The sequence below is a fragment of the Trinickia sp. EG282A genome (genome assembly GCF_040965455.1).
GTDB lineage: Bacteria > Pseudomonadota > Gammaproteobacteria > Burkholderiales > Burkholderiaceae > Trinickia > Trinickia symbiotica.
The window spans coordinates 112,136-167,502 of record NZ_JBFRCC010000001.1; the positions used below are offsets into that span (position 1 = coordinate 112,136).

Below are 55,367 nucleotides of genomic sequence, written 5' to 3' on the forward strand. Positions count from 1 at the left end.
CCCTCCGGACCGATCAGCAGCGTCACCGCGGCGCTCGGTGCCGCAGAGGGCAGCGCAGCGAATGGGAGTTGCGCGCGCGGTGAGAGCATGAGCCGTAGCTCGCCTTCGGCAGTGGCGGCGGGTAACCCCTCCAGCCAGCGCATGAAGTCGTTCGGCGCTTCGACCGCCGGCACACGGTTGCGGCCGCACTGCTCGCACGCGGACTGAACGAGCGCTTGCCAGTGCGCCTGTCGGCGCGCGGCGCGCTCGCCGGTGAGCCGGACTACGCTTCTTGCCGTCGCGAGCGGCACGAAGCGCGCCGCGCCGAGCTCGACCGCCTTCTCGGTGAGCCAGTCCATCTTGTCCCCGCCCGCTACGCCTTGCGCGAGCGTGATTTCGTAAGGCGGCTCGACATCGACCGCCGAAAATTCGCCGACTTCGACGACGGCGCTGCGCCGGCCGACTTCGGCGAGCCGCGCGGCATATTGGCCTCCTTGGCCGTTGAAGAGCGTCAGCGTGTCGCCCGGATTGAGGCGCAGCACTTGAACATGGCGCGCCACGTCGTCGGGCAGCGTGAGAACGTCACCCGAATGGATGGCGGCATCGAGAAAGAAACGGGGCATGGCAACGGAGTCGAAAAGCTGCCGCTCGCGGTAGCGGCAGCAAGTGCAGGGCGTGACAACCCGCGATTATAGGAGCGGACCCTCCCTCGAGGGCGGCGGCCAGCGGACGTTCGGCGGCCGGAATCCCGGTGGCTATCTGTTAGAATTACACGCTTTGCAGCCCCGTCCGTTCGCTCCCCCGGCTTCTGCGTCCAGCAAGCCCGCGCGGCCGATGCCGTCCCGCCTTGGCCCTCGCGGCCCACGCCGGCGACGTCCGAAAAGCGCGCAGCCCGAGCGACGGTCCGCCTTCGGCCCCGCTTTCTCGACTCGTTCTTCCGCACCGACATGACGACCTCGTCCCCCGCTCCGACCGCCCTGATGGCGAATGCGATTCGCGCACTCGCGATGGATGCCGTGCAACAAGCGAACATAGGCCATCCCGGCATGCCGATGGGCATGGCGGAGATCGCCGTCGCGCTTTGGTCGCGGCACCTCAAGCACAATCCGGCGAATCCGCACTGGGCCGACCGCGACCGCTTCGTGCTCTCGAACGGGCACGGCTCGATGCTGCTGTATTCGCTGCTGCATCTGACCGGCTATGAGCTGCCGATGGCAGAGCTGAAGAACTTCCGCCAGCTCCATTCGAAGACGCCCGGCCACCCCGAATACGGCATCACGCCCGGCGTCGAGACGACGACCGGACCGCTCGGCCAGGGTCTTGCGAACGCGGTCGGGATGGCGCTTGCCGAAGCGCTCCTCGCGGCCGAATTCAACAAGGCCGATGCGAAGATCGTCGATCACCACACTTACGTGTTCCTCGGCGACGGCTGCCTGATGGAAGGCATCTCGCACGAGGCGTGCTCGCTCGCCGGCACATTGAAGCTGAACAAGCTCATCGCGCTTTACGACGACAACGGCATTTCGATCGACGGCCACGTCGAGCACTGGTTCCACGACGACACGCCAAAACGTTTCGAAGCCTACGGCTGGAACGTGATTCGCGCCGTGGACGGTCATGACGTCGAGGCCGTCGATGCCGCGATCCAAGCGGCCAAGCGCGCGGACCGGCCGACGCTGATCTGCTGCAAGACGGTAATCGGCAAGGGCGCACCGACGAAGGCGGGCACGCACGACGTGCACGGCGCACCGCTCGGCGCCGCCGAGGTCGCGGCCACGCGCGAGGCAATCGGCTGGAAATGGGAGCCGTTCGTCGTTCCGCAGGAAGTCTATGCGGCGTGGGATGCGAAGGAGCAGGGTGCGCGCAACGAGGCGCAGTGGAACGACGCCTTCGCGCAATACCGGGTCAAGCATCCGCAAGAGGCGGCCGAATTCGCGCGCCGCGCCGCGGGCCAACTGCCCGCCGACTGGGCCGCGAAGGCGCAGGCGATCATTGCGGGCGCGAACGAGCGCGCCGAGACGGTCGCGACGCGCAAGGCCTCGCAGCAAGCCATCGAAGGACTCGCCGCGGCGCTGCCCGAACTGCTCGGCGGCTCGGCCGACCTGACGGGCTCGAACCTCACCAACTGGAAGGCGAGCAAGCCCGTGCGCGCGGCCGAAGGCGCGGCCGCGGGCATCCAATGGGGCAACCATATCAACTATGGCGTTCGCGAATTCGGCATGAGCGCCATCATCAACGGCGTCGCGCTGCATGGCGGCTACAAGCCCTTCGGCGGCACGTTCCTGACGTTCTCCGACTACAGCCGCAACGCGCTGCGCGTTGCCGCGCTGATGAAGGCGCCTTCGATCTTTGTCTTCACGCACGATTCGATCGGACTCGGCGAGGATGGCCCGACGCACCAGCCGATCGAGCATCTCGCGAGTCTGCGCTTGATCCCGAATCTGGCGCTCTGGCGTCCGGCCGATACAGTCGAGACGGCGGTTGCGTGGACGCAGGCCGTCGAGCACCGCGGCCCGTCGTGCCTCGTCTTCAGCCGCCAGAACGTGGCGTTCACGACGCGCACGGACGCTCAGATCGCGAACGTCGCCAAAGGCGGCTATGTGCTGCGCGACTGGAACGACGAAATCGTTGCGCGCAAAATCATCCTGATCGCGACCGGCTCGGAAGTCGAGCTCGCCTTGAAGGCGATCGAGCCGCTCGCGCGAGAGGGCATCGGTGCGCGCGTCGTGTCGATGCCATCGACGACGGTCTTCGACCGTCAGGACTCCGAATATCGCGAGCGCGTGCTTCCGAAGGGCGTGCGCCGCGTAGCGATCGAGGCAGGCGTGACCGACTACTGGCGAAAGTACGTCGGGCTCGAGGGTGGCGTGGTCGGTATCGACACGTATGGTGAATCGGCCCCGGCCGGCGTGCTCTTCAAGCACTTCGGTTTCACGGTCGAGCATGTCGTCGCGCAGGCGAAGGCGGCGCTCGATTCATAAGAGGACGAGAACGGCGGAACGCCCGCAAGGCAGTCTTGAGGTGCCCGGCGGGCTTTCGAACATCGAAGGTATTTTTCAGCCCAAGATCAGGAGAAACAGCATGACGATTCGCGTTGCAATCAACGGTTATGGCCGGATCGGCCGCAACACGCTGCGCGCGTTCTACGAGAGCGGCAAAAAGCACGATCTCGAGATCGTCGCGATCAACGACCTCGGCGATGCGAACACCAACGCGCATCTGACCAAGTACGACACGGCGCACGGCCCGTTTCCGGGGCAAGTGTCGGTGGAGGGCGAGTTCCTCGTCGTGAACGGCGACAAGATCCGCGTACTCGCACATCGCAATCCGGCCGAGCTGCCGTGGCGTGAGCTCAACGTCGACGTGGTGATGGAGTGCACGGGTCTCTTCACGTCGAAGGAAAAGGCAGGCGCTCACCTCGCGGCCGGCGCGAAGAAGGTGCTGATTTCGGCGCCGGGCGGCAAGGATGTCGACGCGACGATCGTCTACGGCGTGAACCACACGACGCTGAAAGCCGACCATACGGTCATCTCGAACGCGTCGTGCACGACGAACTGCCTCGCGCCGCTCGTCAAGCCGCTCAACGACAAAATCGGCCTCGAGTCGGGCCTGATGACGACGATCCACTCGTACACGAACGACCAGGTGCTGACCGACGTCTACCATTCGGATTTGCGCCGCGCGCGCTCGGCCACGCATAGCCAGATTCCGACGAAGACCGGCGCGGCCTCGGCGATCGGCCTCGTGCTGCCGGACCTCGCAGGCAAGCTCGACGGCTACGCGATCCGCGTCCCGACGATCAACGTGTCGATCGTCGACCTCTCGTTCATCGCCAAGCGCGATACGACCGTCGACGAGATCAACTCGATCATGAAGGACGCGTCGGAGGGTGGAGCGTTGAAGGGCATTCTGGCCTACAACGACGCGCCGCTCGTTTCGATCGACTTCAACCACAATCCCGCTTCGTCGACGTTCGATGCAACGCTCACGAAGGTGTCGGGCCGTCTCGTCAAGGTGTCGAGCTGGTACGACAACGAGTGGGGTTTCTCGAACCGCATGCTCGATACGGCCATCGCGCTCGGGACCGCGAAGTAAGCGGGAGAGTCGCCGCGCCGGCCAGAAAGTCCATCGACGCTGGCCGGCGTCGGGTATCGGAGCGGAACGCTGCCCGTTCAGTGCTTGCGGTGCGGGCAGTTTTCTTTCGTGCAGGCGCCGTAGAGCGCGAGCGCGTGTTCCTGGAGCTTGAAGCCGCGCGCTTCGGCGATCGAGTGCTGGCGCGATTCGATCTCTGGGTCGAAGAACTCCTCGACGCGTCCGCAGTCGATGCAGACGAGGTGATCGTGATGCTTCCCTTCGTTGAGCTCGAAGACGGCCTTGCCTGACTCGAAGTTGCTGCGCGAGAGCAGTCCCGCCTGCTCGAATTGCGTGAGCACGCGATAGACGGTGGCGAGCCCGATGTCGAGTTGCTCTTGCAGCAGGTTTCGGTAAACGTCTTCCGCGGTCAGATGACGCACGGCGCTGCGCTGGAAGATCTCGAGGATCTTAAGGCGCGGTAGAGTCGCCTTGAGCCCTATATTTTTCAGATCCGTGGGATTGGTCATGGGTCGGCGTCCCTAGAGTACAATGCAGGGCTCCAATGGTAATGGTTTTTTGCTTTTCCGGTCACACTTCAGTATGCGCCGGGCCGCCCCAGGCATACTGAGCACCCCCTCGGGGAAAGACGCTCAAGATGCAAACGGAGGCCCGCACGGTGGGTGAAATGAGTCGAAATTTTGTTTTGAAGATATATCGGGGGAGCAGAACGAACAGCATGGCGCGCGGCGCTTTCGCCGTGATGGCGGCAATTGCCGTTCTCGCCGGGTGTTCGACCTACGATAGCCTCACGCAGCGCGTCGCGCAAAGCATCACGCCTTATCGGATCACGGTCGTTCAGGGCAACTTCGTTTCGAAAGAAGCCGCCGCGAAGCTTCGTGTCGGCATGACGCGCGCGGAGGTGAAGACCGCGCTCGGCACGCCGCTCTTGACCGATATGTTCCACGCCGATCGCTGGGACTATCTGTTCTATTTCAAGCGCGGCTCGACCTCGGTCGTGCAGCAGCGCGATTTCATCGTCCACTTCGCGGATGACCGCGTCGCAAGCTGGGAGGGCGGCGACGATTTGCCGTCCGAACTCGAGCTGCTCGCCGACATCGACGGCGACAAGCGCGGCAAGAAGGCGAAAACGGTCGCGGCGATCGCGAGCCCGGCCAGTGCGGCAGCACCGGCCGCGTCGGCGGCGAGCGCGTCCGCGGCGGCCGAAGCCTCGGCACCCACGGCGGCTTCGGGCGCCGGCGCCGATCCGAACGCTCAAGCCGCGCAGGCGGCCAACCGTGCCGTCAACCAGGTGCAGTCGCCCACCGGCGGAACGCCTTCCGTGCGCTCGGGCAATCCCTCGCCGGGCGGGCCCGGCGGCGCGACGCCGCAGTTCCAGTTTCATCGCCAGCCGCAGCCGGCTTCGCCCGATCAAAGTCAGCCGGTCGGGCCGGCCGGCACGGAAAGCAGCAACGGGTCGGGCAGCGGCGCGCGCTCGGGTTCGTCGTCCGCCAGTTCTTCGTGAGGACAGCGTGCCGATGAAAATCGCCATAGCGGGCGCATCGGGCCGAATGGGCCGGATGCTGATCGAAGCGGTGCTGAACGATCCGGACGCGACGCTTACCGGCGCGCTCGATCGCCCCGATGCTCAGACGATAGGCGAGGACGCGGGCGCGTTTCTCGGCAAGAAAACCGGCGTCGCGCTCACGGGCGACATCGACGGCGTGCTCGCCGCCTCCAATTGCCTGATCGACTTCACGCGTCCCGAGGGCACGATGGCGCACGTCGAGGCGGCGCTGCGGCACGGCGTCAAACTCGTGATCGGCACGACGGGCTTCGATGCGAGCCAAAAGCAGGCGCTCGCGCGCGCCGGCGAGAAAATCGGCATCGTCTTCGCGGCCAATATGAGCATCGGCGTCAACGTCACATTGAAGCTGCTCGAATTCGCCGCACCTTACTTCGCCCAAGGGTACGACATCGAGATCATCGAGGCGCATCACCGCCATAAAGTCGATGCGCCTTCGGGCACCGCGCTGATGATGGGCGAGGCCGTCGCAGGCGCACTCGGGCGTAAGCTCGACGATTGCGCCGTCTATGGTCGCCACGGCATCACGGGCGAGCGCGATCCGTCGACGATCGGCTTCTCGGCGATCCGGGGCGGCGACATCGTCGGCGATCACACGGTCCTCTTCGCCGGTGCCGGCGAGCGCATCGAGATCACGCACAAATCGGCGAGCCGCGTCTCCTATGCACAAGGAGCGCTGCGCGCGGCCCACTTTCTCGCCGGGCGCGATGCGGGCTTCTACGACATGCAGGACGTGCTCGGGCTGCGCTGACGCGCCGACAGCCCCTGAGGCGGGCGATTTTCCCGATTTCGTCGATTTCCCGGCTTTGTCACGCGGCGGGCGCGGCTCGTGCGCTACACTCGGGCGAACGAGGACGCACGGCGGCGTCACGGCGCGCAGCCGAAAAGCCGACGACGTCCTGTCCCGAGACAACGCATTTTCAGTTCGGATCGAATCGTGAACACCGGCATGCTTCACTACCTGGAATCCGGTGACGCCGTGACGCACGGCGTGGCTTACCTGCTGCTGGCGATGTCGGTGGCCAGCTGGTGCTTCCTGATCGCGAAATGCTGGATGCTCGTCCGAGCGAAGCACCAGGGGCCGCGCGCCATGACGCTGTTCTGGCAGGCGCCGACGCTTCCGGAGGCCGTGCTCGCGATTCGCGGCGCCGATAAAGAGCGCGTGTTCGCACCGCTGGCGGAAGCGGCGCTCGAAGCAGGACAGGCGTACTCGCCCAATGCGATGCTCGCGCGCGTCGAGCTTTCGGAGCGCGTCACGCGGGCGCTGCGCCAGGCGCTGACCGCATCACGGCGGCGGCTCGAGTTCGGCCATGTCCTGCTTGCTTCGATCGGCAGCACCGCGCCGTTCGTCGGCCTGCTCGGCACAGTCTGGGGCATCTACCACGCACTGACGAGCATTGCCGCGAGCGGGCAGGCCGTCATCGAGAACGTGGCGGGGCCCGTCGGCGAGGCGCTCATCATGACGGCGTTCGGCCTCGTCGTCGCCATTCCCGCCGTGCTCGGCTACAACATCCTCGGCCGCTTGCAGCGGCAACTGTCCGAAGATTTGGACGGCTTCGCCCGCGATCTGCACGCTTATGTCTGCGCGCCCGGCAAAGAGGCGACCCATCGGCCGCGCGACGCGCAACTGCAGGCGTAGCAAAGAGGAAGGAGACGAGGATGGCATTCGGCGGATTCGACGGGCATCATGAAGCCGCGCCGATGGCGGACATCAACATGACGCCGCTCATCGACGTCATGCTCGTGCTGCTCGTCATCTTCATCATCACCGCGCCGTTGCTCACGCACGCGATCCGCCTCGATCTGCCGAAGGTTTCGTCGGCGCCGGCGCGGCAGACGCCGCAGACGATCACGCTTTCGATCGACGATGCGGGCAAGCTCTACTGGAACGGCAAACCGTCTTCGCTCGAGGCCGTGCGCGCGGCGCTGGCCGCGGCGGGCAAAGCGCCGCAGCCTCCCGAGATCCATTTGCGCGCGGCGCGCGCCACGCGTTACGACATCATCGCCCAGGTCATGGGCGCGGCTCAGCAGGCCGGCCTCGAACGGATCGGCTTCGTGACCGAGCCGCCTCCACCGCAAAGCCCGGCAGCGCGTTGACGTCTGCTCCGACGGTATAATCGACCCTTTCCCTTCGCGAGAGGGGACGCGCTTTCCAACGCCGTGATCTTCACGCGGGCCTCCTGTCCCGCGCGCGAGCAAGCCGAAGCGGCCGACGAGACGAAGCGCCACGAGATACCAGCCCAAACCACGCCCATGCAAGAAAGATACTTACCCGCCGATATCGAAGCCGCTGCCCAGGCAGATTGGCGCGCATCCAACGCTTACCGGAGCGAGGAGATTCCGGCCAAGCCGAAGTTCTACTGCGTGTCGATGCTGCCGTATCCGTCGGGCAAGCTGCACATGGGGCACGTGCGCAACTACACGATCAACGACGTGATGTACCGCTATCTGCGGATGAACGGCTACAACGTGCTGATGCCGATGGGCTGGGACGCGTTCGGCATGCCGGCCGAGAACGCGGCGATGGCGAACGGCGTGCCGCCGGCGAAGTGGACCTACGACAACATCGCCTACATGAAGGGGCAGATGCAGTCGATGGGGCTGGCGATCGACTGGTCGCGCGAGGTCGCGACCTGCAAGCCCGACTACTACAAGTGGAATCAGTGGCTCTTTCTGAAGATGCTCGAGAAGGGCATCGTCTACAAAAAGACCGGTACGGTGAACTGGGACCCTGTCGACCAGACCGTGCTCGCGAACGAGCAGGTGATCGACGGGCGGGGCTGGCGTTCCGGCGCGGCCGTCGAGAAGCGCGAGATTCCGATGTACTACATGCGGATCACCGACTATGCCGACGAGCTGCTGAACGACCTCGACGGCCTCGGCTGGCCCGAGCGCGTGAAGGTGATGCAGCAGAACTGGATCGGCAAGAGCTATGGCGTGAACTTCGGCTTTCCGTACGAGCTCGACGGCGAGAAGAAGCTGCTTCGCGTCTTCACGACGCGCGCCGACACGGTCATGGGCGTGACGTTCTGCGCCATCGCGGCCGAGCATCCGCTCGCGGCGCGCCTCGTTCAGGACAAGCCCGAGCTGCAGGCGTTCATCGACGAATGCCGGCACGGCGGAGTGGCCGAGGCCGATATCGCCACCATGGAAAAGAAAGGCGTGCCGACCGGCTTTTTCGTCACGCATCCGCTCACTCGCGAGCGCGTGGAGGTCTGGATCGGCAACTACGTCCTGATGAGCTACGGCGAAGGCGCGGTCATGGGCGTGCCCGCGCACGATGAGCGCGATTTCGCGTTCGCGAAGAAGTACGGTCTGCCGATCAAGCAGGTCATCGCGAAAGCCGGCTTCAACTATTCGACCGATGCCTGGCAGGAGTGGTACGCCGATAAGGAGGGCGTCGTCTGCATCGACAGCGGCAAGTACGACGGCCTGTCGCATCAGGACGCCGTCGACGCGATCGCGTCGGACTTGAACGCGCTCGGTCTCGGCGACAAGCGCGTGACGTGGCGCCTGCGCGACTGGGGTATCTCGCGCCAGCGCTACTGGGGCACGCCGATCCCCATCATCCACTGCCCCTCGTGCGGCGACGTGCCCGTGCCCGAGGAGGACCTGCCCGTCGTCCTGCCCGAAGATCTCGTGCCGGACGGCACCGGCAATCCGCTCGCCAAGTCCGAAGCGTTCCTCAATTGCGCGTGCCCGACATGCGGTGCGCAGGCGAAACGCGAAACGGACACGATGGATACGTTTGTCGATTCGGCCTGGTACTTCTCGCGCTACGCATGTCCCGATGCGCCGACGATGGTCGATGCGCGCACCGATTACTGGATGCCGATGGATCAATACATCGGCGGCATCGAGCACGCGATCCTGCACCTGCTGTACTCGCGGTTCTGGGCTAAGGTGATGCGCGACATGGGCCTCGTTTCGTTCGGCGAGCCGGCGAAAAACCTGCTCACGCAGGGCATGGTGCTCAACGAAACGTTCTATCGCGAAGACGCGTCGAGCAAGAAGACCTGGTACAACCCAGCCGACGTCACGGTCTCGCACGACGAGAAAGGGCGCCCGATCGGCGCGACCCTGAATTCGGACGGTCAGCCGGTGCAGCTCGGCGGCATCGAGAAGATGTCGAAGTCGAAGAACAACGGCGTCGATCCGCAGCTGCTCATCGATCAATACGGCGCCGATACGGCGCGTCTTTTCACGATGTTCGCGTCGCCGCCCGAGCAACAGCTCGAATGGTCGGGCGCGGGTGTCGAAGGCGCGAGCCGTTTCTTGCGGCGCCTGTGGTCCTTCGCCTATGCCAATCGTCCGACCTTGACCGCACGCGGCGCGCTCGATGCCGGCTCGCTCGCCGAGGCCGACAAGACGTTGCGACGCGAGATCCACGGCGTGCTCAAGCAAGCCGATTTCGACTATCAGCGCCTGCAGTACAACACGGTCGTTTCGGCGGCGATGAAAATGCTCAACGCGCTCGAAGCCGCGAAGAACGGCCACGCGCCGGTGCTGCGCGAATGCTATGGCATCTTGCTGCGTGTGCTCTACCCGGTCGTGCCGCACGTCACGCATGCGCTATGGGGCTCGCTCGGCTACGCCGACGAGTTCGGCCCGCTGCTCGATGCGCCGTGGCCGAAGGTCGACGAAAAAGCGCTCGAGCAGGCCGAGATCGAGCTCGTGCTGCAGGTGAACGGCAAAGTTCGCGGCGCACTGACGATTGCGAAGGACGCGCCGCGCGAGGCCATCGAAAGCGCGGCGCTTGCGCACGAGATGTTCGCGCGTTTCGGCGAAGGCAAGCCGGCGAAAAAGATCGTCGTGGTGCCGGGCCGGCTCGTGAACATCGTCGTCTGACGGGGGGCTCGGGATGAGGCCTCGCAGCGATAGAACAGGGGAACCTACAACGTGATTCGCCGATCGTTTCTTGCCCTCGCTTGCGGCGCGACGATGCTGAGCGCGTGCGGCTTTCAACTGCGCGGACAGCAGGACTACGCGTTCAAGCGCCTCGCGATCGTCGGCGCGCCGGCACCGGTCGCCGCGCGTCTCGCACGCATGGTGCAAGGCGGCAGCGATACGGTGATCGTCAAGTCGACGGCCGATGCTGACGCGATCCTGAGCGTTGGCGAGGGTCGCGGCCAGTCGATATTGACGCTGAGCTCGCTCGGCATCGCGGAAGAGTATCAACTCAACTACTCGCTCAGCTATACGCTGACCGGCGTCGACGGCACCGTCCTGATCCCGCCGAGCGTCATTGCGCTCAACCGCGCGATGACCTACAGCACCCAGTACACGCTCGCCAAGTCGCAGGAATCGGAGCTGCTCTACGCGGACATGCAAAACGACGCCGTCGATCAGCTCACTCGGCGTCTCGCGGCCGTCCACTCGCTGCATCCGGGACCGGGCCAGCAAGTGCCGGGTGTGGCGCCGCGCGCGCCGCTGCCGCCGCCGCCGCTCTGACGGCCGCTGCCGCATCCGCCTTCATCCGCCGGCACTCGTATCGGATTCGCATGCAACTGCGACTCGACGCGCTCGAAGCGCATCTCACCAAGGGGCTCGGAAGCCTCTACGTCGTCTATGGCGACGAGCATCTGCTCGTTCAGGAAGCCTGCGACCGTATCCGCGCTGCGGCGCGCGCGGCCGGCTTCACGGAACGTTCCGTGTTCACGGTCGAGCGCAGCTTCGACTGGAGCGCGCTGATCGGCGCGAGCCAATCGATGTCGCTCTTCGGCGAGCGGCAGCTGATCGAGCTGCGGATCCCGTCGGGCAAGCCGGGCAAGGAGGGCGCCGATGCGCTGAAGGCGCTGGCGTCGGCCGGCAACCCCGATCTGCTGACGCTCGTCACGCTGCCGCGCCTCGATGCGGCGACGCAGAAAGCCGCATGGTTCACCGCGCTTACCGATGCCGGCGTGGCGTTGCGCATCGATCCCGTCGAGCGCGCGCAACTGCCGAACTGGGTGGCGCAGCGGCTCGCCCAACAAGGGCAGCGCGTCGCGGCGGGCGAGGAAGGGCGGCGCGCGCTGCAATTCATCGCGGAGCGCGTCGAGGGCAATTTGCTCGCGGCGCACCAGGAAATCCAGAAGCTCGGGCTGCTCTATCCGGCCGGCACGCTGACGTTCGACGCGGTGCACGACGCCGTACTCAACGTCGCGCGCTACGACGTGTTCAAGCTCAACGAGGCGATGCTCGCGGGCGACGTCGCCCGGCTCGCGCGAATGATCGACGGATTGAAGGGCGAAGGCGAGGCGGCCGTCCTCGTGCTCTGGGCGTTGTCCGAAGAGGTGCGCACGCTGCTCAGGATCAAGCGCGGGGTCGCGGCAGGCAAGCCGCTCGCCGTGCTATTGCGTGAAAACCGCGTCTGGGGCCCGCGCGAGCGGCTCGTCGGGCCGGCGCTGGCGCGCTTGACCGAAGCTCGGCTCGAAGAGGGACTGGCGCTCGCCGCCGCCCTCGACAGGCAGGTCAAGGGGCTCACAGGCAGCGTGCCGGGCGCACGCCGCCGCGAGCCGTTGCCCCCCGATCCATGGGATGGCCTCTTCGAGCTCGCGGCGCTCGTGGCGGCGCCGGAAAAGCGCCGAGGCGCCGATTCGCGGGCTGCGACCTGAGCACGCCGCCCCACGCGCGATTGGGCGGGTTCCGCTTACAATCGGTGAATCCCCGTTTGCAGGCATGGCGCTTCGACGTCGGCGCGCCATTCGCTATGAGAATGATTATGAACATCGACGACTACATGAGCGGCGTCGGCCGCAGGGCCCGCCAGGCTTCCCGCGCGATGGCACGTGCCACGACCGCGGCGAAGAACGACGCCCTCGAATCGATCGCGCGCGCGATCGAACGCGAGGCCGCCGCGCTGAAAGAAGCCAATGCGCGGGACCTGGCCAGTGCGCGCGAAAAAGGACTCGACGCGGCGTTCGTCGACCGCCTCACGCTTTCTGACAAGGCGCTATCGACGATGGTGGAGGGGCTGCGCCAAGTGGCGGCGTTGCCCGATCCGATCGGTGAGATCGACGGTCTCAAGTACCGCCCGAGCGGCATTCAGGTGGGACGCATGCGTGTGCCGCTCGGCGTGGTCGGGATCATCTACGAGTCGCGCCCGAACGTCACGATCGACGCGGCCGCGCTTTGCCTGAAGTCGGGCAACGCGACGATCCTGCGCGGCGGCTCCGAGGCGCTCGCGTCGAATACGGCGCTCGCGGCGCTGATAGGTGAGGGGCTCGCGGCGGCCGGCTTGCCGCGCGATGCCGTGCAGGTCGTCGAGACGGCCGATCGGGCTGCCGTCGGCAAGCTGATCACGATGACCGAGTATGTCGACGTGATCGTGCCGCGCGGCGGCAAGAGCCTCATCGCACGGCTGATCGAGGAAGCGCGCGTGCCGATGATCAAGCATCTCGATGGCATTTGCCACGTCTATGTCGACGACCGCGCCGACGTGGCGAAGGCGCTCGCCGTCTGCGACAACGCGAAGACGCAGCGCTACGGCACCTGCAACACGATGGAGACGCTGCTCGTGGGGCGCGGCATCGCGCGTGCCGTTCTGCCGCCGCTAGCGCGCCTCTATCGCGACAAAGGCGTCGAGCTGCGCGTCGATGCGGCGTCGCGTGCAGTGCTCGAGACGGCGTGCGGCGCAGACACGCCCGCGCTCGCGCTCGTCGATGCGACGGAAGAGGACTGGCGCACCGAATATCTGGCGCCCATCCTGTCCATTAAGGTCGTCGACGGCATCGATGCCGCGATCGAGCACATCAACACATACGGCTCGGCCCATACCGATGCAATCGTCACTGAGGATCATGATCGCGCGATGCGGTTTTTGCGCGAGGTCGATTCGGCGAGCGTGATGGTGAATGCGTCGACGCGCTTCGCGGACGGTTTCGAATACGGGCTCGGCGCCGAGATCGGCATTTCGAACGACAAGCTGCACGCGCGCGGCCCGGTCGGGCTCGAGGGCCTCACGTCGCTGAAGTACGTCGTGCTGGGGCACGGCGAGGGGCGCCAGTAACAAGTTTCGAACAAATCGCCGATGCTCTGGATCAAGACGTTTCATATCGTCCTCGTGGCCGCCTGGTTCGCCGGGCTTTTCTATCTTCCGCGCATCTTCGTCAATCTCGCGATGGAAACCGAGCCGGCGGCCGTGAAGCGTCTGCTCGTGATGGCGCGCAAGCTGTTTCGTTTCATGACCTTCATCGCCGTGCCGGCGCTCGCGTGCGGGCTCTGGCTCTGGCTCGTGATCGGCATCGGCGCGGGGCAGGGCTGGATCCACGCGAAGGTGGGCGTCGTCGTGCTGCTCGTCCTCTATCACTTCTACTGCGGGCGTCTGCTCACCACGTTCGAACGCGGCGAAAACCGCCGCTCGCACCGCTGGTATCGGTTATTCAACGAACTGCCCGTGCTCGGCCTGCTCGCCGCGGTGGCGCTCGTCGTCTTGAAGCCGTTCTGAGCGCGACGTTCCGCGCGCGTCCTATCCGTTCCCGTCGATGCGGCGACGCGTGATTGTCGCCTTCGCGCGCCCGAGCTTGTCGGCAAGCTCGGGTCCGCGCCGCAGCGCGACGCCGACGGCGAGAATGTCCCCGATCGCAAGATGCGACATGCGCGAGGTCATCGGCGAAAACACATCGGTTTCCTCGGTCACATTCGCGATGAGGCTCACCGTCGCGATCTGCGCGAGCGGAGAGTTGCCGTGCGTGATCGCGACGACCTTCGCGCCGCAATCGAGCGCCGATTGCGCTGCATCGACGATATCGCGCGTGCGCCCCGTGTTCGAGATCGCCACGACGACATCGCCCGCGGAAAGCAGCGCGGCCGACATCGAGTACGTGTGCGGATCCGCGTAGGCGACGCTGGGAATGCCGAGGCGGAAGAACTTGTGCTGAATGTCCTGCGCGGCGATGCCCGAGCCGCCGGCGCCATAGAACTCGATGCGCGAGGCCTCGGCAAGCAGATCGATCGCCTTCGCGATGCTCGCCGCCGACAAGCTGTTGCGCACCTCGATCAGGGCCCCGATGGTCCGATCGAATACTTTGGCCACGACGCCCGGTGCCGGCTCGTCCGGTCGCACGTCGCGATAGACGGACGGCACGCCCTGCGCGATGCTTTGGGCGAGCCGGATCTTGAATTCGCGGAATCCCCCGCAGCCGAGCGCGTGGCAGAAGCGCGCGATCGTCGGTTGGCTGACGCCGACGCGCTCGGCCAGCTCCGTCATGGCGAGATCCAGTACCTCGCGCGGGGTATCGAGGATGTAGTCGGCGAGTTTGCGTTCGGACGGGCGCAGCTGCGCGCGCATCGTTTCGATTCGGGCAAGCATGGTGAGGGGCACGCGTCGTGCGCAATGATCGATCGTCGAAACAGTATCGCTGCTCGCGTGTAGAAAATCTACACAATTTTGCTACGCCCTGTTTTAGCTAGGCGCTTAAACCGTACAGAGCAGGAAGGCGGGTTCATGGGCATTGGGTGTGCTGCCCATTGCTGTGATGTAGTTTTTCTACTAAACTTCGTGCGCTCAGTAGGCCTTGCTGTTCTGTCCGGTGGCTACCGCCACCGCGTCGTTGCGATCGAAAGCGAGCCAAGATAGAGGTGCTCGCCGTTTTTCAAAGCAAAGGAGCGTTCCCCCATGGCTTCGCTGCATCCCACGCTGATCGAAGTGACCGAGCGCATCATCGCGCGCAGCAAGCCGACGCGCTCGGCGTATCTCGCGCGCATCGACGCGGCCCAGGGACAGTTCCCGGCGCGCGGCACGCTTTCGTGCGCGAACCTTGCGCACGGCTTCGCCGGGCTCGAAGGCAACGACAAGCTCGCCATCAAGGCCATGCGCGTGCCGAACGTCGGAATCGTCTCGTCCTACAACGAGATGCTCTCCGCGCACGCGCCCTATAAGGACTTCCCGGACATCATCAAGCTCGCCGCGCGCGAGGCCGGCGGCGTCGCGCAGTTCGCGGGCGGCGTGCCGGCCATGTGCGACGGCATCACGCAGGGCAATCCGGGCATGGAGCTGTCGCTCTTCTCGCGCGAAGTCATCGCGATGGCGACGGCGGTCGCCCTGACCCACAACATGTTCGACGCCGCGCTCTGCCTCGGCATCTGCGACAAGATCGTGCCAGGTCTTCTGATCGGCGCGCTGCAGTTCGGTCATCTGCCGACGATCTTCGTGCCGGCCGGACCGATGACGAGCGGTCTGTCGAACGACGACAAGGCGAAGATCCGCCAGCAGTTCGCGACGGGGCAAGTCGGCCGCGATGCTTTGCTCGAAGCGGAATCGGCCGCCTACCATGGGCATGGGACGTGCACGTTCTACGGCACCGCGAACAGCAACCAGATGCTGATGGAAGTGATGGGGCTGCATTTGCCCGGGGCCGCGTTCGTGCATCCTCACACGCCGCTGCGCGATGCGTTGACGGCCGAAGCCGCGCGGCGCGTGCTCGATCTCACCGTCGAGCGCGGCAATTACACGCCGATCGGCCACGTCATCGACGAAAAGGCGATTGCGAACGGCATTGTCGCGCTGCTCGCCACGGGCGGCTCGACGAACCATACGCTGCATCTTGTCGCGATTGCACGCGCGGCGGGCATCGTCATCGACTGGGACGACTTCGACAAGCTTTCGGCGGTCGTTCCGCTGCTCGCGAAGATCTACCCGAACGGCAAGGCGGACGTGAATCATTACCATGCGGCGGGCGGCATGGCGTTCCTCGTCCGCAACCTGCTGGAGGGCGGCCTGCTTCACGAAGACGTGAAGACGGTGGCCGGCAACGGCTTGTCGCGCTATACGCAGGAGCCGCGTCTCGTGGACGGCGCGCTGACATGGGTGCAAGGCGTCGACGTGAGCGGCGATACCAAAGTCCTGCGGCCGATCGGCGACCCGTTTCAGCCCGACGGCGGCTTGCGACTCATGCAAGGCAAGCTCGGTCGAGGCGTCATCAAGATTTCGGCCGTCGCGCGCGAGCATCGCGCGGTGCGTGCCCCGGCCATCGTCTTCGATTCGCAAGAAGCGGTGCAGGAAGCGTTCGACAACGGAGAGCTCAAGCGCGATTTCGTCGCCGTGGTCCGCTTCCAAGGCGCCCGAGCCAACGGCATGCCGGAGCTGCATCGTCTCACGCCGCTGCTCGGCGTGCTGCAGGATCAAGGGTTCAGGGTCGCGCTCGTCACCGACGGGCGCATGTCCGGCGCGTCAGGCAAGGTGCCGGCCGTCATTCACGTGTCGCCGGAGGTGATACAGGGCGGCCCCCTCGGCAAGCTGCGCACGGGCGACACGGTCGTCATCGATGCCGAGCGCGGCGTGCTCGACGTCGAAATCGACGCAGCAACATGGGCCGCGCGCGAAGTCGAAGCACCGAAGCATCAGGCCGAGAACGAGGTCGGCTTCGGGCGCGAGTTGTTCGGCGTCTTCCGCGCCGCTGCGATGCCGGCGGAGATGGGCGCCTCGGTGTTCGGGCCGCTCGTTGGCGAGACGGTCGAACCAAGCGTTCACGCGACGCGCTAAACAAGGAGGAGTCCTCTATGAACAAGATCGAAGACATCGTCCGCCTCGGCCCGGTCATTCCGGTGCTCGCATTCGATTCAGTCGAGCAGGGAGAGCACGTATCGCGCGCGCTCCACGCGGGCGGCGTCAAGGTGCTGGAAATCACGCTGCGCACGCCGGCCGGTTTGCAGGCGATCGAGCGGGCGAGCCAGCTCGCGCCCGATATCGTCGTCGGCGTCGGCACGATCACCAAGCCCGAGCACTGTGCGCTCGCGAAAAAAGCAGGCGCGCGGTTCGGTGTGTCGCCCGGGCTCACGAAGGACATGCACAAGGCGGCCGAGGACGCAGGGCTGCCGCTGCTACCCGGCGTCATGACGCCGACGGATATTCTCGTCGCGCTCGAGCTCGGCTATGAAATCGTCAAGTTCTTCCCGGCGCAACAGGCTGGCGGCGTCGCGATGCTGCAGGCATTCCACGGGCCGTTCCCGATGCTGAAGTTCTGCCCGACCGGCGGCATCACGGCCGAAACCGCGCCGACGTTCCTGGCGTTGCCGAACGTCGTTTGCGTCGGGGGTTCGTGGCTGACCCCGAAGGCCGCCCTGGCGGCGCAGAACTGGGACGAGGTCACCCGTCTCGCACGCGGCGCTTCGGAGCTCGCCGCGCATCAGCACTGATTCGCGCACCACTTCATCAGTAAGTCCCCCGCAGACAAGGTCAAGCACGAGGCGCATCGCATTCGCGGTGCGTCCGGCGGCGCTCGCGCACGTGCGCGCGCTCGATAGCGCTGGTCGAACTCACCGTTGGCTGTGGCATCACCCCCGGCAAATCGTGGTGATGTTGAGGGTTTTCCTTGATGGAACCGGTTCTATCCATGAATGCCGAGCCCGCCTACAATGCAGCGTCGGCGCGGTCCCCGATTTCGGCAATGCTTTGCGCCGGTCGTACAACAAGTCGAACGGATATCCACACCAAGGAGGTGTTTCATGGAATCGGTCCAAGGCGGCCTATTGCTTCTCTACGCGGTGATCGCCATCGCACTTTTGATTCTGCTGATCACCCGCTACAAGCTGTACCCGTTCCTGGTCTTGATTCTCGTCTCGCTCGGGCTCGGCATGGCGGCCGGCATGCCGATGGACAAGATCGTGAAGTCGTTCGAGAACGGCAACGGCGGCACGCTTGGCCACATTGCAATCGTCGTCGGGCTCGGGACGATGCTCGGCAAAATGATGGCTGAATCGGGCGGCGCGGAGCGCATTGCCACCACGCTGATCGACTGGTTCGGCGAAAAGAACATTCACTGGGCGATGATGTTCGTCGCCGTCATCGTCGGTTTGCCCGTCTTCTTCGAAGTCGGCTTCGTGCTGCTGATTCCGATCGCTTTCAACGTCGCCAAGCGCACGGGCAAGTCGCTGCTCTTGATCGGTCTGCCGATGGTGGCCGGCCTCTCCGTCGTGCACGGCCTGATTCCGCCGCACCCGGCCGCGCTGCTGGCCGTGCAGGCGTACGGTGCCGACATCGGCAAGACCGTGGCGTACGGGATCATCGTCGGCGTGCCGACGGCGCTCGTCGCGGGGCCGATCTTCGCACTGCTCGTGTACCGGCAAATCAAGCTGCCCGCCGTCAATCCGCTCGCCGCGCAGTTCGTCCAGGGCAACGGCAACGATCGCGGCAACCCGGGCGGTGCGGTGGGCGCGCAGCTCGCGTCCGGCGCGAATCCCGGCGCCGGCCGCCGCGAACTGCCGAGCTTCGGCATCACGCTTTTCACGATTCTGCTGCCGGTGCTGCTGATGCTGGTGGGCAGCTGGGCCGATCTGTTTTTTGCGCCAAAAACCGTTCCGAACAATCTGCTTCGTTTCATCGGCAACGCCGACGTCGCATTGCTGATCGCCGTGCTCGTGAGCTTCTGGACGTTCGGCGCGCAACGCGGCTTTACGCGTGAGCAGATCCAGAAGTTCTGCGGGGACTGCCTCGCGCCGATCGCCGGCATCACGCTGATCGTGGGCGCGGGCGGCGGCTTCGGCGGCGTATTGCGCGACAGCGGGATTTCCCAGCAAATCGTCGCCGTCGCCACGCATGCGCAGCTTTCGCCGTTGCTGTTCGGCTGGTTCGTCGCGGCCCTGATTCGCCTCGCGACGGGGTCGGCAACGGTCGCGATGACGACGGCCTGCGGCATCGTCGCGCCGATCGCGTCGGCGGGCACGATTCATGTTCGGCCCGAATTGCTGGTGCTCGCAACCGGCTCCGGCTCGTTGATCTTCTCGCACGTGAACGACGGCGGCTTCTGGCTGATCAAAGAATATTTCGGAATGACGGTCGGTCAAACGTTCAAGACCTGGTCGCTTTGCGAGACGATCATCTCGCTGCTCGGCCTCGGATTGACGTTTGCGCTGGCGGCGGTCCTTTGAGGAAGCAAACGGAGGAAAGATGATTTTTATCGTGATGGGCGTATCCGGTGCGGGCAAGACGAGGGTCGGCGAGCTGCTGGCCGAACGCCTGTCATGCAGCTTCACCGATGGCGATGCCTACCATAGCGCCGCGAATAAGGAAAAAATGGCGCACGGCATCCCGCTGACCGACGACGACCGCTGGCCGTGGCTCGCGGCAATTCGCGCAGCGATCGAAGCGAAGGTGCGCGCGGGCGAGACGGCCGTGTTCGGCTGCTCGTCGCTCAAGCGCGTCTATCGCGACGTGCTGCGCGGCGGCGCGCCGGCGGACGCCGATGTCTGTTTCGTTTATTTGAAGGGGTCGTTCGAGGTGCTGCACGAGCGGCTTGGCTCGCGCACCGGGCATTTTTTCGATCCCTCGCTGCTGCGCAGCCAGCTCGACACGCTCGAGGAGCCCGGCGAGGACGAGGCGATGACGATCAGCATCGAGCACACGCCCGAGGCGATCGTCGACGAGGTCGTCGCGCGCATCGCGCGGGAACGGCAACGCTGATCCGCGCGTGCGGTTGCGTGTGCGTGTGCCTGTGCGCGGGCTCGGATTCGATAGGGATCCGCACTATCCGTTTCGACTCGCGAACGCCTCGAACTCGGCCACGGGCACGGGACGGCAAAAGAAGTAGCCTTGCCATGCATGGCATCCCGCCCGCTCGAGGAAGTCTCGCTGCGCTTCGTTCTCCACGCCCTCGGCAATGACGTCGAGGCCGAGGCTCTGAGCGAGCGCCACGATGGTCCTGGCGATGACGGCATCGTTGGGATCGATGAGGATGTCGCGCACGAAGGAGCGATCGATTTTCAGTTCGTCGAGCGGCAACTGCTTCAGATACGAAAGCGACGAGTAGCCGATGCCGAAATCGTCGAGCGAGAAAGAGACGCCGACGGCTTTCAACGCGGCCATCTTGTCGATGATGTCCTGCACATTGTCCACCACCACGCTTTCGGTCAGCTCGAGTTTGAGCCGGTTCGGATCGGCTCCCGTGCGCCCGATGATCGAGAGGACATCGCCGACGAAGCCTGGCTGACGGAACTGCTGCGCACTGACGTTGACGGCGAGCGTGAGATGCGCGAATTCCGGTTCGCCCGACCATCGCGCGAGCCTCGCGCAGGCGTCTTCGAGCACCTTGTAGCCTAGCGGTAGCACCAGCCCCGATTCCTCCGCGAGCGTGATGAACTCGGCCGGCGCCACGATGCCGCGTTCGGGATGCTGCCAGCGCACGAGCGCCTCGGCTCCCGTCACGCGATTGCCGGCGCCCACCTGCGCCTGATAGTGGAGCAGGAACTGCGCTTCGTCGATGCCGCGGCGCAGCGCGGCCTCCATCGCCACCCGCTCGACGACGACCGTTTGCATCGTCGGATCGAAAAAGCACATCGCGTTGCGGCCGCGCTCTTTCGACTTGTACATCGCAAGGTCGGCCTGCTTGAGCAGTTCCTCGATGGTGGCCTGGTGCCCGCGAAACATCGTGGCGCCGATGCTTGCCGTGCTGCGATGATCGGCGCCTTCGAGCTGATAGGGTTTGCCGAGCATCGCGAGTATCTTTTCGCCGATTGCCTCGATCTGGCCCGCCGCGTCCTGTTCGTTCGCGCTCAAGCTGCCGAGCACCAGCACGAACTCGTCGCCGCCCACGCGCGCGACCGTATCGCCTTCGCGGACACAGGCCAGAAGACGCTGCGCCGTCTGCTGCAGCAGCATGTCGCCTTTGTCGTGACCGAGCGTGTCGTTGAGCGTCTTGAAGTTGTCGAGGTCGATGAAGAGCAGGCCGCCGCAGGTTTCATTCTGCGCGCTCACGGCGATCGCTTGCCGCAGTCGGTCCCATAGCAGCCGGCGATTCGGCAATCGCGTGAGCGCGTCGAAGAAGGCGAGCTCCTTGATGCGCTCCTCGGCGATCTTGCGCTCTGTAATGTCGTTGTGCGTGCCGACGTAATGCGTCACGTTGCCGTCGTCGCCCCTTACCGCGGTGATCGTCAGCCACTTCGGGTAGATCTCGCCGTTCTTGCGGCGATCCCAGATTTCCCCCTGCCAGCCGCCGGTGCGATGGATCGTGTCCCACATCTCGCGATAGAACGCCTTGTCGTGACGGTCGGATTGCAAGATGCTCGGCATCTTGCCGACCAATTCTTCGGCCGTGTAGCCGGTGCACGCGGTGAAGGCCGAGTTGACGCGCAAAATCCTGCCGCTCGCGTCGGTGACCATCATGCCCTCCATCGACTCGAACGCGACCGCGGAGATGCGCAGCTCCTTCGTCATGGCCGAAGCGAGCCTCATGGCTCGGTTGCGGCCCGTTCCCATCACCCACGCCAGCAGCGCGAGCAGCAAGCTCAGGCCCGTGCCCGTGACGAGAATCAGCGTCTGGGAATCGCGTTCGAACCGGTACTGGAAGCCGTCGAGCGCAACCATCGAGAGCACCCATTCGTGCCCGCCCACGACAAGGTACTCATTCGACGAAAGGCCCTGGGCCAGCGGTCGCTTGTTGACGTTAGGCGAGCGATAGAGCAGCGCGGCGTCGGTCGGCTCCACACCGTCGTAGATGGTGAGCGAGAGGCCCGGGGAAAGCTGGCCGTAGAGGCTGGCGATCACGTCGTGCATCCGGAACGACGCATAGACCCATCCGATGAGGCCAGCCCGGCGCTGCTCGATGGTATCGAGCGGCACGCCCTTGGCATATACCGGGAGGTAGATCACGAAGCCCGGCTGCGTCTCGTCGCCCGCATCGACGGCGAGCTGCACTTTGCCGGACACGACCGCAAGACTCGAATCGCGCGACTTCTCCAACGCGAGCCGCCGTGCGGAAGTCGCCCATACGTCGAAGCCGAGCACTCTGCGCCGTCGGTCCGTCGGCGGCTCGCGCTGCACGATCGGCGCATAGCTTTCGCGCGTGCCGGCCGGAACGATCGTGTATTCGCGGTCGACGGTGTCGCGCATCATTTCAATGTGGGCGGCCTTGCCGGCCGCGGGGACCCATTGCACCAGCCCAAGCGCTTGGATGCCGGAGAAGTTGGCATCCGAGCTGACCGCGTTCACGTAGTCGTGGAACCGCGCCCGGTCCATCGTCCCGGTGGCGACGAAGAGCGCCTGGACGCCGCGCAGCAACTGTTCGTAAGCGGCAATCCGTTGCTCGATGCGGCCGACGGCGTCGCCGAGCTCGAAGTTGAACTGAGCCAGCAGTTCATGGCGGGACGCCTGGCGCTCATGGTTCCACACGGCCCACGTGATGCCGAGGCCGGCCAGCAGGATCACGAGGGGGAGCAGAACGAGGCGTGCCCGGATCACGGCGGGGACTTGAAGTCGACCATGGTATCGGCCAGGTCGCGTTTGAAATACTTTTCGAAGATGCGGCGAACCGTGCCGTCCGCTCGCATCTCGTTGACGACCGCCCGCCACTTCTCGCGCTCCTCGGGGGACAGTGCCTTCTTCGACATAATGAGACCGTGCGGCACCGACGGATCGTTGAATTCGACGATCGTCGTAATGTCGCGGATCTTCTTATCGTCGATCGCCGGGTAATCGAACGGCTCGATGATCATGCCTTGAATATGATCGAGGACGAGTGCTTCGTAGAGCGGCTCGAGACCGCCTGCCTGGCTGACGCGGTTCGCGGCGGCCAGCGAATCGACAAGCCGGTTCGCCGATTCGCTGTAGCGGAAGCTCCGAATGACGCCGAGCCGGAATTGATCGTTGTGCTCGAAGTCCGACAATTGCCGGATGCCCGAATCCTTGCGCACCAGCAGGTAGTACTTGTTGCTGAAGTACCAGGCGAAGTCGGCGTAACGGATGCGCTCGTCGTTGGCGATGCCCGAGAGACTGAAATCGAGCGCGCCCGATTCGATCAGATTCCAGATCCGCGCGCGCGACATAAGGCTGACGCGGATCTGGCAACCGCTGCGGCGGGTCAGTTCTTCGGCGAAATCCTTGTCGATGCCTGTGTCGGTATCGAGCGAATAGAGCAGGCCGTGATCATGCAGCGCGAGCGTGAAAGGCCTGGAGCAGTCCGGGCCGCCTGCGAGCGCGTTGCCGATGCTGCCCAGCACGAGAAGCAGGGCGGCGAGTGCTTGTCGAATCACGAGGTCTCCAGCGTAGAAAGGTTGACTTGTCCAGGGTTTCTTCTTGGTTGCCGGCGACGTTTGATGACTGCACTCGCAATCGTTGCTTCATTCGGTCGCGTCCTCGCTACCGCGAAGCATCGCCCGAAATAGCTCCAGACACAATATCGGCTTGCGATGACGGATCTTGAGGGCGATACAAGCACAGTGCGACGCTTGTCGACGTTCGGACGCCGTAAGCGAAGACGATGTTTCGGGATACCATTTGCCCTGTCCCTGCTTAGGACACCGCGACCATGGACAACAAACATGTCGATTCCGCAGCGCTGGGGGCGAATACGCGCCGCGTCCTCGTCTGGGACGTGCCGACGCGGCTCTTTCATTGGCTCATCGTCGTGCTCGTCGCGGCCGCCTATGTGACCGAACGGCTCAACCGGATGGATTGGCACGCCTGGATCGGTGAAGCGGTGCTTGCGCTGGTGCTGTTTCGCATCCTTTGGGGCTGCTTCGGCAGCGAGACGGCAAGGTTTCGCCGTTTTGTCGCGTCGCCCGCCGCGGCCCTGCATCACTTGCGGCGAATGTTACGGCGCGAGCCCGACTTGCAGATCGGGCATAACCCGGCAGGCGGCTGGATGGTGGTGCTGTTGCTCGCCTTGCTGCTGGGCGAGACGTTGACAGGTCTCTACACGAACAACGATGTGGCCGACGAGGGGCCATTCACGCCATGGGTGCCGGCGTGGATCGCCAATGCGATCACCGATTTGCACACATGGTTGTGGGACGCACTCGTTGCCGCTGTGGCGATGCATCTGCTGGCTATCGCCGTCTATGCCGCGGCGAAGGGGCACAACTTGCTGTGGCCGATGCTGAACGGCCGCAAATCGATGCCAGCGGGAGTGCGCGAGCCCCTGCTCGGGTCGATGGGGCTCGCGTTGCTGCTGTTCGCTGCCGCGAGTGTCGCGGCAGCCGTACTCGCGAAGTATCTCTGAAGCTTGCGACCGTTATTGCTTGGGCGGCATCACTTGACCGCGAATCTCGCCGTCCGGATGCTCCTTCGTGTGCACGTTGATATAGAGCTCGCCTGCCATGAGCTCCTTCGCTTGCTCCTCGGACAAGGTCGCCTTGCCCTTGATGGGTCCTTCGATCGGCGTACTCGTCGAGCCCTTCTTCGAAAGCCATACGACGGGGGACGCATTCTTCCCCTCCGTGGCCGGGCCGTGGAAGTGCGCCATGGTCGCGGGGCCCGAGAGGTCGTGGGTCGTAATGTCCCACGTCACGACGCGCGTATCGGGATCGTAGGTCAGCTTCGCGTCACCCGTTGCCTTCGTCTGTACCGGGGGCACCTGCTCCGAACCGTTGAGCGGCACGGAAAAAGACATGGGCGCGGCCTGCGCGACGACCGCCGCGCTCGCGCAAGCGATACCGGCAAGCGTCACGGCGGCTCGCCGCAATCTGGAAATGCTCATCTGCCATCACTCCTATCGGGAATCCTCAGTCGAGAGACGATGATCCGATGTCGTCGAACGAGGATCGGCATTGAAGCCAGGTTCTTCTTCGGACGCGGTGAATAGCGGCCTTGTGCTCCCTCCAGCCGCGAAGGCATTGTAAGCCGAGCCGCTCGGATCTGCCCGCCAAGCCACAGCGGGCTGAGCCGAGGCCGTTAGCCGATCCGCTTGGCGAGCTCGACGGCCTTTCCGATGTAGGACCCGGGCGTCATCGCCAGCAGGCGCGCCTTCGCATCGTCGGGAATCGCAAGCGTCGTGATGAACTGCCGCAGGGCTTCGCGCGTGATGCCCTTGCCGCGCGTGAGCTCCTTCAGCTGCTCGTAAGGGTTTTCGATGCCATAGCGCCGCATGACCGTTTGCACGGGCTCGGCGAGTACCTCCCAACATCCGTCGAGATCCTCGTCGAGACGCTGCGGGTTGACCTCCAGCTTGTCGAGGCCGCGGATCAGCGCGTCATAGGCGAGCAGCGAGTAGCCGAGCGCTACCCCCATGTTGCGCAGAACCGTCGAATCCGTGAGGTCGCGCTGCCAGCGCGAGACGGGCAGCTTGTCGGCGAGATGCCGCAGCGTCGCGTTCGCGAGCCCGAGGTTGCCTTCGGAGTTCTCGAAATCGATCGGGTTGACCTTGTGCGGCATCGTCGACGAGCCGATCTCGCCCGCTTTCGTCTTCTGCTTGAAATAACCGAGCGAGATGTAGCCCCAGACGTCGCGGTCCAGATCGAGCAGGATCGTGTTCGCCCGCGCGACGGCATCGAAGAGCTCCGCCATGTAATCGTGCGGCTCGATCTGAATCGTGTAGGGGTTGAACGCCAGCTTCAGGCGATTTTCGACGACGTTGCGCGAAAACGCCTCCCAATCGAAGTCGGGGTAGGCGGACAGATGGGCGTTGTAGTTGCCGACGGCGCCGTTCATCTTGCCGAGAATTTGCACGGCGGCGATGCGCTCGATCGCGCGCGCAAGGCGCGCGGCCACGTTGGCGATTTCCTTGCCGAGCGTCGTCGGGCTCGCCGGCTGGCCATGCGTGCGCGAGAGCATCGGCTGCTCGGCGTGCGTGCGCGCGAGCGCGACGAGCCGCGCATGGACGGAGCGCAGCGCGGGCAGGATGACATGCTCGCGCGCGCCGGCCAGCATGAGACCGTGCGAAGTATTGTTGATGTCCTCGGAGGTGCAGGCGAAATGGATGAATTCGCTCGCGCGCTCGAGCTCGGGCTGGCCCTTCACCGATTCCTTGAGCCAGTACTCGACGGCCTTCACGTCGTGGTTCGTCACGCGCTCGATTTCCTTGATGCGCGCGGCGTCATGTGCGGAAAAGCGCTCGACGAGCTCGAGCAAAAACCGTTCGGATTCCCCGGAGAACCTGGGGACCTCGGCGAAGCCGGCCTGCGAGAGCGCGATGAGCCAATGAACTTCGACCGTCACGCGATGACGCATGAACGCGGCTTCGGAAAGCCAGTCGCGCAGTGCTTCGGTTTTGGCCGCGTAGCGGCCGTCGAGCGGGGAGAGGGCGGTGAGCGTGAAAAGGGTATCGGCGCGGGTATCGGACATGATGAGGCGGTCGGGCGCCCGAATGCGCCCGTTCGGAAGCGGAAGGGAACCGCGAATTTTACCACCTTCGGGTCGCCAGCCGCCCAGGCTGGCCGCGCCCTGCTAAGCGAGCGGCGCCAGCCGTCAGACCGGAGATTCCTTGTCGCGGCGAGAGCGCCGCGGCGCTCGCTCGCGTGTCACTTCCCTGCCGAAGCCGTTTGACCGATGCTGGCGCTCGCAGGGATCGACGCATTGGCCGCGGTGGCGGCCGGCGCGGCCCAGACGAGCCACTGGCCGCGCAGCGCGACGAGGATGCCGCAAGCGCATGCCGCGAGCGCGCCGAACGTCGCGAAGCCCATCTGGTAGCTGCCCGTGCTTTCCTTCGCGATGCCCATTACGACGGGAAGGTAGAACCCGCCAATGCCGCCCGCCGCCCCGACGACGCCCGAAAGCAAACCCGTCTTGCCTTTCCAGCGATGCGGCACGAGCTGGAACGTCGAGCCGTTGCCGAGCCCGAAGGCGATGTAGAGGAGCACGAGCAGCGCGATGCCGCCGCCGAGCGGGGGCATCCACGCGGCGAACGCGAAATCGGCGATGGAGATGACGGCGAGCAGCAGCATCAGCGCACGCACGCCCGTGACACGGTCGGCGACATAGCCGCCCATCGGGCGCACGATCGCGCCGAGAAACGCGAGCAGCGACATGAAGAGGCCGGCTTCGAGCTTCGGCATCTGATAGAGGTTCGTGAGCAGCAGCGTGACATACGAGGACATCCCGACGAACCCACCGAAGGTGATGCTGTAGATGAGCATCATGACCCAGGTGTCGCGCTCGGCGAGGACAGCCCGATAGCGGGCGGGCAAAAGCGCGATGGCGCCGGCCGCGCCGAACACGGGCAAGAGCAGCACGCCGGTTTTGCCTGAGCCGAAGACACCGGCCTTGACCGCGAGCACCAGTGCCACGAGCCCGGCGAGCACCGCCGCGAAGCTCGCCGCCGCGCGCGGCAGGCTCCCCGACTTTTCGGCGCGATCGTCGGCCCAGGCAAAAAGGGCGAGGCCGGCGATCGCCAGAAGCGGCAGTGCCGCAGCGGTCGCGAATTGCCAGCCGAGCGCGGCGGCGACATGCGGAAAGAGGAAGCCGTCGAGCACGGCGCCGATGTTGCCGGCCGCGGCAAGCCCCAGCACCAGGCCCTGCACCTTCGGCGGATAACTGCTGCCCGCCATCGGCAGCGCCACGGCGAAGCTCGCGCCGCCGACCCCGAGAAAGACGCCGAGCACGAGCAGCAGCGAGTACGACGGCGTCGCGGGCCAGAATGGCAGGACGATGGTCGGCAGCGCCGACAGCAGCACGCCGATCAACGCGACGCGCCGGCCATCGGCCGACTGATAGAGATTGCCGAGCGCGACGCGCAGAATAGCGGCCGCGAGCACGGGCACCGCGACGAGGAAGCCTTGCTGCGCCGCCGACATCGCGATGTCCTTGCCGATGAACGGCGCAAGCGGGCCGTAGAGGACCCAGACGGTGAAGCCCGTATCGAAATAGAGAAAGCAGGCGAGAAGCGAACGCCAGTTGCCGCTCCGTAGCGCGTGTTGCAGGTTCTTCATGACATCCTCACGTCGGGTGATCGAAGGTGAAACGCGCACTTTGTCTTTTTGCAATGCAGCGCGGCCGCATCGAAACGCAAGGGCCATGCCATCGTCCGGTGCGCGGGGCTTCCCGGCCATCGGTTGTTGCTTTTGGCGGCGCGGGTGTCAGTCAGATGAAAGCCGAATCCAGCATTGCAGGCCGCTTGTCGGGGATGGCCGTTTCGATCTCGGGCGAACGGCGGCAACGAGGGGCGGGAACGGCCTTCGTTCGGCTTGCGCACCAGCGGTGCGCGGGCGGCACTGCCCGCGTGCTCCGCGCGCTCGGTAATGGTGCGTTGCGCAAGCTCGATGAGGGACTTGAAGCACTTCCCCGAGGCATCGGAAAGCGGCATGCGCGACAATGGCGTCCGACCTTCTCCGAGGAGACTCGAACATGATTGCCACGGGTACGCGAGACCGGACATGGAACTGAAGTGGCTCGAAGATTTCGTCTCGCTCGCGGAAACGCGCAGCTTCAGCCGCTCCGCCGAGCTTCGGCATGTGACTCAGCCCGCTTTTTCACGGCGAATCCAGGCACTCGAAGCGTGGCTCGGCACCGAGCTCATCGATCGCTCCGTCTATCCGACGCGCTTGACCAATGCCGGAGAAGTCTTCTACGAGCAGGCGCTCGCGATGCTCTCGCAAGTGCACGAGGCGCGCGTGTTGTTGCGCGGCCATATCGGCGCGCCCGCCACGACGATCGAATTCGCCGTCCCCCACACGCTTTCGCTCACCTATTTCCCAAAATGGCTGCAGCGAATCGAGGCACAGATGGGGCCCATTCATACGCGGCTGCGGGCGCTCAACGTTCACGACGCCGTGCTTTCGCTCGTCGAGGGCGGGTGCGATCTCGTGATGGGCTATCACCATCCGAGCCATCCGGTCGCGCTCGATCCGGGTCACTACGACATGCTCACGCTCGGCTTCGAGCCGATCAGCCCGTTCTCGGCGCCGTCGCGCGCGGGGCGCCCGCGCTTTCAACTGCCGGGCACGAGCGATGCGCCGGTTCCGTATCTCTCGTACACGCCGAACGCGTACCTGGGCCGGATGACCGAAGTGATCATCGCGAAAGCGCCCGAGCGGCTCTACCTCGACCGCGTCTATGAAACCGACATGGCCGAGGCGCTCAAGGCGATGGCCCTCGCGGGCCACGGCGTCGCGTTCCTGCCGCACAGCGCGGTGGAGGACGCGGTCGCGGCGGGCGCGCTGATCCGGCTCGATCGCCCGACGCGCGGTGCGGCCGCGGACCGTTTCACGCTGACGATGGAGATTCGCCTCTATCGCGACAAGCTTGCCGCTGCCGCCGACGATCGACGTCAGCGGCTCGTGCAGCGTCTATGGCAGGTGGTCGCCGACGAACTCGGCGTGAACGGAAAGAGCGAGGCCAGTGAGATTGGCTGAAATGCCTGGTGATGCATTATGCAATTTTTGCATAACAGGATGACCAATCGGCATTGGATTTCAAAAACCGCTTTTCCCACAATGGCGCACATTCTGTGACCGCTGGAGTGTCCATGTCTTCGCAATCGTCGTCCGCGCCGTTGGCGCAATCGATTCCCTCCTACCTCCATGCCGACGATCTCGGTCCCTGGGGCAACTATCTGCGCCAGGTCGATCGCGTCGCTCCGTACCTCGGTTCGCTCTCGCGCTGGATCGAGACGTTGAAGCGCCCGAAGCGGATCCTCATCGTCGACGTGCCCATCGAACTCGATGATGGCACCGTCGCCCACTTCGAGGGATATCGCGTGCAGCACAACGTCTCCCGTGGCCCCGGCAAGGGCGGCGTGCGCTACCACCAGGACGTGACGCTCTCGGAAGTGATGGCGCTCTCGGCCTGGATGTCAGTCAAGAACGCGGCGGTGAACGTGCCGTACGGCGGTGCCAAGGGCGGCATTCGCGTCGATCCGCGCAAGCTCTCGCGTGGTGAGCTCGAGCGCGTGACGCGCCGTTACACGAGCGAGATCGGCATCATCATCGGACCGAACACCGACATCCCCGCGCCCGACGTTAACACGAACGAACAGATCATGGCGTGGATGATGGACACGTATTCGATGAACCAGGGCCAGACGGCTACGGGCGTCGTGACGGGCAAGCCGATCTCGCTCGGCGGCTCGCTCGGGCGTCGCGAGGCCACGGGCCGAGGCGTGTTCGTCGTCGGCACGGAGGCGGCCCGCCGCAAGGGACTCGAGATCGAAGGTGCGCGTGTCGCCGTTCAGGGCTTCGGCAACGTCGGCGGCATCGCCGCACGGCTCTTCCAGGAAGCCGGCGCGAAAGTGATCGCGGTGCAGGACCACACGGGCTCGATCTGCCGGTCGAGCGGCATCGATACAGCGGCACTGCTCGACCATGTCGCGAAGACGGGCGGTGTGGGCGGCTTCGCCGGCGCGGACCCGCTTGGCAACGACGAATTCTGGACGATCGAAAGCGACATCCTGATTCCGGCCGCCCTCGAAAACCAGATCACCGAGAAGAACGCCTCGAAGATCAAGACGAAGATCATCGTCGAAGGCGCGAACGGCCCGACGACGACGGCGGCCGACGACATCCTGCACGACAACGGTGTGCTCGTCGTGCCCGATGTGGTCGCGAACGCCGGCGGCGTGACGGTCTCGTACTTCGAATGGGTGCAGGACTTCTCGAGCTTCTTCTGGACCGAAGACGAGATCAATCAGCGCCTGGAGCGCGTGATGCGCGAAGCGTTCAACGCCGTCTGGCAGGTGGCGGGCGACAACGACGTCTCCATGCGCACGGCCGCGTTCATCGTTGCCTGCAAACGCATCCTGATGGCGCGCGAGATGCGCGGGCTCTACCCCTGAGCCTCTTTTGCGCGAGTCGACGCGCCCGTGCTGCGGGCGTCGCTTCGATAAAACAATCCTCGTGATGGCGCTCGAGCATCGTGCATAACACGGTGCGCCGGGCGCCGGGTGCGGGCGGCATCGACCATGCCGCCCGCTTTCCGTTTGCGGGCGCACATCGCGAGTGAACTCGATGCTTTCAACAGCATTACTTTGCGCTACACTGGCGCGGGGCTTTGCGAAGGTTAAAGAAGGAGATCGCACAATGAAGTTCAAGATGAGCATGCTGGTTGCGCTTTGCGCCGGTGCCGTGATGGCGGGCAGCGCGTTCGCGCAGGATTCGGGCACGTTGAAGAAGATCAAGGATACGGGCGTCATCGCGCTCGGGCATCGCGAATCCTCGATTCCGTTTTCGTACTATGACGAGAAGCAGCAGGTGATCGGCTACTCGCGCGACTTCCAAATGAAGATCGTCGACGCGGTGAAGAAGAAGCTCAATATGCCGAACGTACAGGTGAAGAACATTCCCGTCACCTCGCAAAATCGCATTCCGCTCGTGCAGAACGGCACGGTCGACATCGAATGCGGATCGACGACGAACAATGCCGAGCGTCAACAGCAAGCGGATTTCTCCGACACCATCTTCGTGATCGGCACGCGGCTGATGACGAAGAAAGACTCGGGCATCAAGGATTTCCCCGACCTGAAAGGCAAGACCGTCGTCACCACGGCCGGCACGACATCCGAGCGTCTCTTGCGCAAGATGAATCAGGACAAGAACATGGGGATGAACATCATCAGCGCGAAAGATCACGGCGAGTCGTTCCATACGCTCGAGACGGGCCGCGCGGTCGCGTTCATGATGGATGATGCGTTGCTCGCGGGAGAGCGCGCGAAATCGAGAACGCCTGACGATTTCGTGATCGTCGGCACGCCGCAGTCGCGCGAGGCGTACGGCTGCATGATGCGCAAGGGCGATACCGAGTTCAAGAAGGTTGTCGACGATGCCATAGCGCAGGTCGAGAAGTCGGGCGAGGCCGATCAGTTGTACAAGAAGTGGTTCGAATCGCCGATTCCGCCGAAGGGGCTCAACCTCAAATTCCCCGAAAGCGACGACATGAAGGCCCTCTTCAAGAACCCGAACGACAAGGCGATCGACTGAGCGCCGGGGTCGTCGGCGGCTTTCTCGCTACGTTATTGAAAGATTGAATCGGACGGAAGGAGCGCAGCGCTTCTTCCGTTCTTTTCGTTGGAGTCTCTGACATGTCGTATCACTGGAATTGGGCCGTCCTGGTGCAGCCCGTCTCCACCGGCGAGCCCACGACATACCTGGGCTGGCTGCTTTCGGGCATGTGGATGACGGTATCGGTCTCGCTTTGCGCGTGGGTGATCGCGCTCATCGTCGGATCGTTCTTCGGCGTGTTGCGCACGACGCCGAGCCGCCTTCTGACCGGTATCGGCACCGTCTATGTCTCGGTGTTCCGCAACATTCCGCTCATCGTGCAGTTCTTCGTCTGGTACTTCGTCGTGCCGGAACTGCTCCCTGTATCGATCGGCACCGCGTTCAAGCAATTGCCGCCCGGCGTGCAGTTCTTCACGTCGTCGGTGGTCTGCCTCGGCCTCTTCACGGCCGCGCGCGTTTGCGAGCAAGTGCGCTCGGGCATCGAGGCATTGCCGCGCGGACAGCGCGCCGCCGGCCTCGCGCTCGGCTTCACGCAGTGGCAGACCTATCGGCACGTGCTGCTGCCCGTTGCCTACCGCATCATCGTGCCGCCGCTCACGTCCGAGTTTCTCAACATCTTCAAGAACTCGGCCGTCGCCTCGACGATCGGCCTGCTCGAACTCTCCGCGCAGGCACGGCAACTCGTCGACTATACGGCGCAGGCCTACGAATCGTTCATCGCCGTGACGGTTGCCTACCTGATCATCAATCTCGTCGTGATGGCGTTCATGCGCTGGGTCGAGAGCAAAACACGTCTGCCCGGCTATATCGGAGGCAAGTGATGCACCAATTCGATTGGACGAGTATTCCCGGCGCATTGCCGGCGCTCGCGTCGGGCGCTGTCGTCACGCTCGAAATCACGGTGATCGCGATCGTCGTGGGCATCGTCTGGGGGACGATGCTCGCGCTGATGCGTCTTTCCGGCATCGGTCCCCTCGCGTGGTTCGCGCAGGGCTATGTCACGACTTTCCGCTCGATCCCGCTCGTCATGGTGCTGTTGTGGTTCTTCCTGATCGTGCCGCAACTGCTACAGAACGTGCTCGGGCTGTCGCCGAACATCGACATTCGCCTGGCCTCGGCGATGGTCGCTTTTTCGCTCTTCGAGGCAGCCTATTACTCGGAGATCATTCGCGCGGGGATTCAGTCGGTATCGCGCGGGCAGGTCAACGCATCGTTCGCCCTCGGCATGACGTACTGGCAATCGATGCGCTACATCATCCTGCCGCAGGCGTTTCGCGCGATGGTTCCGCTGCTGTTGACGCAGGCCATCGTGCTGTTTCAGGACACGTCGCTCGTCTATGTGATCAGCCTCGCGGATTTCTTTCGCACGGCCACGAATATCGGCGATCGGGACGGCACCATGGTCGAGATGATACTGTTTGCGGGCGCCTGCTATTTTGTCGTGTGCGCGGTTGCCTCCGGCGTGGTCAAAGGGCTTCGGAAAAAGGTTGCAAGATGATTTCACTCAAGAACGTATCGAAGTGGTATGGGCAGTTCCAGGTGCTGACGGATTGCACGACAGAGGTCAACAAAGGTGAAGTCGTCGTCGTCTGCGGACCGTCCGGCTCGGGGAAGTCGACGCTCATCAAGACCGTGAACGGCCTCGAGCCGTTTCAGCAGGGCGATATCGTCGTCAACGGACAGTCGCTGAAGGACAGGAGCACGAACCTGTCGAAGCTGCGTGCGAAGGTCGGGATGGTGTTTCAGCACTTCGAGCTCTTTCCGCATCTGACGATCACCGAGAACCTGACGCTCGCGCAGCAGAAAGTGCTCGGCCGGTCGAAAGACGAAGCGACGACCAAGGGAATGAAGCTGCTCGATCGCGTCGGCTTGCGCGCTCATGCGGACAAGTACCCGGGTCAACTTTCGGGCGGCCAGCAGCAGCGCGTCGCCATTGCGCGGGCCCTCTCGATGGATCCGGTCGCGATGCTGTTCGACGAGCCGACTTCAGCGCTCGATCCGGAGATGATCAACGAAGTGCTCGACGTGATGGTTGAACTCGCGAAGGAAGGCATGACGATGATGGTCGTCACGCACGAGATGGGCTTTGCGAAGAAAGTCGCGCACCGCGTGATCTTCATGGACCGCGGCGTCATCGTGGAGGATGATCAGAAAGATGCGTTCTTCGCCAATCCAAAATCGGATCGCGCGAAAGACTTCCTCGCGAAGATCCTGCACTGACGTCTAACCATACTGGTTCGCGGCGTAGGCCGAATCACGATTCGAAGGCCGCGACGTCATCCGCTTCAGCGGCAAGATCTCCGGTCGCATCCGCCTTTGCCTTGCGCATCGAGGCCGAAGCGGTTTCGTCGCAGGCAGGGTTGCGCGCCTTCTCGAGCACGTGTGCCGGCACCGGGATATGCGTGCGCGCGGCGACGTCGCCGTCCTGGAACATCAGCAGATCGCCGGGCTCGAAGGCCGTCCAGACCTCGTCGTCGGTGAGCGGCTGCGTCGCGATGACGGCCACTCGATCTTCAGGCGTCGTGTACTGCGCGAAGTCGATCGACATGTCCGCGTCGATCAGATGCGCGGTCGAGAACGGCCAGCGTCGCACAAGATAGTGCAAATGCGTCGAGCAATGCGCGAAGAGCGCCTGCCCGTTCGACATGAGGAAGTTGAAGACGCCGTAATTCGTGACGTCGCGCGTGAGTTCGGCGACCGCCGCGAAAAGATCGTGCAGCGGCGGCTGCGCGCAAGGGAACGCCTTCCGCAGGCCTTGCATGATCGCGCAGAACGCGAGCTCGCTATCGGTGGTGCCGACCGGCTGGCAAATGCCCGAGAGCGTCGGCCGGTAGTCCTTCAGGTCGCCGTTGTGGGCGAAGATCCAGTGCCGCCCCCACAGTTCGCGCATGAACGGATGGCAGTTCTCGAGCAGGATGTGACCTTGCGTCGCCTTGCGAATGTGCGCAATCGTGTTCTTCGACTTGATCGGATAACGCTTGACCATCTCGGCGATCGGCGAGGTGGCCGACGATTGATGATCGATGAAGAGCCTGCAGGCTTTGTCTTCGAAGAAGGCGATGCCCCATCCGTCGGCGTGGTGATCGGTGACGCCGCCCCGCGCCGCGAAGCCGGTGAAGGAGAACGTGACGTCCGTCGGCGCGGCGCAGTTCATTCCGAGGAGTTGGCACATGGTGCTGAGGGGTGCGGGCCGCGACGGGGCTAACCCTTCGCCGAACCCGCTACAATATGTTTTTTGAAGCATATACCGAGCCGCTGACCGAAAAAAGCGAAATCAGCATGCACGGCCCGATGGGCGTTGCGGTTTTTCCACGACCCGTCCCGGCATTTTTTGCATAAACCGCGCGTCGCTTCGCTGCCGGGCTTCGGCGCGAGAAGCCGGTTCTCTCTTCTTCGATCGTCGCCATGACCGTTTCCCCTTCGTCCCAGACCGCCGCTGCAAGCGGCGGCCGTCCGTCGATGCTCACGCTTGCGCGTCCCGACGACTGGCATCTTCATTTGCGCGACGGTGCGATGCTCGCGGCCGTCCTGCCGCATACGGCGCGCCAGTTCGGCCGCGCGATCGTCATGCCCAACCTTAAGCCGCCCGTCACGACGACCGAGGCGGCGCGCGCCTACCGCGAGCGGATCCTGGCCGCGTTGCCCGCGGGCATGGCCTTCGAGCCGTTGATGACGCTTTACCTGACGGACAACACCGCGCCCGACGAGATCCAGCGCGCGCGAGAGAGCGGCTTCGTGCACGGGGTGAAGCTCTATCCGGCCGGGGCGACGACGAATTCGGACGCCGGCGTCACCGATCTTCGCCACTGCGCGAAGACGCTGGAGGCGATGCAGGAAGCGGGCATGCCGTTGCTGATTCACGGCGAAGTGACGGACCCGTCCGTCGATCTGTTCGATCGCGAGAAAGTCTTCATCGATCGCGTCATGGAGCCTCTGCGGCGCGATTTCCCGGCGCTCAAAGTCGTGTTCGAGCACATCACGACGAAAGACGCGGCCGACTATGTTCGCGACGCCGGCGCGCCGCCGGGGCGGCTCGGCGCGACGATCACGGCCCATCATCTGCTCTATAACCGCAACGCGATCTTCCAGGGCGGCATTCGGCCGCACTACTATTGCCTGCCGGTGCTGAAGCGCGAGACGCATCGTGTGGCGCTCGTCGCGGCGGCTACCTCGGGCGATCCGCGCTTCTTCCTCGGCACGGACAGCGCACCGCATCCGAAGGGGCTCAAGGAGCATGCATGCGGCTGCGCAGGCTGCTACACCGCGCTCCATGCGCTCGAGCTCTATGCGGAAGCGTTCGACCAGGCCGGCGCGCTCGACAAGCTCGAAGGCTTCGCGAGCTTTTTTGGCGCGGACTTCTACGGCCTGCCGCGCAGCACCGTGAAGGTGACGCTCGTGCGCGAGCCGTGGACGCTGCCGGCCGCGATCGAGGCCGGTGAATCCTCGGTCGTACCGCTGCGCGGCGGGGAAGAAATCGGCTGGCGGCTCGCTTGACCGTGCTGATCGTTTAGCCGGCCGATACGAACGTGAGCGCGGGATTCGTCGACTTCGATCGCATCGACTGGTCCACAGCCTGGTTCTCGCCTTTTGCCGAGCGCGGCAAGCGCTGGCAACGCGTGGCACTCGAGCACCCCGACGATTACCTCGACGAACTGCGGCGCGATGCGCGCGCGAGCGCGCAGACAACGGGCCGCGGCGCGCCGCTGACGTTCATCGCGCAGGCGGAGCTGCCCGCCGGTACCGCCTACGAGGCGCACATCGCGGCGACGGGCGGTGTGCCGACCCGGGAGAACCTGCACGATTTTTTCAACGCCCTGGTCTGGTTCAGCTATCCGCGCGTGAAGGCCGTTCTCAACGCCAGACAGGCGCGGGCCATCGCGCGCGACGGGATCGGCGGCTCTCGGGGAGCCGAGCGCGATGCGCTGACGCTCTTCGACGAAAACGCCGTCGTTTTCGTCGCGTGCGATCCGGCCCTGAGTCGCGCGCTCGTCGAATTCGATTGGCGGCGTCTCTTTGTCACGGAGCGCGCCGCCTGGGGGCGGCGTTGTCTGGTTCGGCCGTTCGGACATGCGTTGCTCGAAAAGCTGATCGAGCCCTACAAGGCCTGCACCGGGCACGCCTGGATCGTCGACGCGCCGCCCGAATTCTTCGACTGGGCCGCCACACGGCAAACGACATGGCTCGATGAGACCATCGCCGCAGCGCTTGCCGCGGCACCGCTGAGGAGCCGCCTGTTTGCCCCGCTGCCTGTTCTCGGCATTCCGGGCTGGTGGCCGACCAACCGCGATCCTGCTTTTTACGACGACGAGCGCGTGTTTCGAAGGGGCCGCCGAGTCGGGGCGGCCGAGTTGCGCACGCCGCTTCGTTGACGGCACGGCGCCCTTGTGGAAGAGGGGCGCGCTGTAGCGCCAGCGCCCGTAAGCATGCACGTGCGTGGCTGTTGCTATACTTGCATTTGCAAAGCAGGCCAGGCAGTCGCGGCCTCCTGATGTCGGGCTTCGGCCCTGACGGTGGGAGGGCGAGGAAAGTCCGGACTCCACAGGGCAGGGTGATGGCTAACGGCCATCCGTGGCGACACGCGGAACAGGGCAACAGAAAGCAGACCGCCGATGGCCCGGCGCAAGCCGGGATCAGGCAAGGGTGAAACGGTGCGGTAAGAGCGCACCGCGGCTGCGGCGACGCAGTCCGGCACGGCAACCTCCACCCGGAGCAATTCCAAGTAGGCAGGCACGCATCTTCGGATGCAGGGCGGGGCCCCCGTCGCGCCTGCGGGTAGGAAGCTCGAGCGCGTCAGCAATGGCGCGCCTAGAGGAATGGCTGCCACGCGCGCGGCGCCCATTGCGGCGTTGCGCGTGCACAGAATCCGGCTTACCGGCCCGCTTTGCCGATCATGGAAGAGCCGGCGTCGTTCTCGGCGCCGGCTTTTTTCTTGATGACGCGCGCTTCAGTGCTCGACGATATCGAACGAATGCGAAAGCTCGGCCGTCTTCGCGAGCATGATCGAAGCCGAGCAGTACTTGTCGTGCGAGAGGTTGATGGCGCGCTCGACCGTCGCAGGATTCAGATTCTTGCCTGTGACGGTGAAATGGAAGTGGATCTTCGTAAACACCTTCGGATCCTCGCTCGCGCGCTCTGCCTTCAACGTGACGGAGCAGCCCGCGATCTCCTGCCGGCTTTTCTTGAGGATCATCACGACGTCGTAGGCAGTACAGCCGCCCGTGCCGAGCAGCACCATCTCCATCGGCCGCGGCGCAAGATTGCGGCCACCGCCTTCGGGCGCTCCATCCATCATGGCGAGATGGCCACTGCCGGTCTCGGCGGCGAACGCCATGCCGTCAGGCCCCATCCAGCTCACTTTGCATTCCATGTCGAAGCTCCCGCGCGGTTGATCAGTTCAAACGCCATTCTACCGCGCTGCCGGGCGCTCGCTGCAGTGCAGCGAACCCCGCCCGGGCGTCCGGTTGTCTCGAGCCCCTTTCCGCGATCGCGCCTATGCTTATTCCACATTATGAATTTCGATTTCGCAATGCAAATTTTCTTGCGCGTTCGCCAACCCGTCTGTACAATGCAATTCATTGGTTGTCGACGTTGGCAACCTCCGCATGTCTCCTCCACCCTCCTCCTTAGGTGGATTAAGCCCGAACCGAGAGTTCGGGCTTTTTTTTGACTCTGCTTGACGAATTCCTTTATAATTCAGGGCTTTTCCGCATCCATGCCCGCGGAAGAAGAACAGGGAGAGCCTGCAGCAAGAGCCTTTGGGGGTTTTCGGCACCGAAAACGATCCAGCGGCCGGCAGCGCGCCGGAGCGGGCCGACGAAGTCGAGAGACGACGAAGGCCGGGTACCGTCAGCGCCGCGAACAAGCAGGAACAACATGAAGGGCAGGGCAATTTTTGGGATCGATCATGAAGACATTTTCCGCCAAAGCCCATGAGGTGACGCGCGAATGGTACGTGATTGACGCGACGGATAAGGTTCTCGGCCGTGTCGCCAGCGAAGTGGCACGCCGTCTTCGCGGCAAGCACAAGCCTGAGTTCACCCCGCACGTCGATACGGGTGATTTCATCATCGTCATCAACGCCGGCAAGCTCAAGGTTACCGGCAACAAGACGACGGACAAGAAGTACTACCGCCATTCGGGCTACCCGGGCGGCATCTACGAAACGACGTTCGGCAAGATGCAGGAGCGTTTCCCGGGCCGCGCGCTCGAGAAGGCCGTGAAGGGCATGCTGCCTAAGGGGCCGCTCGGCTACGCGATGATCAAGAAGCTGAAGGTTTACGCCGAAGCCACGCATCCGCATACGGCTCAGCAGCCGAAAGCGCTCGAGATCTAAGGGGAGCCCACATGATCGGTAACTGGAACTATGGCACGGGCCGTCGCAAGAGCGCTGTCGCCCGTGTGTTCATCAAGGCGGGCAAGGGCGAGATCGTCGTCAACGGCAAGCCCATCGCCGACTACTTCTCGCGCGAAACGTCGCTGATGATCGTGCGTCAGCCGCTCGAGCTCACGAACCACGCCACGACGTTCGACATCAAGGTCAACGTCACGGGTGGCGGCGAGACGGGTCAGGCAGGCGCAGTTCGTCACGGCATCACGCGTGCGCTGATGGACTACGACGCCACGCTGAAGCCGGCGCTGTCGAACGCCGGCTTCGTGACGCGCGATGCACGTGAAGTCGAGCGGAAGAAGGTCGGTTTCCACAAGGCACGTCGTCGCAAGCAGTTCTCGAAGCGTTAAGCGCTTCGCTGCGCACGCACCGCGGGAGCGGAATGGCGTTGCGAAAGGCGGCACGAAGAGCCGCCGATGCCCGAGTCACGGGTGTCGGCGGCTTTTTCGTTGCGTGGCGCAGATGCACCTATTGCATTCAAGGCTTTCAGCACGATATTCCTAAGCGACTTACAATGGCGCTAGAAGCTTTTTTGGAGAGTTCGAATGAACGCCGTCACCGATACCCCCGTGACCGAAATGCCGGCCCCGTTCGTCTTCACGGACGCGGCGGCTGACAAGGTGAAACAACTGATCGACGAAGAGGGCAATCCCGACCTCAAACTGCGCGTTTTCGTGCAGGGTGGCGGCTGCTCGGGTTTTCAGTACGGTTTCACGTTCGACGAAACGATCAACGAAGACGACACCGTCATGGTGAAAGGCGGCGTGCAGTTGTTGATCGATTCGATGAGCTATCAATACCTCGTCGGCGCCGAGATCGACTACAAGGACGATCTCAACGGCGCGCAATTCGTCATCAAGAACCCGAACGCGTCGACCACCTGCGGCTGCGGATCGTCGTTCTCGGTCTGAGTCGGCGCCAGCGTCGACAATCGTTGTTGGGCCGCCGCAGCGCTCGCTGTCGCGGCACTTTAACGGAGCTCCGGCCCCGTTTGCCATATCTGGCCGCTTCGAGCGGCCGCGTGTCGTTGCGCTTCAGCGCGGATAGATAGCGCCCAGAATCCGCTCACCGGCAGCGCCCGTGACAGCGGGCAGATTGCCGGGCGTGCGTTCCACGCACCGCATGGCGAGCCAGGCGAATGCGAGCGATTCCACGTGATGGGGCGGCACGCCGAGCGCATCGGTCGTCCTGACGGGTACGCCATTGACGCCGCTCGCGGCGAGCGCCGCGTCGATCGCCTTCAACAACTGAGGATTGCGCGCCCCGCCGCCGCAAACGTAGACGGCGCGGCAATCCGACGCGTGCCGCTCGATCTCGCGCGCGATCGTGACGCCCGTAAGCGCCGCGAGCGTCGCCTGAACGTCGGCTGGCTTCAGCTCGGCATCGCTGAAGGCGGCGAGCTTGGCGTCGAGCCACGCGGCGTTGAAGAGGTCGCGGCCGGTGCTCTTCGGCGGCGCCTGCTCGAAAAACGGCTCGTCGAGCAACGCATTGAGCAGCGGCTGATGCACGGTGCCGCTCGCGCCGAAGCGCCCGCCCTCGTCGTAAGGCATGCCGATATGCCGGAACGCCCATTCGTCGAGCAGGACGTTGGCGGGGCCGCAATCGAAGCCGCGCACGGACGCGCCCACGCCCGCGTCGACGGCGGCGGGCAAGATTGTGATGTTGCTGATACCGCCGAGATTGCAGACGACGCGCGTTTCGTCGCCGGACCCGAAAATTTGCGCGTGGAACGCTGGAACGAGCGGCGCGCCCTGGCCGCCGGCGGCGACGTCGCGGCTGCGGAAGTCGGCGACGACGTCGATATGCGTCATTTCGGCGAGCAGCGCCGGATTATTGATCTGGCGCGTATAGCCCTTTTCCGGGCGGTGACGGACGGTCTGCCCATGCACGCCGATCGCCCGCACACGGGTGGGCCCCACGTTGGCCGAGCGCAGCAGTTCGTGGCAGCAGACCGCGTAGCGCGACGCAAGCGCCGACGAAGCGAGCGCCTCGCGCTCGATCTCGTTCTCGCCCGGCTGCTGCAACGCGAGCAAGGCGCCGCGCAGACCGTCGGCGAAGCTGACGAAGGCATCGGCGAGCACGAGAGGCGGCTTGCCGGCGGAGAATTCGACCGCGATGCCGTCTACGCCGTCGAGACTCGTGCCCGACATTAGCCCGAAATAGATGCCGTCCGAAGTGGGGGGCGTGTTACGTGGCACGCTGGGCTCCTCATAATTTGTTCCGCAGTCCACCATTATCCGCGCAAGCGGGGACCGGGTTAAGCGAGCGATGCGCCGGAAGCGCGGCGAGAATATGGGACAATTAAGGCTTTTGCACCATCCCCGTTTCAAGAATTCCAGAGATGAGCACCGAGTCCACTGCCAAACCCGCGCCGACGTACCCGATCACGGACGAGGTTCGCCATGCGCTCGCCGTCGCAAAGCGCGGCGCCGATGAACTGCTGATCGAAGAGGAGTTCGCCGGCAAGCTTGCGAGGAGCGTCGCGACGGGCAAGCCGTTGCGGATCAAGCTCGGGCTCGATCCGACGGCGCCCGACATCCATATCGGCCACACGGTCGTGCTCAACAAGATGCGGCAGCTCCAGGATCTGGGTCACACCGTGATTTTCCTGATCGGCGATTTCACTTCGCTGATCGGCGATCCGTCCGGTCGCAATGCGACGCGCCCGCCGCTCACGCGCGAGCAGATCGAATCGAACGCGAAGACCTACTTCGAGCAGGCGTCGCTCGTGCTCGACAGGGAGAAGACGGAGATTCGCTACAACAGCGAATGGTCGATGCCGCTCGGCGCGGACGGCATGATCAAGCTAGCCTCTCGCTACACCGTCGCGCGCATCCTCGAGCGCGAAGATTTTACGAAGCGCTTTCAAGGCGGCGTTCCGATCTCGATCCATGAATTCCTCTACCCGCTGATGCAAGGGTACGACTCCGTTGCGCTCAATGCGGATCTCGAGCTCGGCGGCACGGACCAGAAGTTCAACCTGCTCGTCGGACGCGAGCTGCAGAAGCAGTACGGGCAGGAGCAGCAATGCATCCTGACGATGCCGCTGCTCGAAGGGCTCGACGGCGTCGAGAAGATGTCCAAATCGAAGAACAACTACGTCGGCATCAGCGAAAAGCCCGGCGACATGTTCGGCAAGCTGATGAGCATCTCGGACGATCTCATGTGGCGCTATTACGAGCTGCTCTCGTTCCGCAGCCTCGACGAGATCGCGCGCCTCAAGCGCGAAGCCGGGCAAGGGCGCAATCCGCGCGACTTCAAGGTCATGCTCGCGCAGGAAATCGTCGCGCGCTTTCATTCGCAGGCCGATGCCGAACGCGCGCTCGAGGAATTCGACTATCGCGCGAAGGGCGGCGTGCCCGACGATATTCCGTCGGTCCCGCTCACCGGGGCGCCGCTCGGCATTGGTCAACTGCTCAAGCAGGCGGGCCTCGTCCCGTCGACGAGCGAGGCGCTGCGCAACATCGAGCAGAATGGCGTCAAGATTGACGGCGTGACGATCTCCGACAAGGGGCTCAAAGTCGAAGCCGGCGAATACGTCGTGCAGGTCGGCAAGCGCCGCTTCGCTCGCGTCACGCTTTCGGCGTAAAGGCGGCGCGGCGATGATCGCGTTGATTCAGCGTGTCGCGCGCGCCGAGGTGCGCGTGGGCGAGCGCGTGACAGGCCAGATCGGCGCCGGGCTCCTGGCGCTCGTTTGCGCGGAGCGCGGTGACACCGAGGCGCTCGCGGACAAGCTCGTGGCGAAAGTGCTCGGCTATCGAGTCTTCAGCGACGCGGCCGGCAAAATGAATTTGCCCGTCACGAACATCGACGGCGAGGGTCGCGCGGGCGGGCTGTTGCTCGTTTCCCAGTTCACGCTCGCCGCCGATACGGACAGCGGATTGCGGCCGAGCTTCACGCCGGCTGCGCCGCCCGATGAAGGCCGGCGTCTTTTTGATTACTTCGTCGCGGCTGCGCGTGCGCGGCATCCGATCGTCGAAACCGGCGAGTTCGGCGCCGAAATGCAGGTTTCGCTCGTCAACGACGGTCCCGTCACCTTCTGGCTGCATACACGCGGCTGACGAAACAAAGAGGCCCATACGCAATGACGACTCGCGTGCTTTTCATTCGTCACGGCGAAACGACCTGGAATCGCGTCAAGCGGATACAGGGGCATATCGACATTCCGCTCGCGGCGAGCGGTTTGGCGCAAGCCGAGCGGTTGGCCGCGCGGCTTGCATCGCGAATGAACGGCCGGCAGCCGGCGCGGCTGCCGACGCAGTCAGCGTACGAAGCTCGTTCAGCGGGTGCAATCGACGCGCAGCCGCCGCGCTCGGTGCTCGACGCCATTTATTCGAGCGACCTGCAGCGCGCGCAGCAAACGGCGCAGCCGACGGCGAGCGCGCTCGGGCTTCCGCTGCAGTTATGCACGGGATTGCGCGAGCGCGCATACGGTGTCTTCCAGGGTCATGACAGCGGCGAAATTGCGGCACGCTTTCCCGATGCCTACGCGGTCTGGCAAACGCGCGATCCCGGGTTTGCGCCCGACGGAGGCGAGTCGTCGCGCGGGTTCTTTCACCGCGTGCTGCATGCGGTGGCCTCGATCGTCGCCGCGCATCCGGGCGGCCATATTGCCTGCGTGACGCACGGCGGCGTGCTCGACTGCATCTATCGCCATGCGCGCGGGTTATCGCTCGAAGCGCCACGCGACTACCCGCTGCTCAATGCCAGCATCAATACGGTCGACTTCGACCAAGCGGGCCGCGCGTCGATCGTGGCGTGGGCCGATGTCGAACATCTCCACGGCGAAAGCGAGGACGACGGGCTTAGCCCTGCAAGCGCCGCCTCTCGCTGAAAAGCCTCTCAGCCTTGGCTCGCCGCAACGCGGCGACGTGCGCGCTTCGATACGCCGTTGACGAGCGCCCAGCGAATAACGGGGGCGACGGTGCGCACGCCGGGACGCGACAGTCTTCCTTGCAAGCGCGCGAGCGCGGAGAAGCCGATGAGGCGTTGCGCCCAGTCCGGCAGCAGATCGACGGCGGCGCCGAACATCAGAGCCCCGGCCGGCTTCATGAGCGCGCTGCCGGGCGCGGCATGGCGCAGTATTCTCACGACCTCCAAGACGCGTGGTCCAGCTTCGAGCTCGGGCTGCATTGCCGTGAGATAGGCCGCGATCTCATGGCGAGAGCAAGGGACGTCGGTTGCGCCGAGCGATTGCGCGATGCGCGCCATTTCAGCGTAGTAGCGGTCCTGCGCGACAGGGCTGAGCCTCGGGTTGACATAGCGCAGATGCGCGGCGAGAAAGCTCGAGACCTCCGCGACATGGACCCATGTCAGCAGAGCAGGGTCATCGGCGCGATAGGGGCGGCCATCGGGCGCGGTTCCCTTCACGGCTGCGTGGATGCGCTTCACGCGCTCGATTAGCGCGAGCGCGTCGTGGCGGTTGCCGTAGGTCGTGCCCGAGATGAACGTCGCGGTGCGGCGCAATCGGCCGAGCATGTCGGTGCGGAACGTCGAATGATCCCAGACACCGGCGAGCGCAAGCGGATGGAGCGCTTGCAGCATGAGGGCGCTGATGCCGCCGACCATCATGGCCGTGAAATCGGAATGGACCTGCCAGCAAGCGGCGTCGGGACCGAAGAGCCCGGGATCGCCGGGCGGTGACGAATAATCGAGCGATGGGCCGCCGCTGCCCGTCGTCAGATGCGTCACGGCATGCGCGACTCGCTTGCGCAAGTGACCGGCGAGCGCATGCCCGATGCCGGAGTGATCACGAGGCGGGATGCCGGCATGGTCTGACATCGTTTGTCTTCCGTTATCGAGACTGCGTTTCGCTCATCGAGCGCTGCCCGAAAGGGCATGCCGCGGACGCTACGCGGGATCGGCCTCTCCATCATCCCAGAGGCTGCGCACGGGGCTCGATTCCGCGGGCGTGGCCAGGCCGAAGTGGCGATAGGCGGCGAGCGTGGCCACCCGGCCGCGCGGCGTACGCTGGAGGTAGCCTTGCTGGATCAGATACGGTTCGAGCACGTCTTCGATCGTGTCGCGCTCCTCGCCGATCGCGGCGGCCAGGTTGTCGACCCCGACGGGACCTCCGTCGAATTTGTGCAGGATCGCCTCGAGCAGCTTGCGGTCCATCAGGTCGAAGCCGACCGGATCGACATCGAGCATGGCGAGCGCCGCGTCGGCCACGCCTGCCGTGATGTTCCCGTCCGCCTTGACTTCGGCGAAGTCGCGCACCCGCCGCAGCAGCCGGTTCGCGATACGCGGCGTGCCGCGCGAGCGCCGCGCGATTTCGAGGGCGCCGTCACGGTGAATGTTCGCGCCGAGCAGCGCGGCCGAGCGCACGACGATGCGCGAGAGTTCCTCGGCGTTGTAGAACTCGAGGCGCGCGACGATACCGAAGCGGTCGCGCAGCGGATTCGTCAGCATGCCGGCGCGCGTCGTTGCGCCCACGAGCGTGAAGGGCTGCAAGTCGAGCTTGACGCTGCGCGCGGCCGGCCCTTCGCCGATCATGATGTCGATCTGATAGTCCTCGAGCGCCGGATAGAGGATCTCTTCGACGACGGGCGACAGCCGATGGATTTCGTCGATGAACAGGACGTCGTTCGCCTCGAGGTTCGTGAGCAGTGCCGCGAGATCGCCGGCGCGCTCGAGCACGGGCCCCGACGTCTGCCGCAAATTGACGCCCATTTCGCGCGCGATGATGTGTGCGAGCGTCGTCTTGCCGAGGCCCGGCGGGCCGAACAGCAAGACATGGTCGAGTGCTTCGGAGCGGCGCTTGGCCGCCTCGATGAAGATTTCGAGCTGGCCGCGCACCTTTTCCTGGCCGACGTATTCGTCGAGCTGGCGCGGACGAAGCGCGCGCTCGAACGCCTCCTCGTGGGAGGAAGCGGGCGTCGCGGAAATGATGCGCTCGGCGGCGAGCTTGTCGGTTTCGATCATGCCCGTCATTGTACCGCGCGCGCTCGATGCTCAAGCGGCGACGCTTGCCTGTCGGCTGTCGCTTATCGTTGCGACGCGCAATCGTCGAAAGGGCGCTTACGCCTTCGACAACGCCTTCAGCGAAAGCTTGATGCCTTCGGACACACCCGTGCCGGCCGGCACGTTCTTGATGGCCGCGAGCGCTTCCTTCTCGGAGTAGCCGAGCGCGAGCAGCGCGTTCAGGATATCGGTCGCGTGGTCCGACGGCGACACTGCCGCGGCGCTCGCGCCCAGATCGGCGCCGAGCTTGCCTTTCAGCTCGAGCAAGAGCCGCTCGGCCGTTTTCTTGCCGATGCCGGGCACGCGCGTCAAGCGCGCCGCATCCTGCAGCGTCACGGCGTGGGCGAGTTCCGCCACGCTCATGCCCGAGAGCACCGCGAGCGCCATGCGCGCGCCGATCCCGCTAATCTTCAGCAGCTCCCGGAACGTCGTGCGCTCCTGCGCCGTGCCGAAGCCGTAGAGAAGGTGCGCGTCCTCGCGAACGATCAACTGCGTCAGCAGGACGATTCTTTCGCCGGTCGATGGGAGGTTGTAGAAGGTGCTCATCGGCACGTCGACCTCATAGCCGACGCCGTTGCAGTCCACGAGCAAATGAGGGGGATTCTTTTCGAGCAGCGTGCCGGCGATGCGACCGATCATGGCGAATGCGAGTGAGGACGGGAAAGCGCGAGTTTAGCGCAAGGTGCTGCCTGTCGATTTTCCGTGCAGCTTGGTTCCGCGCTGAAAAGGGGCGATTGTGTAGCGGGAAAACGCTGCTAGCCGACTAGCCGACTAGCCGACTAGCCGACTAGCCGACTAGCCGACTAGCCGACTAGCCGACTAGCCGACCCCGCCGCACGCGCAAGCCTTTTTTTGCCAGGGCCGGCGCCATACCACCCAACGTGCCGAGTGCGCTTCCGCCGTGCGCGTGGCAGATCGCCATACCCAGCGCATCTGCCGCGTCAGTGCCTGGCAGTCCAGGCAAATTGAGGAGCCTGCCGACCATCTGCTGCATTTGCTCTTTCGTTGCTCGACCGTAGCCGACGACGGCCTGCTTCAACTGCAGCGCCGTGTACTCGGCGACTGGGACCCCGCCCGCGACGAGGCCGCAGATGGCCGCGCCGCGCGCTTGGCCAAGCAGCAGCGTCGATTGCGGATTGACGTTGACGAAGACTTTCTCGATCGCTGATTGATCGGGCGAGTGTTCCCGGATCAGTGTGGCGATGCCGTCGAAGATAGTGCCGAGCCGCGAGGGGAGGTCGCCGTCTGCAGTGCGGATGACACCGCTCGTGACGTAGGCGAGCCGCTGGCCCGTCTGCTCGATGACGCCGAAGCCGGTTACGCGCAAGCCAGGATCGATGCCGAGGATTCTCATGAAAAGATGGCGGACGAACTGGCTGCGATACTACAACGAACGGCGGCTGCCCGCGAGCAGATTGCTCGCGGGATGCGAGTCACAAGCCGGCGGCTGCGCGGCGCTCATAGCTTGCCGCGCGCATCGATCGGCCAAATGTCGACGAGCGTTCGCCCTCGACGACGTGATAGAAGCTGTGCAGGTTGACGGTCGGATCGCAGTGCGACGTGATGCTCAATGCCGGAAATGCCGCACGCCCGTCATGATCATCGCGATCTTGTGCTCGTCGGCGGCGGCGATCACCTCATCGTCGCGCACCGAGCCGCCCGGATGAATCACGCAAGTCGCGCCCGCCGCGACGACGACGTCAAGGCCGTCGCGGAACGGGAAGAATGCATCCGACGCCACAGCCGAGCCCTTCAGCGACAGCCCCGCGTTCTCCGCCTTGATGCTCGCGATGCGCGCCGAATCGACGCGGCTCATCTGCCCCGCACCGACGCCGAGTGTCATCCCCTTGCCGCAGAACACGATCGCATTCGACTTCACGAACTTCGCGACACGCCAGGCGAAGAGCAGATCGTCCATCTCCTGCGGCGTGGGATGCCGCTTGGTCACGACGCGAATCTCGCGCGGCGTTACGTTCTTCGCATCGGGCGACTGCACGAGCAGGCCACCGCCCACGCGCTTGAAGTCGAACGGGTTCTGACCGGAGCCCAGCGGAATCTCCAGCAAGCGCACGTTCTGCTTCCCGGCAAAAACCGCCTTCGCGCCCTCGCTGAACGACGGCGCGATCAGCACTTCGACGAACTGCTTCGCGACGGCCGCCGCGGCCGCCTCGTCGAGCTCGCGGTTGAATGCGATGATGCCGCCGAACGCGGAAGTCGGATCGGTCTGGAACGCCTTCGAGTAAGCCTCGAGCGGATCGGCGCCGATCGCCACGCCGCACGGGTTCGCATGCTTGATGATCACGCAGGCCGTTGCCTCGAACGTCTTCACGCATTCCCAAGCCGCATCGGCATCGGCAATGTTGTTGTACGAAAGCTCTTTGCCTTGCAACTGCCGGTAGGCGGCCAGCGCGCCAGCAGGCGCCGCGAGGTCGCGGTAAAACGCCGCGCTTTGATGCGGATTCTCGCCGTAGCGCAGGTCTTGCACCTTCGTGAACGCGAGATTGAGCGTAGTCGGATACGTGTTACGCGAGTTGTGCTGCAGCCCTTCCGTCAGGCTCGTCAAATAGTTCGTAATCGCGCCGTCGTATTGCGCCGTATGCGCGAATACCTTCGTCGCGAGACGGAAGTTGGTCTTGTAGCCGACCTTGTTGTCGTTCGCGCGCATTTCTTCGAGCACGGCCGCGTAGTCCGCCGGATCGACGATGACCGTGACGTCGCGATGGTTCTTGGCCGCCGAGCGCAGCATCGTCGGACCGCCGATATCGATGTTCTCGATCGCGTCTTCGAGCGTGCATTCGTCTTTCGAAATGGTGGCGACGAACGGATAGAGGTTCACGACGAGCAAATCGATCGTCGGTATGCCATGCGTCTCGAGCGCGGCCATATGCTCCGGCAGGTCGCGGCGCGCGAGAATCCCGCCGTGCACCTTCGGATGCAGCGTCTTCACACGGCCGTCGAGCATTTCCGGAAAGCCGGTGTAGTCGGCGACTTCGGTAACGGGCAGCCCCGCCTCGGCGAGGAGCTTGGCCGTTCCTCCCGTCGACAGGATCTTGACGCCGAGCGCCGAGAGCGATTGGGCGAACTCGACGATGCCGGATTTGTCGGAAACGGAAATGAGCGCTTGCTTGATCATGATGAGAACGAAGACCGAAAAGAATCGAGGGCGGCGCGCGACTACAGCAGACCGTGCTGTTGCAGCTTCTTGCGCAACGTGTTGCGGTTGATGCCGAGATAATCGGCGGCGAGCGACTGGTTGCCGCCTGCCTGCTCGAGCACCACCTCGAGCATCGGTTTTTCGACGCACGACATCACCATGTCATAAACGTCGTGCGGATTCGCGCCGTCGAGATCCTGGAAGTACATCCCCAGGCTGTCGCGGACGCATTGTTCGATGTTGTGCTTGCTCATGCTGCTAAGGGTTCGTTACAAGTCGGCTCGGTTTGCTCGAGCGTCTCGTCTTCCACGTAGATGAGACGGTCCGACAAAGCCTGCTGCGCGTCGAAGAACTCGTTGACGGCGGCGAGCTGTTCGCGTGTGGTATCGAGCGTGTTCATCCGGTGCCGGAACGCATTGGCGCCGGGAAGGCCGCGAGTGTACCAGCCGATGTGCTTGCGCGCAGTACGAACGCCCGTGAATTCTCCGTAGAACGCGTAGTGATCCTCGAGATGCCCGTTCATCACCTCGCGGATCTCGGCGATGCGAGGCGGCGGCGGCAACTCCCCGTGCCGCAGGAAATGATCGATCTCGCGAAAGAGCCACGGGCGCCCCTGCGCCGCGCGGCCGATCATGATCGCGTCGGCGCCCGTCGCTTCGAGCACCACGCGGGCCTTCATCGGCGAATCGATGTCGCCGTTCGCGACGACCAGGATGCGCGCGGCCGCCTTCACGGCCGCGATGGTCTCGTACTCGGCCTCGCCGTGATAAAGATCGGCCCGCGTGCGGCCGTGCACCGTCAGCATCGAAATGCCGGCGTTCTCGGCGATGCGCGCGATCGTCAGCGCGTTCTTGTGCGCCCGGTCCCAGCCCGTGCGAATCTTCAACGTGACGGGCACCGCGTCAGGCCCCGTGCCGACGGCGCTCACGACCGCCTCGACGATGCGCGCGACGAGCGGCTCGTCTTGCAAAAGCGCCGAGCCCGCGGCGACGTTGCAGACCTTTTTCGCGGGGCAGCCCATGTTGATATCGATGATCTGCGCGCCGTTCGCGACGTTGTAGCGCGCGGCCTCTGCCATCATCGCGGGATCGGCACCGGCGATCTGCACGGCGATCGGCTCGACTTCGCCCGCGTGATTGGCGCGCCGCATCGTCTTCTCGCTTTTCCAGAGCTGCGCGTTGGAGGCGACCATCTCCGAGACGGCGTAGCCCGCCCCGAGCCGCTTACAGAGCTGGCGAAACGGCCGGTCCGTGACCCCCGCCATCGGGGCGACGAACAGGTTGTTGCGCAGGACGTGGGACCCAAGCGTTGGCATGACGAAATGGCCGCGCGCGCTCGGGACGCACACGAGCGCGGCGGACGATGAGGGAAACGACCATTTTACCGTTAACGGGGGCGCGGCCAAGTTGCAGCGCGGGAGAAACGGCGAGGGCGCGGACCGGCGGTCAGCGCATCGAGCGGCATGCGGGCGCTATCGCCGCTGACCGAACATCATCTGGCGCGCGAGCGCGGTCTTGGCCGGCGGCACGAGCTCGAGCGCCGCGAGCGCAAGCCCGCGCAACCCCGAGAGCGGCCCCATATCGGCTGTGAAAAGGCGCGCGAGCGCGTCGGTCGCGCCGATCGTAAGCCGTCTGTCGAGCGCGCGTACGCGAGCAAAGTCCGCGAGCGCGCGAGGCGTCGCGCCGTGCCGAGCGAGCGCATCGGCCAGCGCGTGCGCGTCGCGCAGGCCGAGATTGAGTCCTTGCCCCGCGACAGGGTGCAGCGTCTGCGCGGCGTTGCCGATCGCCACGATGCGGCCGCGCGCGAGTGTCTTCGCGGCCGTGAGGCCGAGCGGGAACGCAGCGCGTCCCTTGATGGCCTCGAAGCGACCCATCCGGTCGCCGAAAGCGACGCCGAGCTCGGCGAGCAGCGCGTCGTCGGAAAGCGGCAGCCGGCGCTCCGCCTGCTCGGGCGCCATGCACCAGACCAGCGCGTAGTCGGCCTGGCGCATGCCGCCCACGGGCAAGAGCGCGATCGGCCCTTCTGCTGTGAAGCGCTCCCAGGCCGTGTGCGGCTGCGGGGCCGATACCGTCACCGTGCCGACGAGGGCAGTCTGCCCGTAATCGCGTGCCTTGTCTTTTTCGCGGCTGACGGGCGTGCCCGCGCCCCCGATTGCGCGCGCGTCGCCGTAAAGACCGCCCTCGGCATTCACGAGCACGCGCGTGCGCAAGGTGTGCAACGTCGGGTGTGGCCGGCCGCTTTCGATCGGCAGCGTGATCCAGTCGTCGCCCTGCTGGGCATGCGGCGCCAAGGCGCTCGCGGACGTGAGCCAGCGCGTGTGCGTGCGGCGCACGGTCTCTCCGAGCGCATCGACGATCGCGCCGTAGCGCGCCACATAGCCGAGCGCCGGCAGCCCGTGCTCGTCGCGCTCGATCAGCGTGCGGCCGAAGCGGCCGCGCTCGGAAACGTGGATGCGCTCGATCGCATGGGCGCTGGCGGGCCATGCGGAGAGCGGCTCGAGCAGCATGCGGCTGCCTTCGGAAACGGCGATGGCGCGCGGATCGGCAGCCGCATGGGCGGGCTCCCGTGCATCGACGAGCGCGACGGTGACCGCCGTGCTCGCGCTGCGTCGCGCGAGCCAAGCGGCGAGCGCGAGGCCGACCGGGCCTGCGCCGACGATCGTCACGTCGAAATCTTCCACGGCCTTCGAGGGAGAGAGGGGCGCGTTATCGCTCATCGCTCGTGCTCACGTTATCCGGGTCTATCGAAGAGAGTCCGCCATCGGCCGAAATTTCGGCGTCACGCCTTTTTCCGAGCGGTGTCGCCGTCGCGCATCAGCGCCTCGATTTCATCGGCGCGCACGGGTACGTCGCGCGTGATGAGCTCGCAGCCGGTCTCGGTCACGATCGCGTCGTCTTCGATCCGGATGCCGACGTTCCAGTAGCGCTCGGGTATGTCCTCCGCGGCGCGCACGTAAAGTCCGGGTTCGATCGTGAGCGTCATCGACGGGCGCAGCGTTCGCCAGGGCAATGCGCCTTGGTCGTTCCGCTCGGCGTCGCGCTCGCGATAGTCGCCGCAGTCGTGCACGTCCATGCCGATCCAGTGCCCCGTCCGATGCATGTAAAAGCGCGCGTAGGCGCGCTCGGCAATCACATCGTCGACCGCCGAGAACTTGTCGCGCGCGATGATGCCCGTATCGAGCAGTCCCTGCGCGAGCACGCGCACGGCCGCGTCGTGCGGGGCTTCGAAGTTCGCACCGGCGCGCGTGGCGTCGACGGCTGCCTGTTGGGCCGCGAGCACGATATCGTAAAGCTCGCGTTGCGCGGGAGAGAAACGTCCGCTTGCCGGGAACGTGCGCGTGATGTCCGATGCGTAGCCGTCCAGCTCGCAGGCGGCGTCGATGAGCACGAGGTCGCCGTCGCGCAATATCGCGTTGCCGGCGGGGTAGTGCAGCACGCAGGCGTTGGCGCCGGCGGCCACGATGGAGCCGTAGGCCGGCGATTGCGCGCCGCGGCGGCGGAACGTGTACAGCAACTCGGCCTCGAGCTCGTACTCGCGCATGCCGGGGCGACAGGTTGCCATCGCGCGCCGATGCGCCTCGGCCGAGATCCGCGCGGCGCGTCGCATCAGCGCCAGCTCGTGCTCGTCCTTCACGAGCCGCATGTCGTCGAGAAGGGGCGTGATGTCAGCGAGCGTTGCGGGCGCGGCCACGCCGCTCCTGCTTTGCGCACGCACGGCGTCGAGCCAGCCGCGCACCTGCGAGTCGAGCTCGGCCGAGCGGCCGAACGCATAGTGCAGCGCCGACGCATCGGCGAGGAGGCGCGGCAGTTCGGCATCGACTCCTTCGATCGGGAATGCGGCGTCGAAGCCGAAGGCCTCGCGCGCCGCTTCGGGACCATAGTGGAAGCCTTCCCAGGTCTCGCGCTCCGCGTTTTTCGTCCGGCAAAACAAGATCGAAGCAGGCTCGCCCGCCCCGACATCGGCATCGGCGTCGAGCACGACGAGCGCCTGCGGCTCGGAAAAGCCCGTCAGGTAGTAGAAATAGCTGTCGTGGCGGTACGGATAGTCCGTGTCGCGATTGCGCGGGACTTCGGGGGCCGTCGGAACGACGGCGACGCCGCCGCCGGCCGCGCGCAACGCGGCCAACACGCGTTCGCGGCGCGCCCGGTAGACGGCCTCGGGGATGGCGATGGAAGATTCGGCTGGCTCATTCATCGTTCGATTGTACCGCCCTATTCGAATGGGGCTCTCGCCGCGCGACCATCGACGAACGGCGGCGCGGCAGTCGCGGGCCGGCAACGGCCAGAGCCAGGCCGGCGAGCGGTGAGTTGTTGCGTCGGGCCGACACCGATACGCGCGCAGCTGCCGGGAGGGCCGATATTATGGCGGGCATGTCCGCGGTTATGATCGTGGGCGACGGTATACTCTCGGTCGCACTCCAGAGAAAGCAGATGATCAAACTAATCGGTTCGCTCGCGAGTCCCTTCGTGCGCAAAGCGCGCATCGTGCTCGCAGAAAAGAAGATCGACTACCAGTTGGTGCTCGAAAACGTCTGGGCGCCGGATACGACCATTCATACGTTCAATCCGATCGGCAAGGTGCCATGCCTCGTCATGGAGGATGGGGAGGCCGTCTTCGATTCGCGCGTCATCTGCGAATATGTCGATACGCTTTCGCCCGTCGGCCGGCTGATTCCGCAATCGGGCCGCGAACGCGTCGAAGTGCGCTGCTGGGAAGCGCTTGCCGACGGTGTGCTCGAAGCGGCCGTGCTGATCCGGCTGGAATCGACGCTGCGCAACGAGGGCGAGCGCAGCGAGAGCTGGATCGCGCGGCAGCAGCGCAAGGTCGACGAGGGGCTCGACGCCATCTCGCAGGGGCTCGCCGGCAAGCCGTGGTGCTCGAACAACCACTTCACGCTGGCCGACGTGGCGGTAGGCTGCGCGCTGGGATATCTCGATTTCCGCATGCCCGAGCTCAACTGGCGCGAGAAGCATTCGAATCTCGAAAAGCACTTTGCCAAGCTCTCGCAGCGACAGTCTTTCATCGATACGATTCCCGCCTGAGCACGCGGCTCGGGCGCTCGTCGTGCCGTGGCGCGTCCGAACGTGCCAGGCCGAGGTCTATCGCAAGGAGAGAGCATGCCCGATAGGACCGACGCGTCGTCTGCGCGCCCGAGCGCCTCGGGCCGGATCGGGGTCGCCATGGCCGGGCGGCGGTCTTTGTCTTTGATCAGACCAAAGCGTCTGCTCGCCTGGGCAATCACGCTTGGGCTAGTCGTCCTTTTTGCGTTCGGGTGGGAGCTCGCTTCGCGGCGCGGATGGGTCGATCCCTTCTTCGTCTCGCGCCCTTCGGCTCTCGCCTATCAGCTTTTCGACTGGTGGCACGGCGGCACGTCGAATGGGCCGCTCGCTGTCCATGTCGGCGTGACGCTCGCGGAAGCGGCGCTCGGCGTTGCGGCAGGATCGATTCTCGGCGCGGCTTGCGCTTTCTTGTTTCGCGCCGGCACGCTGCGTGGCGACGTCTTCGCGCTATTCGTATGGCTTTTGCGGCCTGCACCCGTCGTCGCGCTTGCAGGGGCACTGGGGCTCGGGCTTGGCTTCGGGATAGCTGCGAGAGCGGCATTCGCCACGATACTCGTGTTCCTCGTGGCGTTTGCCGACGCGCGCGCGAGCCGGCCCGCGTTCGAGACGGTGCGC

At 64.9% G+C, this 55,367-nt stretch carries 53 protein-coding genes and 1 other RNA gene (2 of these 54 running past the window's edge); 33 read left to right on the plus strand and 21 right to left on the minus strand.

Annotated features, from left to right (window positions below):
* Positions 1-602, minus strand: the 5' portion of a protein-coding gene (locus tag AB4Y31_RS00555) for a 16S rRNA (uracil(1498)-N(3))-methyltransferase (RefSeq protein ID WP_368672254.1). 139 nt of this gene lie to the left of the window's left edge; the window shows 602 of its 741 coding nt (coding positions 1-602); it begins with the start codon at positions 600-602; its stop codon lies off the left edge, out of view.
* Between the two features lie 324 nt (positions 603-926).
* Here AB4Y31_RS00555 and tkt point away from each other — a divergent pair, with 324 nt between their 5' ends.
* Positions 927-2,960: a transketolase gene (tkt, locus tag AB4Y31_RS00560; RefSeq protein ID WP_368672255.1), complete on the plus strand. Its 2,034-nt coding sequence runs from the start codon at positions 927-929 to the stop codon at positions 2,958-2,960.
* Between the two features lie 100 nt (positions 2,961-3,060).
* Complete coding sequence (gap, locus tag AB4Y31_RS00565) at positions 3,061-4,074, plus strand: type I glyceraldehyde-3-phosphate dehydrogenase (RefSeq protein ID WP_368672256.1); 1,014 nt, start codon at positions 3,061-3,063, stop codon at positions 4,072-4,074.
* Between the two features lie 77 nt (positions 4,075-4,151).
* On the opposite strand, the gene fur is transcribed toward gap, so the two are convergent.
* Entirely contained in the window at positions 4,152-4,580 is a 429-nt protein-coding gene (fur, locus tag AB4Y31_RS00570; protein WP_018439895.1) for a ferric iron uptake transcriptional regulator, read from the minus strand.
* A gap of 209 nt (positions 4,581-4,789) precedes the next feature.
* Between fur and AB4Y31_RS00575 the strand changes: the two genes are divergently transcribed.
* From AB4Y31_RS00575 to AB4Y31_RS00615, 9 genes are all read left to right on the plus strand, one after another.
* On the plus strand, positions 4,790-5,575 hold the full coding sequence (locus AB4Y31_RS00575; protein ID WP_018439896.1) for an outer membrane protein assembly factor BamE: 786 nt from the start codon (positions 4,790-4,792) through the stop codon (positions 5,573-5,575).
* Positions 5,576-5,588: 13 nt separating this feature from the next.
* Entirely contained in the window at positions 5,589-6,386 is a 798-nt protein-coding gene (gene dapB / locus AB4Y31_RS00580) for a 4-hydroxy-tetrahydrodipicolinate reductase (protein ID WP_368672257.1), read from the plus strand.
* A gap of 198 nt (positions 6,387-6,584) precedes the next feature.
* Positions 6,585-7,274, plus strand: coding sequence for a MotA/TolQ/ExbB proton channel family protein (locus AB4Y31_RS00585; protein ID WP_368673408.1), 690 nt, complete (start codon positions 6,585-6,587; stop codon positions 7,272-7,274).
* Positions 7,275-7,294: 20 nt separating this feature from the next.
* Positions 7,295-7,732 carry a biopolymer transporter ExbD gene (locus tag AB4Y31_RS00590; protein WP_018439899.1) on the plus strand — a complete coding sequence of 146 codons (438 nt, stop codon included), beginning with the start codon at positions 7,295-7,297 and terminating at the stop codon, positions 7,730-7,732.
* A 156-nt stretch (positions 7,733-7,888) separates the two neighbouring features.
* The gene (leuS, locus tag AB4Y31_RS00595; RefSeq protein ID WP_368672258.1) at positions 7,889-10,483 is read left to right on the plus strand and encodes a leucine--tRNA ligase; all 2,595 of its coding nucleotides are present in this window, start codon (positions 7,889-7,891) and stop codon (positions 10,481-10,483) included.
* Positions 10,484-10,534: 51 nt separating this feature from the next.
* Positions 10,535-11,086 (plus strand): LPS assembly lipoprotein LptE, encoded by a 552-nt coding sequence (gene lptE / locus AB4Y31_RS00600; protein ID WP_368672259.1) that lies wholly within the window; start codon positions 10,535-10,537, stop codon positions 11,084-11,086.
* Positions 11,087-11,136: 50 nt separating this feature from the next.
* Positions 11,137-12,228: a DNA polymerase III subunit delta gene (gene holA / locus AB4Y31_RS00605; protein WP_368672260.1), complete on the plus strand. Its 1,092-nt coding sequence runs from the start codon at positions 11,137-11,139 to the stop codon at positions 12,226-12,228.
* Between the two features lie 107 nt (positions 12,229-12,335).
* Positions 12,336-13,622: a glutamate-5-semialdehyde dehydrogenase gene (locus AB4Y31_RS00610; RefSeq protein WP_368672261.1), complete on the plus strand. Its 1,287-nt coding sequence runs from the start codon at positions 12,336-12,338 to the stop codon at positions 13,620-13,622.
* A 21-nt stretch (positions 13,623-13,643) separates the two neighbouring features.
* Positions 13,644-14,060, plus strand: a complete 417-nt coding sequence (locus AB4Y31_RS00615; RefSeq protein WP_368672262.1) for a CopD family protein — start codon at positions 13,644-13,646, stop codon at positions 14,058-14,060.
* A 21-nt stretch (positions 14,061-14,081) separates the two neighbouring features.
* On the opposite strand, the gene AB4Y31_RS00620 is transcribed toward AB4Y31_RS00615, so the two are convergent.
* Entirely contained in the window at positions 14,082-14,924 is an 843-nt protein-coding gene (locus tag AB4Y31_RS00620; protein WP_368672263.1) for a MurR/RpiR family transcriptional regulator, read from the minus strand.
* Positions 14,925-15,230: 306 nt separating this feature from the next.
* Between AB4Y31_RS00620 and edd the strand changes: the two genes are divergently transcribed.
* The 4 genes from edd (at position 15,231) to AB4Y31_RS00640 (ending at position 20,012) form a co-directional block, all read left to right on the plus strand.
* On the plus strand, positions 15,231-17,096 hold the full coding sequence (edd, locus tag AB4Y31_RS00625) for a phosphogluconate dehydratase (protein ID WP_018439906.1): 1,866 nt from the start codon (positions 15,231-15,233) through the stop codon (positions 17,094-17,096).
* Between the two features lie 17 nt (positions 17,097-17,113).
* Complete coding sequence (gene eda, locus AB4Y31_RS00630) at positions 17,114-17,749, plus strand: bifunctional 4-hydroxy-2-oxoglutarate aldolase/2-dehydro-3-deoxy-phosphogluconate aldolase (RefSeq protein ID WP_368672264.1); 636 nt, start codon at positions 17,114-17,116, stop codon at positions 17,747-17,749.
* Between the two features lie 309 nt (positions 17,750-18,058).
* The gene (locus tag AB4Y31_RS00635) at positions 18,059-19,480 is read left to right on the plus strand and encodes a gluconate:H+ symporter (protein ID WP_368672265.1); all 1,422 of its coding nucleotides are present in this window, start codon (positions 18,059-18,061) and stop codon (positions 19,478-19,480) included.
* A gap of 19 nt (positions 19,481-19,499) precedes the next feature.
* Positions 19,500-20,012, plus strand: a complete 513-nt coding sequence (locus AB4Y31_RS00640; RefSeq protein WP_368672266.1) for a gluconokinase — start codon at positions 19,500-19,502, stop codon at positions 20,010-20,012.
* 63 nt (positions 20,013-20,075) lie between these two features.
* Here AB4Y31_RS00640 and AB4Y31_RS00645 read toward each other — a convergent pair whose 3' ends face one another.
* Both AB4Y31_RS00645 and AB4Y31_RS00650 read right to left on the minus strand, forming a co-directional pair.
* Positions 20,076-22,784 (minus strand): EAL domain-containing protein, encoded by a 2,709-nt coding sequence (locus AB4Y31_RS00645; protein WP_368672267.1) that lies wholly within the window; start codon positions 22,782-22,784, stop codon positions 20,076-20,078.
* Positions 22,781-23,575, minus strand: coding sequence for a substrate-binding periplasmic protein (locus AB4Y31_RS00650; protein ID WP_368672268.1), 795 nt, complete (start codon positions 23,573-23,575; stop codon positions 22,781-22,783). The genes AB4Y31_RS00645 and AB4Y31_RS00650 overlap by 4 nt, the downstream gene beginning before the upstream one ends.
* A gap of 275 nt (positions 23,576-23,850) precedes the next feature.
* On the opposite strand from AB4Y31_RS00650, the gene AB4Y31_RS00655 reads away from it, so the two are divergent.
* Entirely contained in the window at positions 23,851-24,543 is a 693-nt protein-coding gene (locus AB4Y31_RS00655; protein ID WP_368672269.1) for a cytochrome b/b6 domain-containing protein, read from the plus strand.
* Positions 24,544-24,555: 12 nt separating this feature from the next.
* Here AB4Y31_RS00655 and AB4Y31_RS00660 read toward each other — a convergent pair whose 3' ends face one another.
* The 3 genes from AB4Y31_RS00660 to AB4Y31_RS00670 all read right to left on the minus strand — a co-directional run bounded on the left by AB4Y31_RS00660 (position 24,556) and on the right by AB4Y31_RS00670 (position 28,186).
* Positions 24,556-25,020: a CHRD domain-containing protein gene (locus AB4Y31_RS00660; protein WP_368672270.1), complete on the minus strand. Its 465-nt coding sequence runs from the start codon at positions 25,018-25,020 to the stop codon at positions 24,556-24,558.
* A 194-nt stretch (positions 25,021-25,214) separates the two neighbouring features.
* Positions 25,215-26,603, minus strand: coding sequence for an adenylosuccinate lyase (purB, locus tag AB4Y31_RS00665; RefSeq protein WP_107150288.1), 1,389 nt, complete (start codon positions 26,601-26,603; stop codon positions 25,215-25,217).
* Positions 26,604-26,779: 176 nt separating this feature from the next.
* Entirely contained in the window at positions 26,780-28,186 is a 1,407-nt protein-coding gene (locus tag AB4Y31_RS00670; RefSeq protein ID WP_368672271.1) for an MFS transporter, read from the minus strand.
* Positions 28,187-28,630: 444 nt separating this feature from the next.
* Here AB4Y31_RS00670 and AB4Y31_RS00675 point away from each other — a divergent pair, with 444 nt between their 5' ends.
* The 6 genes from AB4Y31_RS00675 to AB4Y31_RS00700 all read left to right on the plus strand — a co-directional run bounded on the left by AB4Y31_RS00675 (position 28,631) and on the right by AB4Y31_RS00700 (position 34,408).
* The gene (locus AB4Y31_RS00675) at positions 28,631-29,608 is read left to right on the plus strand and encodes a LysR family transcriptional regulator (protein ID WP_368672272.1); all 978 of its coding nucleotides are present in this window, start codon (positions 28,631-28,633) and stop codon (positions 29,606-29,608) included.
* Positions 29,609-29,721: 113 nt separating this feature from the next.
* The gene (locus tag AB4Y31_RS00680; RefSeq protein ID WP_368672273.1) at positions 29,722-31,026 is read left to right on the plus strand and encodes a Glu/Leu/Phe/Val dehydrogenase; all 1,305 of its coding nucleotides are present in this window, start codon (positions 29,722-29,724) and stop codon (positions 31,024-31,026) included.
* A 256-nt stretch (positions 31,027-31,282) separates the two neighbouring features.
* Positions 31,283-32,167, plus strand: coding sequence for a glutamate/aspartate ABC transporter substrate-binding protein (locus tag AB4Y31_RS00685; RefSeq protein ID WP_368673409.1), 885 nt, complete (start codon positions 31,283-31,285; stop codon positions 32,165-32,167).
* Positions 32,168-32,268: 101 nt separating this feature from the next.
* Positions 32,269-33,009, plus strand: a complete 741-nt coding sequence (locus AB4Y31_RS00690) for an amino acid ABC transporter permease (RefSeq protein ID WP_368672274.1) — start codon at positions 32,269-32,271, stop codon at positions 33,007-33,009.
* The gene (gene gltK, locus AB4Y31_RS00695; RefSeq protein WP_368672275.1) at positions 33,009-33,686 is read left to right on the plus strand and encodes a glutamate/aspartate ABC transporter permease GltK; all 678 of its coding nucleotides are present in this window, start codon (positions 33,009-33,011) and stop codon (positions 33,684-33,686) included. Before AB4Y31_RS00690 ends, gltK begins: the two co-directional genes overlap by 1 nt.
* Positions 33,683-34,408, plus strand: coding sequence for an amino acid ABC transporter ATP-binding protein (locus tag AB4Y31_RS00700; protein ID WP_018439923.1), 726 nt, complete (start codon positions 33,683-33,685; stop codon positions 34,406-34,408). Before gltK ends, AB4Y31_RS00700 begins: the two co-directional genes overlap by 4 nt.
* A 34-nt stretch (positions 34,409-34,442) precedes the next feature.
* Here the strand turns inward: AB4Y31_RS00700 and AB4Y31_RS00705 are convergent, their stop codons facing one another.
* Positions 34,443-35,360, minus strand: coding sequence for a class II glutamine amidotransferase (locus AB4Y31_RS00705; RefSeq protein ID WP_368672276.1), 918 nt, complete (start codon positions 35,358-35,360; stop codon positions 34,443-34,445).
* A 49-nt stretch (positions 35,361-35,409) separates the two neighbouring features.
* A complete protein-coding gene (locus AB4Y31_RS00710; protein WP_104489596.1) occupies positions 35,410-35,595 on the minus strand; it encodes a hypothetical protein in 186 nt (61 codons plus the stop codon).
* On the opposite strand from AB4Y31_RS00710, the gene pyrC reads away from it, so the two are divergent.
* The 3 genes from pyrC (at position 35,594) to rnpB (ending at position 38,075) form a co-directional block, all read left to right on the plus strand.
* Positions 35,594-36,682, plus strand: a complete 1,089-nt coding sequence (gene pyrC, locus AB4Y31_RS00715; protein ID WP_368672277.1) for a dihydroorotase — start codon at positions 35,594-35,596, stop codon at positions 36,680-36,682. The genes AB4Y31_RS00710 and pyrC overlap by 2 nt on opposite strands.
* 32 nt (positions 36,683-36,714) lie before the next feature.
* Positions 36,715-37,557 (plus strand): DUF3025 domain-containing protein, encoded by an 843-nt coding sequence (locus tag AB4Y31_RS00720; protein WP_368672278.1) that lies wholly within the window; start codon positions 36,715-36,717, stop codon positions 37,555-37,557.
* Between the two features lie 90 nt (positions 37,558-37,647).
* Positions 37,648-38,075: RNase P RNA component class A (gene rnpB, locus AB4Y31_RS00725), an RNA gene on the plus strand.
* Positions 38,076-38,132: 57 nt separating this feature from the next.
* On the opposite strand, the gene AB4Y31_RS00730 is transcribed toward rnpB, so the two are convergent.
* A complete protein-coding gene (locus AB4Y31_RS00730) occupies positions 38,133-38,555 on the minus strand; it encodes an OsmC family protein (RefSeq protein ID WP_368672279.1) in 423 nt (140 codons plus the stop codon).
* A 537-nt stretch (positions 38,556-39,092) separates the two neighbouring features.
* Between AB4Y31_RS00730 and rplM the strand changes: the two genes are divergently transcribed.
* The 3 genes from rplM to erpA all read left to right on the plus strand — a co-directional run bounded on the left by rplM (position 39,093) and on the right by erpA (position 40,486).
* The gene (rplM, locus tag AB4Y31_RS00735) at positions 39,093-39,521 is read left to right on the plus strand and encodes a 50S ribosomal protein L13 (RefSeq protein ID WP_020566108.1); all 429 of its coding nucleotides are present in this window, start codon (positions 39,093-39,095) and stop codon (positions 39,519-39,521) included.
* 11 nt (positions 39,522-39,532) lie between these two features.
* On the plus strand, positions 39,533-39,925 hold the full coding sequence (gene rpsI / locus AB4Y31_RS00740) for a 30S ribosomal protein S9 (RefSeq protein ID WP_107150299.1): 393 nt from the start codon (positions 39,533-39,535) through the stop codon (positions 39,923-39,925).
* 195 nt (positions 39,926-40,120) lie between these two features.
* Positions 40,121-40,486, plus strand: a complete 366-nt coding sequence (erpA, locus tag AB4Y31_RS00745) for an iron-sulfur cluster insertion protein ErpA (RefSeq protein ID WP_018439931.1) — start codon at positions 40,121-40,123, stop codon at positions 40,484-40,486.
* A 123-nt stretch (positions 40,487-40,609) separates the two neighbouring features.
* Here erpA and AB4Y31_RS00750 read toward each other — a convergent pair whose 3' ends face one another.
* Positions 40,610-41,809: an anhydro-N-acetylmuramic acid kinase gene (locus tag AB4Y31_RS00750; RefSeq protein ID WP_368672280.1), complete on the minus strand. Its 1,200-nt coding sequence runs from the start codon at positions 41,807-41,809 to the stop codon at positions 40,610-40,612.
* A gap of 107 nt (positions 41,810-41,916) precedes the next feature.
* On the opposite strand from AB4Y31_RS00750, the gene tyrS reads away from it, so the two are divergent.
* Genes tyrS through AB4Y31_RS00765 form a run of 3 tightly spaced genes read left to right on the plus strand, consistent with a single transcriptional unit; the run spans position 41,917 to position 44,409 of the window.
* Positions 41,917-43,164: a tyrosine--tRNA ligase gene (gene tyrS, locus AB4Y31_RS00755; protein ID WP_368672281.1), complete on the plus strand. Its 1,248-nt coding sequence runs from the start codon at positions 41,917-41,919 to the stop codon at positions 43,162-43,164.
* A 13-nt stretch (positions 43,165-43,177) separates the two neighbouring features.
* A complete protein-coding gene (gene dtd, locus AB4Y31_RS00760; RefSeq protein WP_368672282.1) occupies positions 43,178-43,636 on the plus strand; it encodes a D-aminoacyl-tRNA deacylase in 459 nt (152 codons plus the stop codon).
* Positions 43,637-43,659: 23 nt separating this feature from the next.
* A complete protein-coding gene (locus AB4Y31_RS00765; protein WP_368672283.1) occupies positions 43,660-44,409 on the plus strand; it encodes a histidine phosphatase family protein in 750 nt (249 codons plus the stop codon).
* A gap of 8 nt (positions 44,410-44,417) precedes the next feature.
* Here the strand turns inward: AB4Y31_RS00765 and AB4Y31_RS00770 are convergent, their stop codons facing one another.
* From AB4Y31_RS00770 to AB4Y31_RS00810, 9 genes are all read right to left on the minus strand, one after another.
* Positions 44,418-45,356, minus strand: coding sequence for an oxygenase MpaB family protein (locus tag AB4Y31_RS00770; RefSeq protein ID WP_368672284.1), 939 nt, complete (start codon positions 45,354-45,356; stop codon positions 44,418-44,420).
* Between the two features lie 69 nt (positions 45,357-45,425).
* Complete coding sequence (gene ruvB / locus AB4Y31_RS00775; protein WP_026229532.1) at positions 45,426-46,499, minus strand: Holliday junction branch migration DNA helicase RuvB; 1,074 nt, start codon at positions 46,497-46,499, stop codon at positions 45,426-45,428.
* Between the two features lie 96 nt (positions 46,500-46,595).
* Positions 46,596-47,177, minus strand: coding sequence for a Holliday junction branch migration protein RuvA (gene ruvA / locus AB4Y31_RS00780; RefSeq protein ID WP_368672285.1), 582 nt, complete (start codon positions 47,175-47,177; stop codon positions 46,596-46,598).
* 172 nt (positions 47,178-47,349) lie between these two features.
* The gene (gene ruvC, locus AB4Y31_RS00785; RefSeq protein WP_107150305.1) at positions 47,350-47,892 is read right to left on the minus strand and encodes a crossover junction endodeoxyribonuclease RuvC; all 543 of its coding nucleotides are present in this window, start codon (positions 47,890-47,892) and stop codon (positions 47,350-47,352) included.
* Between the two features lie 213 nt (positions 47,893-48,105).
* On the minus strand, positions 48,106-49,671 hold the full coding sequence (gene purH, locus AB4Y31_RS00790; RefSeq protein ID WP_368672286.1) for a bifunctional phosphoribosylaminoimidazolecarboxamide formyltransferase/IMP cyclohydrolase: 1,566 nt from the start codon (positions 49,669-49,671) through the stop codon (positions 48,106-48,108).
* Positions 49,672-49,712: 41 nt separating this feature from the next.
* A complete protein-coding gene (locus tag AB4Y31_RS00795; protein ID WP_018439942.1) occupies positions 49,713-49,946 on the minus strand; it encodes a Fis family transcriptional regulator in 234 nt (77 codons plus the stop codon).
* A complete protein-coding gene (dusB, locus tag AB4Y31_RS00800; protein WP_368672287.1) occupies positions 49,943-51,007 on the minus strand; it encodes a tRNA dihydrouridine synthase DusB in 1,065 nt (354 codons plus the stop codon). The genes AB4Y31_RS00795 and dusB overlap by 4 nt, the downstream gene beginning before the upstream one ends.
* Positions 51,008-51,163: 156 nt before the next feature.
* Positions 51,164-52,408, minus strand: a complete 1,245-nt coding sequence (locus tag AB4Y31_RS00805) for a UbiH/UbiF/VisC/COQ6 family ubiquinone biosynthesis hydroxylase (protein ID WP_368672288.1) — start codon at positions 52,406-52,408, stop codon at positions 51,164-51,166.
* Positions 52,409-52,470: 62 nt separating this feature from the next.
* Positions 52,471-53,886 (minus strand): aminopeptidase P N-terminal domain-containing protein, encoded by a 1,416-nt coding sequence (locus tag AB4Y31_RS00810; RefSeq protein WP_368672289.1) that lies wholly within the window; start codon positions 53,884-53,886, stop codon positions 52,471-52,473.
* A 236-nt stretch (positions 53,887-54,122) separates the two neighbouring features.
* Here AB4Y31_RS00810 and AB4Y31_RS00815 point away from each other — a divergent pair, with 236 nt between their 5' ends.
* The gene (locus tag AB4Y31_RS00815) at positions 54,123-54,734 is read left to right on the plus strand and encodes a glutathione S-transferase family protein (RefSeq protein ID WP_026229534.1); all 612 of its coding nucleotides are present in this window, start codon (positions 54,123-54,125) and stop codon (positions 54,732-54,734) included.
* A gap of 75 nt (positions 54,735-54,809) precedes the next feature.
* Positions 54,810-55,367, plus strand: the 5' portion of a protein-coding gene (locus AB4Y31_RS00820; protein WP_368672290.1) for an ABC transporter permease. It continues 273 nt past the right edge of the window; 558 of the gene's 831 nt are visible here — the first part of the coding sequence; its start codon is at positions 54,810-54,812; its stop codon lies beyond the right edge, outside the window.

Bases quoted from the DNA above. Each gene is read 5' to 3' on its own strand.
- tkt (WP_368672255.1), top strand. From the start codon at position 927: ATGACGACCTCGTCCCCCGCTCCGACCGCCCTGATGGCGAATGCGATT.
- gap (WP_368672256.1), top strand. From the start codon at position 3,061: ATGACGATTCGCGTTGCAATCAACGGTTATGGCCGGATCGGCCGCAAC.
- fur (WP_018439895.1), bottom strand. From the start codon at position 4,580: ATGACCAATCCCACGGATCTGAAAAATATAGGGCTCAAGGCGACTCTA.
- AB4Y31_RS00575 (WP_018439896.1), top strand. From the start codon at position 4,790: ATGGCGCGCGGCGCTTTCGCCGTGATGGCGGCAATTGCCGTTCTCGCC.
- dapB (WP_368672257.1), top strand. From the start codon at position 5,589: ATGAAAATCGCCATAGCGGGCGCATCGGGCCGAATGGGCCGGATGCTG.
- AB4Y31_RS00585 (WP_368673408.1), top strand. From the start codon at position 6,585: ATGCTTCACTACCTGGAATCCGGTGACGCCGTGACGCACGGCGTGGCT.
- AB4Y31_RS00590 (WP_018439899.1), top strand. From the start codon at position 7,295: ATGGCATTCGGCGGATTCGACGGGCATCATGAAGCCGCGCCGATGGCG.
- leuS (WP_368672258.1), top strand. From the start codon at position 7,889: ATGCAAGAAAGATACTTACCCGCCGATATCGAAGCCGCTGCCCAGGCA.
- holA (WP_368672260.1), top strand. From the start codon at position 11,137: ATGCAACTGCGACTCGACGCGCTCGAAGCGCATCTCACCAAGGGGCTC.
- AB4Y31_RS00610 (WP_368672261.1), top strand. From the start codon at position 12,336: ATGAACATCGACGACTACATGAGCGGCGTCGGCCGCAGGGCCCGCCAG.
- AB4Y31_RS00615 (WP_368672262.1), top strand. From the start codon at position 13,644: ATGCTCTGGATCAAGACGTTTCATATCGTCCTCGTGGCCGCCTGGTTC.
- AB4Y31_RS00620 (WP_368672263.1), bottom strand. From the start codon at position 14,924: ATGCTTGCCCGAATCGAAACGATGCGCGCGCAGCTGCGCCCGTCCGAA.
- edd (WP_018439906.1), top strand. From the start codon at position 15,231: ATGGCTTCGCTGCATCCCACGCTGATCGAAGTGACCGAGCGCATCATC.
- eda (WP_368672264.1), top strand. From the start codon at position 17,114: ATGAACAAGATCGAAGACATCGTCCGCCTCGGCCCGGTCATTCCGGTG.
- AB4Y31_RS00635 (WP_368672265.1), top strand. From the start codon at position 18,059: ATGGAATCGGTCCAAGGCGGCCTATTGCTTCTCTACGCGGTGATCGCC.
- AB4Y31_RS00640 (WP_368672266.1), top strand. From the start codon at position 19,500: ATGATTTTTATCGTGATGGGCGTATCCGGTGCGGGCAAGACGAGGGTC.
- AB4Y31_RS00655 (WP_368672269.1), top strand. From the start codon at position 23,851: ATGGACAACAAACATGTCGATTCCGCAGCGCTGGGGGCGAATACGCGC.
- AB4Y31_RS00660 (WP_368672270.1), bottom strand. From the start codon at position 25,020: ATGAGCATTTCCAGATTGCGGCGAGCCGCCGTGACGCTTGCCGGTATC.
- purB (WP_107150288.1), bottom strand. From the start codon at position 26,603: ATGTCCGATACCCGCGCCGATACCCTTTTCACGCTCACCGCCCTCTCC.
- AB4Y31_RS00670 (WP_368672271.1), bottom strand. From the start codon at position 28,186: ATGAAGAACCTGCAACACGCGCTACGGAGCGGCAACTGGCGTTCGCTT.
- AB4Y31_RS00675 (WP_368672272.1), top strand. From the start codon at position 28,631: ATGGAACTGAAGTGGCTCGAAGATTTCGTCTCGCTCGCGGAAACGCGC.
- AB4Y31_RS00680 (WP_368672273.1), top strand. From the start codon at position 29,722: ATGTCTTCGCAATCGTCGTCCGCGCCGTTGGCGCAATCGATTCCCTCC.
- AB4Y31_RS00685 (WP_368673409.1), top strand. From the start codon at position 31,283: ATGAGCATGCTGGTTGCGCTTTGCGCCGGTGCCGTGATGGCGGGCAGC.
- AB4Y31_RS00690 (WP_368672274.1), top strand. From the start codon at position 32,269: ATGTCGTATCACTGGAATTGGGCCGTCCTGGTGCAGCCCGTCTCCACC.
- gltK (WP_368672275.1), top strand. From the start codon at position 33,009: ATGCACCAATTCGATTGGACGAGTATTCCCGGCGCATTGCCGGCGCTC.
- AB4Y31_RS00700 (WP_018439923.1), top strand. From the start codon at position 33,683: ATGATTTCACTCAAGAACGTATCGAAGTGGTATGGGCAGTTCCAGGTG.
- AB4Y31_RS00705 (WP_368672276.1), bottom strand. From the start codon at position 35,360: ATGTGCCAACTCCTCGGAATGAACTGCGCCGCGCCGACGGACGTCACG.
- pyrC (WP_368672277.1), top strand. From the start codon at position 35,594: ATGACCGTTTCCCCTTCGTCCCAGACCGCCGCTGCAAGCGGCGGCCGT.
- AB4Y31_RS00710 (WP_104489596.1), bottom strand. From the start codon at position 35,595: ATGGCGACGATCGAAGAAGAGAGAACCGGCTTCTCGCGCCGAAGCCCG.
- AB4Y31_RS00730 (WP_368672279.1), bottom strand. From the start codon at position 38,555: ATGGAATGCAAAGTGAGCTGGATGGGGCCTGACGGCATGGCGTTCGCC.
- rplM (WP_020566108.1), top strand. From the start codon at position 39,093: ATGAAGACATTTTCCGCCAAAGCCCATGAGGTGACGCGCGAATGGTAC.
- rpsI (WP_107150299.1), top strand. From the start codon at position 39,533: ATGATCGGTAACTGGAACTATGGCACGGGCCGTCGCAAGAGCGCTGTC.
- erpA (WP_018439931.1), top strand. From the start codon at position 40,121: ATGAACGCCGTCACCGATACCCCCGTGACCGAAATGCCGGCCCCGTTC.
- AB4Y31_RS00750 (WP_368672280.1), bottom strand. From the start codon at position 41,809: ATGGTGGACTGCGGAACAAATTATGAGGAGCCCAGCGTGCCACGTAAC.
- tyrS (WP_368672281.1), top strand. From the start codon at position 41,917: ATGAGCACCGAGTCCACTGCCAAACCCGCGCCGACGTACCCGATCACG.
- dtd (WP_368672282.1), top strand. From the start codon at position 43,178: ATGATCGCGTTGATTCAGCGTGTCGCGCGCGCCGAGGTGCGCGTGGGC.
- AB4Y31_RS00765 (WP_368672283.1), top strand. From the start codon at position 43,660: ATGACGACTCGCGTGCTTTTCATTCGTCACGGCGAAACGACCTGGAAT.
- AB4Y31_RS00770 (WP_368672284.1), bottom strand. From the start codon at position 45,356: ATGTCAGACCATGCCGGCATCCCGCCTCGTGATCACTCCGGCATCGGG.
- ruvB (WP_026229532.1), bottom strand. From the start codon at position 46,499: ATGATCGAAACCGACAAGCTCGCCGCCGAGCGCATCATTTCCGCGACG.
- ruvA (WP_368672285.1), bottom strand. From the start codon at position 47,177: ATGATCGGTCGCATCGCCGGCACGCTGCTCGAAAAGAATCCCCCTCAT.
- ruvC (WP_107150305.1), bottom strand. From the start codon at position 47,892: ATGAGAATCCTCGGCATCGATCCTGGCTTGCGCGTAACCGGCTTCGGC.
- purH (WP_368672286.1), bottom strand. From the start codon at position 49,671: ATGATCAAGCAAGCGCTCATTTCCGTTTCCGACAAATCCGGCATCGTC.
- AB4Y31_RS00795 (WP_018439942.1), bottom strand. From the start codon at position 49,946: ATGAGCAAGCACAACATCGAACAATGCGTCCGCGACAGCCTGGGGATG.
- dusB (WP_368672287.1), bottom strand. From the start codon at position 51,007: ATGCCAACGCTTGGGTCCCACGTCCTGCGCAACAACCTGTTCGTCGCC.
- AB4Y31_RS00805 (WP_368672288.1), bottom strand. From the start codon at position 52,408: ATGAGCGATAACGCGCCCCTCTCTCCCTCGAAGGCCGTGGAAGATTTC.
- AB4Y31_RS00810 (WP_368672289.1), bottom strand. From the start codon at position 53,886: ATGAATGAGCCAGCCGAATCTTCCATCGCCATCCCCGAGGCCGTCTAC.
- AB4Y31_RS00815 (WP_026229534.1), top strand. From the start codon at position 54,123: ATGATCAAACTAATCGGTTCGCTCGCGAGTCCCTTCGTGCGCAAAGCG.